Annotated in this window: 60 protein-coding genes and 1 tRNA gene (2 of these 61 running past the window's edge); 27 read left to right on the plus strand and 34 right to left on the minus strand. The window is 69.1% G+C overall.

Features of this window, described 5'->3' with window-relative positions; genetic code table 11:
• Together AB0L53_RS08950 and AB0L53_RS08955 are read right to left on the minus strand one after the other, a co-directional pair.
• A protein-coding gene (locus tag AB0L53_RS08950) for a flotillin family protein (RefSeq protein ID WP_363992276.1) crosses the window boundary here: on the minus strand, window positions 1–775 show its 5' portion. The gene continues 1322 nt to the left of window position 1, outside the view; 775 of the gene's 2097 nt are visible here — the first part of the coding sequence; its start codon is at window positions 773–775; its stop codon lies off the left edge, out of view.
• Window positions 775–1329 carry a hypothetical protein gene (locus AB0L53_RS08955; RefSeq protein ID WP_363992278.1) on the minus strand — a complete coding sequence of 185 codons (555 nt, stop codon included), beginning with the start codon at window positions 1327–1329 and terminating at the stop codon, window positions 775–777. Before AB0L53_RS08955 ends, AB0L53_RS08950 begins: the two co-directional genes overlap by 1 nt.
• 132 nt (window positions 1330–1461) lie before the next feature.
• Here AB0L53_RS08955 and AB0L53_RS08960 point away from each other — a divergent pair, with 132 nt between their 5' ends.
• On the plus strand, window positions 1462–2430 hold the full coding sequence (locus AB0L53_RS08960; protein ID WP_363992280.1) for an NADP-dependent oxidoreductase: 969 nt from the start codon (window positions 1462–1464) through the stop codon (window positions 2428–2430).
• A gap of 69 nt (window positions 2431–2499) precedes the next feature.
• On the opposite strand, the gene AB0L53_RS08965 is transcribed toward AB0L53_RS08960, so the two are convergent.
• Window positions 2500–3030, minus strand: a complete 531-nt coding sequence (locus tag AB0L53_RS08965) for a CGNR zinc finger domain-containing protein (RefSeq protein WP_363992281.1) — start codon at window positions 3028–3030, stop codon at window positions 2500–2502.
• 90 nt (window positions 3031–3120) lie between these two features.
• On the opposite strand from AB0L53_RS08965, the gene AB0L53_RS08970 reads away from it, so the two are divergent.
• Complete coding sequence (locus AB0L53_RS08970; RefSeq protein ID WP_363992282.1) at window positions 3121–3981, plus strand: alpha/beta hydrolase; 861 nt, start codon at window positions 3121–3123, stop codon at window positions 3979–3981.
• 14 nt (window positions 3982–3995) lie between these two features.
• On the opposite strand, the gene AB0L53_RS08975 is transcribed toward AB0L53_RS08970, so the two are convergent.
• Window positions 3996–4910: an aminoglycoside phosphotransferase family protein gene (locus AB0L53_RS08975; protein WP_363992284.1), complete on the minus strand. Its 915-nt coding sequence runs from the start codon at window positions 4908–4910 to the stop codon at window positions 3996–3998.
• A gap of 97 nt (window positions 4911–5007) precedes the next feature.
• Between AB0L53_RS08975 and AB0L53_RS08980 the strand changes: the two genes are divergently transcribed.
• On the plus strand, window positions 5008–5424 hold the full coding sequence (locus tag AB0L53_RS08980; protein WP_363992286.1) for a hypothetical protein: 417 nt from the start codon (window positions 5008–5010) through the stop codon (window positions 5422–5424).
• A 63-nt stretch (window positions 5425–5487) separates the two neighbouring features.
• Here the strand turns inward: AB0L53_RS08980 and AB0L53_RS08985 are convergent, their stop codons facing one another.
• From AB0L53_RS08985 to AB0L53_RS09000, 4 genes are all read right to left on the minus strand, one after another.
• Window positions 5488–6513 carry an MBL fold metallo-hydrolase gene (locus tag AB0L53_RS08985; protein WP_363992288.1) on the minus strand — a complete coding sequence of 342 codons (1026 nt, stop codon included), beginning with the start codon at window positions 6511–6513 and terminating at the stop codon, window positions 5488–5490.
• Between the two features lie 265 nt (window positions 6514–6778).
• Window positions 6779–8041: a hypothetical protein gene (locus AB0L53_RS08990; protein WP_363992290.1), complete on the minus strand. Its 1263-nt coding sequence runs from the start codon at window positions 8039–8041 to the stop codon at window positions 6779–6781.
• Between the two features lie 130 nt (window positions 8042–8171).
• Complete coding sequence (locus AB0L53_RS08995; RefSeq protein ID WP_225301384.1) at window positions 8172–9050, minus strand: 1,4-dihydroxy-2-naphthoyl-CoA synthase; 879 nt, start codon at window positions 9048–9050, stop codon at window positions 8172–8174.
• A 9-nt stretch (window positions 9051–9059) separates the two neighbouring features.
• Window positions 9060–9572, minus strand: coding sequence for a PadR family transcriptional regulator (locus tag AB0L53_RS09000; RefSeq protein WP_358534617.1), 513 nt, complete (start codon window positions 9570–9572; stop codon window positions 9060–9062).
• A gap of 76 nt (window positions 9573–9648) precedes the next feature.
• Here AB0L53_RS09000 and AB0L53_RS09005 point away from each other — a divergent pair, with 76 nt between their 5' ends.
• Window positions 9649–10221 (plus strand): hypothetical protein, encoded by a 573-nt coding sequence (locus AB0L53_RS09005; RefSeq protein ID WP_363992292.1) that lies wholly within the window; start codon window positions 9649–9651, stop codon window positions 10219–10221.
• A 55-nt stretch (window positions 10222–10276) separates the two neighbouring features.
• Here AB0L53_RS09005 and AB0L53_RS09010 read toward each other — a convergent pair whose 3' ends face one another.
• Window positions 10277–11122: a hypothetical protein gene (locus tag AB0L53_RS09010; RefSeq protein WP_363992807.1), complete on the minus strand. Its 846-nt coding sequence runs from the start codon at window positions 11120–11122 to the stop codon at window positions 10277–10279.
• A gap of 95 nt (window positions 11123–11217) precedes the next feature.
• Entirely contained in the window at window positions 11218–11550 is a 333-nt protein-coding gene (locus AB0L53_RS09015) for a metalloregulator ArsR/SmtB family transcription factor (RefSeq protein ID WP_358437194.1), read from the minus strand.
• An 86-nt stretch (window positions 11551–11636) separates the two neighbouring features.
• Between AB0L53_RS09015 and AB0L53_RS09020 the strand changes: the two genes are divergently transcribed.
• Window positions 11637–11807 carry a DUF3073 domain-containing protein gene (locus AB0L53_RS09020; protein ID WP_358437197.1) on the plus strand — a complete coding sequence of 57 codons (171 nt, stop codon included), beginning with the start codon at window positions 11637–11639 and terminating at the stop codon, window positions 11805–11807.
• On the opposite strand, the gene AB0L53_RS09025 is transcribed toward AB0L53_RS09020, so the two are convergent.
• A complete protein-coding gene (locus tag AB0L53_RS09025; protein WP_363992294.1) occupies window positions 11770–13056 on the minus strand; it encodes a cytochrome P450 in 1287 nt (428 codons plus the stop codon). The two genes, AB0L53_RS09020 and AB0L53_RS09025, sit on opposite strands and share 38 nt — an antisense overlap.
• A 68-nt stretch (window positions 13057–13124) precedes the next feature.
• On the opposite strand from AB0L53_RS09025, the gene AB0L53_RS09030 reads away from it, so the two are divergent.
• Window positions 13125–13721 (plus strand): TetR family transcriptional regulator, encoded by a 597-nt coding sequence (locus AB0L53_RS09030; protein ID WP_363992296.1) that lies wholly within the window; start codon window positions 13125–13127, stop codon window positions 13719–13721.
• Between the two features lie 68 nt (window positions 13722–13789).
• On the opposite strand, the gene AB0L53_RS09035 is transcribed toward AB0L53_RS09030, so the two are convergent.
• From AB0L53_RS09035 to AB0L53_RS09050, 4 genes are all read right to left on the minus strand, one after another.
• Window positions 13790–15196: an LCP family protein gene (locus AB0L53_RS09035; RefSeq protein WP_363992298.1), complete on the minus strand. Its 1407-nt coding sequence runs from the start codon at window positions 15194–15196 to the stop codon at window positions 13790–13792.
• 114 nt (window positions 15197–15310) lie between these two features.
• On the minus strand, window positions 15311–15577 hold the full coding sequence (locus AB0L53_RS09040; protein ID WP_357653336.1) for a DUF6510 family protein: 267 nt from the start codon (window positions 15575–15577) through the stop codon (window positions 15311–15313).
• A gap of 70 nt (window positions 15578–15647) precedes the next feature.
• Window positions 15648–16373 (minus strand): ferredoxin reductase, encoded by a 726-nt coding sequence (locus AB0L53_RS09045; RefSeq protein ID WP_363992300.1) that lies wholly within the window; start codon window positions 16371–16373, stop codon window positions 15648–15650.
• Window positions 16374–16973: a sulfite oxidase-like oxidoreductase gene (locus AB0L53_RS09050; RefSeq protein ID WP_358534629.1), complete on the minus strand. Its 600-nt coding sequence runs from the start codon at window positions 16971–16973 to the stop codon at window positions 16374–16376.
• 131 nt (window positions 16974–17104) lie between these two features.
• Here AB0L53_RS09050 and AB0L53_RS09055 point away from each other — a divergent pair, with 131 nt between their 5' ends.
• From AB0L53_RS09055 to AB0L53_RS09070, 4 genes are all read left to right on the plus strand, one after another.
• Complete coding sequence (locus tag AB0L53_RS09055; protein WP_357960995.1) at window positions 17105–17701, plus strand: TetR/AcrR family transcriptional regulator; 597 nt, start codon at window positions 17105–17107, stop codon at window positions 17699–17701.
• A gap of 61 nt (window positions 17702–17762) precedes the next feature.
• A complete protein-coding gene (locus AB0L53_RS09060; protein WP_363992302.1) occupies window positions 17763–18266 on the plus strand; it encodes a PH domain-containing protein in 504 nt (167 codons plus the stop codon).
• Entirely contained in the window at window positions 18263–19693 is a 1431-nt protein-coding gene (locus AB0L53_RS09065) for a PH domain-containing protein (protein ID WP_363992304.1), read from the plus strand. The genes AB0L53_RS09060 and AB0L53_RS09065 overlap by 4 nt, the downstream gene beginning before the upstream one ends.
• 140 nt (window positions 19694–19833) lie before the next feature.
• Window positions 19834–20280 carry an STAS domain-containing protein gene (locus AB0L53_RS09070; RefSeq protein WP_363992306.1) on the plus strand — a complete coding sequence of 149 codons (447 nt, stop codon included), beginning with the start codon at window positions 19834–19836 and terminating at the stop codon, window positions 20278–20280.
• 13 nt (window positions 20281–20293) lie between these two features.
• On the opposite strand, the gene AB0L53_RS09075 is transcribed toward AB0L53_RS09070, so the two are convergent.
• On the minus strand, window positions 20294–21007 hold the full coding sequence (locus tag AB0L53_RS09075; protein ID WP_363992307.1) for a helix-turn-helix domain-containing protein: 714 nt from the start codon (window positions 21005–21007) through the stop codon (window positions 20294–20296).
• 114 nt (window positions 21008–21121) lie between these two features.
• Here AB0L53_RS09075 and AB0L53_RS09080 point away from each other — a divergent pair, with 114 nt between their 5' ends.
• Both AB0L53_RS09080 and mptB read left to right on the plus strand, forming a co-directional pair.
• Window positions 21122–22012 (plus strand): NmrA/HSCARG family protein, encoded by an 891-nt coding sequence (locus tag AB0L53_RS09080; protein ID WP_363992309.1) that lies wholly within the window; start codon window positions 21122–21124, stop codon window positions 22010–22012.
• Window positions 22013–22150: 138 nt separating this feature from the next.
• Window positions 22151–23773 (plus strand): polyprenol phosphomannose-dependent alpha 1,6 mannosyltransferase MptB, encoded by a 1623-nt coding sequence (mptB, locus tag AB0L53_RS09085; protein WP_363992311.1) that lies wholly within the window; start codon window positions 22151–22153, stop codon window positions 23771–23773.
• On the opposite strand, the gene AB0L53_RS09090 is transcribed toward mptB, so the two are convergent.
• Window positions 23655–26117, minus strand: coding sequence for a hypothetical protein (locus tag AB0L53_RS09090; RefSeq protein ID WP_363992808.1), 2463 nt, complete (start codon window positions 26115–26117; stop codon window positions 23655–23657). The two genes, mptB and AB0L53_RS09090, sit on opposite strands and share 119 nt — an antisense overlap.
• Window positions 26118–26336: 219 nt before the next feature.
• Between AB0L53_RS09090 and AB0L53_RS09095 the strand changes: the two genes are divergently transcribed.
• From AB0L53_RS09095 to serS, 4 genes are all read left to right on the plus strand, one after another.
• Window positions 26337–27557: a glycosyltransferase 87 family protein gene (locus AB0L53_RS09095; RefSeq protein ID WP_363992313.1), complete on the plus strand. Its 1221-nt coding sequence runs from the start codon at window positions 26337–26339 to the stop codon at window positions 27555–27557.
• 21 nt (window positions 27558–27578) lie between these two features.
• Entirely contained in the window at window positions 27579–27995 is a 417-nt protein-coding gene (locus AB0L53_RS09100) for a DUF4446 family protein (RefSeq protein ID WP_363992315.1), read from the plus strand.
• A 63-nt stretch (window positions 27996–28058) separates the two neighbouring features.
• A complete protein-coding gene (gene pheA, locus AB0L53_RS09105) occupies window positions 28059–28979 on the plus strand; it encodes a prephenate dehydratase (RefSeq protein ID WP_358437242.1) in 921 nt (306 codons plus the stop codon).
• A gap of 41 nt (window positions 28980–29020) precedes the next feature.
• Window positions 29021–30283, plus strand: a complete 1263-nt coding sequence (gene serS, locus AB0L53_RS09110; RefSeq protein ID WP_363992317.1) for a serine--tRNA ligase — start codon at window positions 29021–29023, stop codon at window positions 30281–30283.
• A gap of 46 nt (window positions 30284–30329) precedes the next feature.
• Here serS and AB0L53_RS09115 read toward each other — a convergent pair whose 3' ends face one another.
• A complete protein-coding gene (locus tag AB0L53_RS09115; protein WP_363992319.1) occupies window positions 30330–31292 on the minus strand; it encodes a hypothetical protein in 963 nt (320 codons plus the stop codon).
• A 430-nt stretch (window positions 31293–31722) separates the two neighbouring features.
• Window positions 31723–31926, minus strand: a complete 204-nt coding sequence (locus AB0L53_RS09120) for a cold-shock protein (protein ID WP_043619750.1) — start codon at window positions 31924–31926, stop codon at window positions 31723–31725.
• A gap of 223 nt (window positions 31927–32149) precedes the next feature.
• On the opposite strand from AB0L53_RS09120, the gene AB0L53_RS09125 reads away from it, so the two are divergent.
• Complete coding sequence (locus AB0L53_RS09125) at window positions 32150–32956, plus strand: HAD family hydrolase (RefSeq protein ID WP_363992321.1); 807 nt, start codon at window positions 32150–32152, stop codon at window positions 32954–32956.
• On the opposite strand, the gene AB0L53_RS09130 is transcribed toward AB0L53_RS09125, so the two are convergent.
• Together AB0L53_RS09130 and AB0L53_RS09135 are read right to left on the minus strand one after the other, a co-directional pair.
• Entirely contained in the window at window positions 32947–33462 is a 516-nt protein-coding gene (locus AB0L53_RS09130) for a bacterial proteasome activator family protein (protein ID WP_225301362.1), read from the minus strand. The two genes, AB0L53_RS09125 and AB0L53_RS09130, sit on opposite strands and share 10 nt — an antisense overlap.
• 5 nt (window positions 33463–33467) lie before the next feature.
• A complete protein-coding gene (locus AB0L53_RS09135; protein WP_363992323.1) occupies window positions 33468–34424 on the minus strand; it encodes an NAD(P)H-quinone oxidoreductase in 957 nt (318 codons plus the stop codon).
• A gap of 114 nt (window positions 34425–34538) precedes the next feature.
• Between AB0L53_RS09135 and AB0L53_RS09140 the strand changes: the two genes are divergently transcribed.
• A complete protein-coding gene (locus AB0L53_RS09140; RefSeq protein ID WP_363992325.1) occupies window positions 34539–36758 on the plus strand; it encodes an AAA family ATPase in 2220 nt (739 codons plus the stop codon).
• A gap of 23 nt (window positions 36759–36781) precedes the next feature.
• Here the strand turns inward: AB0L53_RS09140 and AB0L53_RS09145 are convergent, their stop codons facing one another.
• Window positions 36782–37129, minus strand: a complete 348-nt coding sequence (locus AB0L53_RS09145) for a hypothetical protein (RefSeq protein ID WP_363992327.1) — start codon at window positions 37127–37129, stop codon at window positions 36782–36784.
• A 66-nt stretch (window positions 37130–37195) separates the two neighbouring features.
• Window positions 37196–38380, minus strand: a complete 1185-nt coding sequence (locus AB0L53_RS09150; protein ID WP_363992329.1) for an AAA family ATPase — start codon at window positions 38378–38380, stop codon at window positions 37196–37198.
• A gap of 110 nt (window positions 38381–38490) precedes the next feature.
• On the opposite strand from AB0L53_RS09150, the gene AB0L53_RS09155 reads away from it, so the two are divergent.
• Window positions 38491–38673: a hypothetical protein gene (locus tag AB0L53_RS09155; RefSeq protein WP_363992330.1), complete on the plus strand. Its 183-nt coding sequence runs from the start codon at window positions 38491–38493 to the stop codon at window positions 38671–38673.
• 299 nt (window positions 38674–38972) lie between these two features.
• Here AB0L53_RS09155 and AB0L53_RS09160 read toward each other — a convergent pair.
• Window positions 38973–39062, minus strand: a tRNA-Ser gene (locus tag AB0L53_RS09160).
• A 51-nt stretch (window positions 39063–39113) separates the two neighbouring features.
• Here AB0L53_RS09160 and AB0L53_RS09165 point away from each other — a divergent pair.
• Window positions 39114–39440, plus strand: a complete 327-nt coding sequence (locus AB0L53_RS09165; protein WP_363992332.1) for an STAS domain-containing protein — start codon at window positions 39114–39116, stop codon at window positions 39438–39440.
• A gap of 70 nt (window positions 39441–39510) precedes the next feature.
• Here the strand turns inward: AB0L53_RS09165 and AB0L53_RS09170 are convergent, their stop codons facing one another.
• The 6 genes from AB0L53_RS09170 to AB0L53_RS09195 are packed head-to-tail and all read right to left on the minus strand — an operon-like array spanning window position 39511 to window position 44168.
• A complete protein-coding gene (locus tag AB0L53_RS09170; RefSeq protein WP_363992333.1) occupies window positions 39511–40359 on the minus strand; it encodes an NUDIX domain-containing protein in 849 nt (282 codons plus the stop codon).
• Between the two features lie 26 nt (window positions 40360–40385).
• A complete protein-coding gene (locus AB0L53_RS09175; protein ID WP_358534671.1) occupies window positions 40386–41144 on the minus strand; it encodes a M15 family metallopeptidase in 759 nt (252 codons plus the stop codon).
• Window positions 41145–41203: 59 nt separating this feature from the next.
• A complete protein-coding gene (locus tag AB0L53_RS09180) occupies window positions 41204–41689 on the minus strand; it encodes a universal stress protein (protein ID WP_363992335.1) in 486 nt (161 codons plus the stop codon).
• 15 nt (window positions 41690–41704) lie between these two features.
• The gene (locus tag AB0L53_RS09185; RefSeq protein WP_358534675.1) at window positions 41705–41944 is read right to left on the minus strand and encodes a hypothetical protein; all 240 of its coding nucleotides are present in this window, start codon (window positions 41942–41944) and stop codon (window positions 41705–41707) included.
• Window positions 41941–42366 carry a hypothetical protein gene (locus AB0L53_RS09190; RefSeq protein WP_363992337.1) on the minus strand — a complete coding sequence of 142 codons (426 nt, stop codon included), beginning with the start codon at window positions 42364–42366 and terminating at the stop codon, window positions 41941–41943. The genes AB0L53_RS09185 and AB0L53_RS09190 overlap by 4 nt, the downstream gene beginning before the upstream one ends.
• Window positions 42363–44168: an MDR family MFS transporter gene (locus AB0L53_RS09195; protein WP_363992339.1), complete on the minus strand. Its 1806-nt coding sequence runs from the start codon at window positions 44166–44168 to the stop codon at window positions 42363–42365. The genes AB0L53_RS09190 and AB0L53_RS09195 overlap by 4 nt, the downstream gene beginning before the upstream one ends.
• A 95-nt stretch (window positions 44169–44263) precedes the next feature.
• On the opposite strand from AB0L53_RS09195, the gene AB0L53_RS09200 reads away from it, so the two are divergent.
• The 5 genes from AB0L53_RS09200 to AB0L53_RS09220 all read left to right on the plus strand — a co-directional run bounded on the left by AB0L53_RS09200 (window position 44264) and on the right by AB0L53_RS09220 (window position 49542).
• Window positions 44264–44836: a TetR family transcriptional regulator gene (locus AB0L53_RS09200; protein ID WP_363992341.1), complete on the plus strand. Its 573-nt coding sequence runs from the start codon at window positions 44264–44266 to the stop codon at window positions 44834–44836.
• Between the two features lie 44 nt (window positions 44837–44880).
• Window positions 44881–45666: an SDR family oxidoreductase gene (locus AB0L53_RS09205; RefSeq protein WP_363992343.1), complete on the plus strand. Its 786-nt coding sequence runs from the start codon at window positions 44881–44883 to the stop codon at window positions 45664–45666.
• Window positions 45667–45719: 53 nt separating this feature from the next.
• Window positions 45720–46673: a DUF3800 domain-containing protein gene (locus AB0L53_RS09210; protein WP_363992345.1), complete on the plus strand. Its 954-nt coding sequence runs from the start codon at window positions 45720–45722 to the stop codon at window positions 46671–46673.
• 161 nt (window positions 46674–46834) lie between these two features.
• Window positions 46835–48508: a hypothetical protein gene (locus AB0L53_RS09215; protein ID WP_363992347.1), complete on the plus strand. Its 1674-nt coding sequence runs from the start codon at window positions 46835–46837 to the stop codon at window positions 48506–48508.
• Window positions 48505–49542, plus strand: coding sequence for a hypothetical protein (locus AB0L53_RS09220; protein ID WP_363992349.1), 1038 nt, complete (start codon window positions 48505–48507; stop codon window positions 49540–49542). Before AB0L53_RS09215 ends, AB0L53_RS09220 begins: the two co-directional genes overlap by 4 nt.
• Here the strand turns inward: AB0L53_RS09220 and AB0L53_RS09225 are convergent.
• From AB0L53_RS09225 to AB0L53_RS09240, 4 genes are read right to left on the minus strand one after another with little or no spacing between them, the layout of a single operon-like run.
• Window positions 49527–50126, minus strand: coding sequence for an ATP/GTP-binding protein (locus tag AB0L53_RS09225; RefSeq protein WP_363992351.1), 600 nt, complete (start codon window positions 50124–50126; stop codon window positions 49527–49529). The two genes, AB0L53_RS09220 and AB0L53_RS09225, sit on opposite strands and share 16 nt — an antisense overlap.
• Window positions 50107–50508, minus strand: a complete 402-nt coding sequence (locus AB0L53_RS09230; RefSeq protein WP_358534693.1) for a DUF742 domain-containing protein — start codon at window positions 50506–50508, stop codon at window positions 50107–50109. The genes AB0L53_RS09225 and AB0L53_RS09230 overlap by 20 nt, the downstream gene beginning before the upstream one ends.
• The gene (locus tag AB0L53_RS09235; protein ID WP_357962292.1) at window positions 50505–50936 is read right to left on the minus strand and encodes a roadblock/LC7 domain-containing protein; all 432 of its coding nucleotides are present in this window, start codon (window positions 50934–50936) and stop codon (window positions 50505–50507) included. The genes AB0L53_RS09230 and AB0L53_RS09235 overlap by 4 nt, the downstream gene beginning before the upstream one ends.
• Window positions 50933–53389 carry a nitrate- and nitrite sensing domain-containing protein gene (locus AB0L53_RS09240; protein WP_363992353.1) on the minus strand — a complete coding sequence of 819 codons (2457 nt, stop codon included), beginning with the start codon at window positions 53387–53389 and terminating at the stop codon, window positions 50933–50935. Before AB0L53_RS09240 ends, AB0L53_RS09235 begins: the two co-directional genes overlap by 4 nt.
• Window positions 53390–53680: 291 nt before the next feature.
• Between AB0L53_RS09240 and AB0L53_RS09245 the strand changes: the two genes are divergently transcribed.
• The gene (locus AB0L53_RS09245) at window positions 53681–54265 is read left to right on the plus strand and encodes a hypothetical protein (RefSeq protein WP_363992355.1); all 585 of its coding nucleotides are present in this window, start codon (window positions 53681–53683) and stop codon (window positions 54263–54265) included.
• 108 nt (window positions 54266–54373) lie between these two features.
• Window positions 54374–54503: the 5' end (the start) of a Pycsar system effector family protein gene (locus AB0L53_RS09250; protein ID WP_363992357.1), read on the plus strand. Its footprint extends 353 nt past the window's final position; the window shows 130 of its 483 coding nt (coding positions 1–130); its start codon is at window positions 54374–54376; its stop codon lies off the right edge, out of view.

The following is a 54503-nucleotide window of genomic DNA, read 5'->3' on the forward strand; positions in this document are numbered from 1 at the left end:
TCATCGTCTCGATCTCGCGCCGCTGCTTGACCTCGGCGTCAGCCTGCCGGCGCTGCAACTCCAGGATCGCCTCGCGGGCGTCCACGTTCTGGCGGGTGATCTCCTTCTCCTCGCGGCGCTGGAACTCGTTGGTCCGTACGTGCTCGATCGCCGTCAGCTCGGTGATCTTGCGGATGCCCTGCGCGTCGAGGATGTTGCTCTTGTCCAGCGCGGCCAGCGAGGTCTGCTCCAGGTAGTCGATGGCCGCGTCCTCCAGGCTGTAGCCGTTGAGGTCGGTGCCGATGAGCCGGACGATCTGGTCGCGGAACTCGTCACGCTTGGTGTAGAGATCGACGAAGTCGAGCTGCTTGCCGGCGGTCTTGAGCGCTTCGGAGAACTTCGCGTTGAACAGCGCCTGCAGGGTCGACTCGTCGCTGGCCCGGACGGTGCCGATGGCCTGGGCGACCTTGATGACGTCCTCGGCGGTCTTGTTGACACGTACGAAGAAGGTGATCTTGATGTCGGCCCGGATGTTGTCCCGGCAGATCAGCCCCTCGCGGCCGGTCCGTTCGATCTCGATGGTCTTCACCGAGATGTCCATGATCTCGGCCTTGTGAAAGACGGGGAGCACGGTGGCCCCGGTGAACGTCACGTCGACCTTGTTGACCTTCGAGATGATCAGGGCCTTGCCCTGCTCGACCTTCCGGAAAAGTCGGCTGATGACGGCAAGTAAGCCGATAACGATGACCAGCACGACGGCGAGGAATACGCCGAATCCGGTGGAGATGACGTCCATCAGTGCTCGCTTTCGTAAGGCATGACCCAGAAGAATTCGCCGTTGGCGTCGTATTCGAAGATGAGCGCGTTGTCGCCGCGCGCGAGCCGGTCCTGGCCCGTCGTCCTGACCTGGACGACGGCCGAGGAGCCGTCGGGCGCGGTGACCTCGGCCTGGCCGAAGTCGGCGGTCGCCTGGCCGGTGCGGATCACGCACATCTGGCCGACAAAGTCACCGCGCGACGGGCGCCGCGCGTCGGGAAAGAGCCGCCGCAGCGGCCTGAGCAGCGCCCGCGTACCCAACCAGGCCCCGAGCAGGGCAAGGATGGGCACGGCCGGCAGCGCGATCCCCGGCGCCACCTGACTGCCGACCAAGGTGAGCAGCCACGCGAACGCGATCAGTAGTGACAGTGCGATCCCGGCGGGCACTCCGCCCAGTCCCAGCCAGGGCGCCTCGCCGTCTTCGAAGTCGAAGAGGCCGGTTATGACAATGAACCAGTAGCCGGCGACCACGACGAGTAGGAAGGTGAATACCACCGTCGGGAAGCTCAGCACGACATGTAAGAACTCGGTCATCGAACCCCGGATACCCCGTCCCCCTGTGATGTCCGTCGGACTCTATACAGATAAAGCGGGACTAAAGCCGAAAGTTCCCGAAATGCGATCTGACTTGACCTCAAGTGCAGTTGAGGATGCACAGTCGACCTCATGAGTGGAAATTTCATGAAAGCGGCGGCGTTTGCTGACTTCGGCGGACCTGAGGTCCTCAGCGTGATGTCCCGGCCCATGCCGGAGGCCGGGCCGGGCCAGGTCCGGGTACGGATCAAGGCCGCCGGGATGCAGCTCTTCGACACGGCGGTGCGGGCCGGTTGGACACCGCCCGGCCTGACAGACCCGTTGCCACGGATCCCGGGCAACGAGTTCGCGGGGGTGATCGACCAGGTGGGGCCGGGCGTGGTCGATCAAGGAAGTCCGGGCGTGGTCGGCCAAGGGGAGCCGGGTGTGCGCCTCGACGTGGGCGCCGAGGTGCTCGGCTTCTCGCTGCTGAACAGCTACGCCGAGTACATCGTGGTCCCCGCCACCGACGTGACCCCCAAGCCACCGGAGCTTCCCTGGGAGGTGGCCGGCGCGCTGACCGCCGCGGTGCAGACCGCCGACATCGCCATCGGCCAGCTGAACCCGGTCGCGGGCGAGACGTTCCTCGTCCACGCCGCCGCCGGAGCGGTCGGCTCGGTCGCCGTACAGCTCGCCGTCCGTAGGGGCGCCACCGTGATCGGCACCGCTCGCGAGGAGAACCACGCCTACCTACGCGACCTCGGCGCCATCCCCGTCGCCTACGGGGACGGCCTCGCCTCCCGGGTACGCGCGCTCGCGCCCAGCGGGGTGGACGCGGCCCTGGACGGGGCGGGTGGCGCGGCGCTGGACGTCTCCCTGGAGGTGGTCCCGGACCGTGACCGCATCCTGACCATGGTCGACCACGCCAAGGCGGACGAGCTGGGCATCATGGTCACGAAGGGCGTCCGCACGGCTGAGCGTCTTGCTCGGTATGCCGCGCTTGTCGCGAAGGGGGAGCTGAAGTTCCTGATCCGCCGGACGTACCGGCTGGAGGAGGCGGCGGACGCGCACCGCGAGATCGAGACCCGCCACGGCCGCGGCAAACTCGCCCTCCTGATCTGACCCTCCGCTGCTGTTTCGGGCCGGTCGGCCCTTCGCGCGCCGCGGCTCGGCCGGAGGCTGGTGGGCCGGTCAGCCCGCGGTGCGCTGGCGTTGGTTGAACCGGCCCACCTTCGCCCGGTTGCCGCACGCCTCCATCGAGCACCAGCGGCGGCTGCCGTTCTTGCTCGTGTCGAGGAACCACAGCACACACTCCGGGTTCGCGCACTTGCGCACCCGCTCGGGCCGCTCGCGGAGGATCCGCACCAGGTCCGCCGCCGCCAGCCACGCCGCATGCCACGCCGCCTCGTCCACGACGACCAGCTCGTACGGCTCATGCGGCTCGCCGGTGCGGATCAGTGGGCGGCGGCTGCCGTGGCCGAGCACGGCGTTGAGCCGCTCAGGCCCGCGCCCGTCCAGCACGGCTCGCAGGGCGGCACGAGCCTCCACCAGCCGATCCCGTACGCGCTCCGGCTCGTCGCCACCCGGCAGCCCGTGATCGTCGAGCCAGGCCTGCACGCCATCGAGGTCGTCGAACTGATCGACCAGCACCCCATGCTCCGTCCACACCGTGTTCGCCAGGTCGAACGCCACAGACTCCCCACGCAGCGGCCGCACTCTCACAGGACCTAACCTCTCAAATCGGTTTGACCGGTTAATCACATGCTATCACTTAACCATCAAAGCCGATTTAGAAGGTTATGAGGAGTCGCTATGACCACCCGCTACCGCACTACTGTCATCGACGGCCTGGACGTCTTCTACCGCGAGGCAGGCGACCCGTCGGCCCCCACGCTCGTACTGCTCCACGGCTTCCCCACCTCCTCGATCGCCTACCAGGAGCTGATCGCCGACCTCGCTGATGAGTTCCACCTGATCGCCCCCGACTATCCCGGTTTCGGGCACAGCTCGGCCCCGGCCGCCTCGGAGTGGGACTACACCTTCGACCATCTCGCCGACGTCGTCGACCGGCTGCTCGACTCGCTCGGCCTGACCAGGTACGCCATTTACGTACACGACTACGGCGCCCCCGTCGGCTTCCGTCTCGCCCTGCGCCACCCCGAGCGGATCACCGGCATCATCAGCCAGAACGGCAACGCCTACGAGGACGGACTGGCCCCCTTCTGGCAGGACCTCCGCGCGATCTGGGCGAACCCCTCCGAAGCCGACCTCGCACCGCTGCTCGCCCACTACACACGTGAGGCCACGCACTGGCAGTACACGCACGGCGTCTCCGACGTCTCCCTGGTCAACCCCGACAAGGAGGCTCTCGACCAGGCCCTGCTCGACCGTCCGGGCAATCACGAGATCCAGCTCGCGATCTTCATGAACTACGCCACCAACGTGGCCGCGTACCCGCAATGGCAGGACTACCTGCGCACCCACCAGCCCCCTGTGCTCGCCGTCTGGGGTCGCAACGACGAGATCTTCGCCCCGGAAGGTGCCAAGGCGTTCGCTCGCGACGTGAAGGACGCCCGCGTCCACCTCCTGGACGCCGGCCACTTCGCCCTGGAAACCCGCCGTCCCCAGATCGCCGCTCTCGTACGAGCCTTCCTCCACAGCCTGTCGGATTGACCCCGGCGGCTGTCCTACAGGCGGTGACGGACCGCCTCGGCCACGGCGAGTTGGATCTCGTTGAGCTCCGGCTCGCCCCGGGCCACGTCCCAGAGCGAGTTCTGCAGCACCCGGCCGAGCGTCCAGCCAGCAGCCCGCCGCCGATCCAGCCCGAGCCCGTCAACCATGAAGTCGAACCGCCGCAACACCGCCCGCCGCACATCCCCGGTCGCCACGGCCTCCTCCCACCGGTTGCGCAGCGCGGGCATCAGGTCGAACCCGGGGTCCCCGGCGAGCGGCTTGGGATCGATGGCCAGCCACGGCTCCCGTACCCCGGCCAGCACGTTGTCGTAGTGCAGATCCCAGTGCAGCAACCGATCGCCCGGCTCACCCACCAGCTCACGAACCGCCCCCGCGCAGACCTCCAACCAGTGCCGATCCCGCTCCCTGGGCAGCACCGCCACCGCGTCGGAAACGCGGTCGAGCATGCCACCCGCGATGTCCCCCAACTGGCGCATCCCCTGGGGAGCGGGCAGCACCACCAGCCGCCGAAGCAGCTCGGTGAGGATCTCCAGCGCCTTCATGACATCGGGTTCGGACGACAGCGGCCGCTCGGCGTCGAGTCGTTCGAGCAGCAGGATGCCGGTGGCGGGGTCCTCGTCGAGCAGCAACACCGACCCGTCACCCGCCCAGGCCCGCAGCCCCGGCCCCTCGCCGGCGTTCTCGTCACTCACGGGCTGCAGCTTGAGCGCCGCCCGTGTCCCATCGCCCCGCACCACGGGCAGCACCAGCGACACCACCCCGTGCGCGGGCGCACCGTCCAGCCGCAGGTCCCATCGCTTGAGATAGCGCTCGGCCAGCGCCGGTAACCCGGCAGACCAGGACCGCCCGGCTTCTCCGTCGTACTTCACGTGAGACTCGGTCAAAGCGGCAGGCACCACGATCTCCACCTACCCAGTCTGCCGCAAGCACCGGCAGGTCATACCCAGGAACATATGCACGCGTCCGCGCCATGTTCGACCGTATCGAGGAGAGCCGCCGATAGCCGTGCGCTTTCTGGACACCGGCCTGGTCCTCGACCACGCCGCCCTCACCGACTGGCTCGCCAAGGACATCGAGATCGAAGTGATCATAGCCGTCCGCCGCGGCTACCCCATCGTCATCCCCACGATCGTCGCCGCCGAGGCCGCCCGTCAGGTCCGTACCGAACCCGCCCGCGAACGCCTGCAGGGCCTGCTGTACGTGATCGCCCACCACGTCGACCCGCTCGACAGGGATGACGCCGTCACGGTCGGCTCACTGGTGGCGGAGCACGACGTCGCCTCGCTGCCCGCCGCCCACACCGCACTCGCCGCATCACACCGCCGCACCGACGTCGGCAACGCCACCGACTGGCGCATCATCACCCGCGACGGCGGCCCCTACCGGCGACTCTGCCCGGACGTCCCGGTCAACTGGCTCTGACCCGAATGGAACATGACAGCGCACGCGCGGCATGCGTGGCGTTCCCAGGCGCCCGGTCGTCTCTCAGCAGCAGACGTTGGTCGATCGTCCGGGTGAGGCGCTCGCGGCGCCTGAAGACGTGCCGGCGCTCGCCTCCTGGTCCTGGACGATGCGGCCGCGCAGCATGATCTCCATGACCTTCATGAAGCGCTGCGTCCTGGACCGGCCGATGACGAACGGATTCGTCGCTCCCGTGGACCCGGCCCGCAACTCCTCGATGCGCGCCAGGCTGTTGTCGCAGCCTCCATGATTGTTCAGCTCGACGTCCACCCCTGCCTGCCGCATCCTGGAGGCGAAGGCGAGCACAGAGGAGAGATTGGTGCGCTTGTCCGCGGTCGCGGCGGGTGGCGCGGTCCCGCCCCACAACATCGCGGTGTGTCGTAGCCCCTTCCAGCGCACCGGGAAGATCGGCGAGACGGTGCCCGGCGTGTGCCCGGGCGTGTGGTGGAACGCGACTGTGGTGTCGCCGAGGGTGAGCCTCTGTCCGTCGGATATCTCCAGGTCTCGCTTGGGCGCATTGGCCGGACGTTCGGCAGCGATGACATTCCAGTCGGCTCGGCTCATCATGACTCGGGCGCCGTACTGGTCGGCGAGGAACTGGGCGCCGCCGAAATGATCGCTATGGCCGTGGGCGACCACCACGTACTTGATCTTCGCTGGATCCACTCCCACAGAGCGCAGCCCGGGAACGATGATCTTTTCGGCGTCGTCCGGTGATCCCATCGCGTCGATGAGGATGACGCCCTGGGAGGTGAGCAGGGCCGTGGCCTGGACGAAGCTGGTGCCCACCACCGCGACATCGTCGAAGATCTTCAGTGGCGCGAGGGGCTTCGCCGACGGCATCGGGAGGCCCGGCGTGAGCACTTTGACGAGGGCCCGCAGCACCGGGTCGTCGCCGGCCAGCCTGGCCGCGCGGTCGTAGTAGTGCTGTGCGCTCTTGGGAGCGGCGGCCGATGCCGCCGATGCCTCGGCCTCGCGTCCCGCCAGCGGCAGGAGGGCCGCGGCGGCCAGCAACGCGCGGCGGGACGGGCTGGACTGCCCGAAGGACATGGGCGAACACCTGCTTTCACGGGCCAGAGACCTGGAGGCGATCACGACCCCGATGGACGTCAATGCCCGCTTAGCAGACCAGAACCGATCTCCTTGCGTCCAATATTGCTATCTATCGTCCATCGATAAGGAAGTAGATATCAAAGCTGATCAGGCGCACCAGTCAGCCGCCCGCCAGCGGGACGAGCTTGACGAAGGAGGCGACGGGGTCGGCGATCAGATCGATCTCGGTGTCCAGGTCGTCGACCGAAAATGGTGCCTCCGTTCAGGGCCTGGTCGCGGAGCGGCGGCGCATGAGGAGGCCGCCCGCGCCCGCCGCTGCTATCAGGGCGGAACCCGTCAGTACGAACAGGCGGCCGTCCGGACCGGCGTCGCCGCCCGCGCCCGTGTCGGCTCCCGCCTTCGGGGTGGCGGAAGGCTCAGACTTGTAGGAGGTCTTGGTCGATGACTTGGGGGTCGGGGACTTGGACTTCGTGGGGGTCGGCGATGGGCTGCTGCCGCTGCCTGCCCCGATGGTGAGGGGGTACGTCTTGAGGCTGGTGTCGCTCTGAACCTCACACTCGATGACCGGGGCGGTCGGTGAGGTGCCGATGTTGATGGCGGCCGGCTTCACCGTCGCCGAGCCCGAGTTCTTCGAGGTGGTCTTCATGTCGACGGTGGTAGGCAGCGTGATGGGCTCGCTCGCGGTGACCGCGGCCAGCTCGCCCACTCCGGTCGCGGAGGTCAGCTGGGTGATGCCGGAGATCGAGGCGTAGGCGTACAGCTTGCTGCCTGCGGGCAGCCCGGTCGATGGGGCCTCGAGTTCGTAACCTGTCTCATAGGTGCCCGACCAGCCGATCGAGAACTGTTCGCCGGTCTTGGGAGTAGTCGTCGGCATCGTCAGCGTGGTCTTGACCTTGACGGTCTGCGGGCTGGCCTCGGTGCCGGTCTTGCAGGAGTAGGTGACCACGTCGCCGGTACCGGTCCCGGTGCCGCCCTGGCCGACCGTGATCACCACGCTGGTCGTGCTGGTGGTCGTGCACGAGGTCACGTCCGACGGCGCGCTGGCCAGGCTCAGCTTCAGGCTGCCCTGCTCGGTGGAGCCCTGGACCGTCACCTCGCCACCCGTCGTGGCGGTCACCGACACCGTGCTCGCCACCTGTCCGGCGAGTACGGAGGTGGATCCGGAGGTGACGCTCGCGCCGGTCTTGCTGAGATCCGTGTGCGTTCCGCCGGTCACCGTGAGTTTCCCGGCGACGTGGACCTGCGTGGTGGTGGTCGGTGCCGTGCGAAGCGTCAGGGCGGGAATGCGCCACTTGACGTCGAACGTGCCACTCGCCGTATCGGGCATGGTGAGCGGCACGCTGAGCGAGGTGTCGCTGAACGGGCCGCCTGTACAGGTGTAGGCCAGGGTGAGGGTCTTGTCGGCCATGGCTTGCGCTTGCGCGGAAGATGGCAGGCATAACGCGATCACCGCGCCGACGAGCCACAGAGCGGACGCGTGCCTGACGAAGCGGCGCCACACCCCGGATGCCGGCAACTGTCTCATCCCCATCCCACGACTAAGTCAAAGGACGTATCAGAATTCCAGCTCTTGGTCACGATTGGGTAGAGTCCAGGACGGAATTCCGCGGCATCGGTCGGCGAATAGCGGCACGGGTCAAGAGCGGAACAGCGGATCAGTAATGCCAGGGGAAGGGGGACCAGTCGGGTGCGCGCTTCTCCAGGAACGAGTCGCGGCCCTCGGCGGCCTCGTCCGTCATGTACGCCAACCGCGTCGCCTCGCCGGCGAACACCTGCTGCCCGACCAACCCGTCATCGACCATGTTGAAGGCATATTTCAACATCCGCTGGGCTGTGGGCGACTTGCCATTGATCTTGCGGCCCCACTCCAACGCCCGCTCCTCCAGCTCGGCATGAGGGACGACAGCGTTCACCATCCCCATCCGGTGCGCGTCGGCGGCGGAGTAGGTGTCGCCGAGGAAGAAGATCTCGCGGGCGAACTTCTGCCCCACCTGCCGGGCCAGGTACGCCGACCCGAAGCCGCCGTCGAAGCTGGCCACGTCGGCGTCCGTCTGCTTGAAGCGGGCGTGCTCCTCGCTGGCCAGCGTGAGGTCCGACACGACGTGCAGGCTGTGCCCGCCGCCCGCGGCCCAGCCGGGCACCACGCAGATGACGATCTTGGGCATGAAGCGGATCAGCCGCTGCACCTCCAGGATGTGCAGCCGGCCGGTGGACGCCGAGCCGTCGGCGTACTGGTAGCCGTCCTTGCCCCTGATCCGCTGGTCGCCGCCCGAGCAGAAGGCCCAGCCGCCGTCCTTGGGCGAGGGGCCGTTGCCGGTGAGCAGCACGCAGCCCACGTCCGTGGTCTGCCGGGCGTGGTCGAGCGCTCGATAGAGCTCGTCGACCGTCTGCGGCCGGAACGCGTTGCGTACCTCGGGGCGATTGAAGGCGATCCGTACGGTGCCCTGGTCGACCGCCCGGTGATAGGTGATGTCGGTGAAGTCGAATCCCTCGACCACCTGCCATGCCTTCGGATCGAACAGTTCGGAGACCATGGGGGGAGCCTAACGGATCTGCCCTTCGGCCCATTCGGCCCAGTCCCGCGCCGTGGTGCTGAGGTGGTGGCCGTACTCCAGCACAAGCCTCCCGTACACCGACAGATTGTCCTGCCCGGACTCCACGAAGTCCCTGATGCTCTCTATGTGCGCCAACCGTTCGGCCGCCATCTCCGCCTGCCGCCGCAGGTAGTCCTTGGCCTGTGACGGATCCACCTGGGCCAGGAAGAACACGCGCAACAGCATGTCGCTGCGTACGTTCCGGACCGGCTCCACCTCGATGAGCCAGTGGCGCAGCTCGGCCAGGCCCTCTTCGGTGATGGCGTACTCCTTGCGGCCACGCGGCCCCTCGGCCGCCACGCTCACCAACCCGGCGTCGGCCAGCTTGCCGAGCTCGGCGTAGAGCTGGCTCTGCGTGGCAGGCCAGACGTTCGCGAGGGAGACGTCGAACATCTTCATCAGGTCATAGCCGCTCGCCGGTCCTTCGGAAAGCAGGCCGAGCGCGGCATGTCGAAGACTCATATTCCTATATTGACATATCGAGCCCGCAGGTTCTACCTTCGACATGTCTACATAGGAATGTCGTAGGGAGATTGACATGCGCGGCCTGCTGGGATTCGCCCCCTGGATCCTCTACGCGATCATCGCCACCGGCGACGAGTGGCGCTGGGGCGCCATCACCGGCCTCGTCATCGCGCTGGTCCTCGTCGTCGTGGACCGCCGAGCGGGGCGGGCATGGGACGAGATGGTGATCGAGTCGAGCGCCGCGGTGTTCTTCGCCTGCCTCACGGTCCTCTCGCTGATCGATCCGCATTCGTTCCTCACGCCGTACGGCCCGGCGCTGGTCAACGTCTGGCTGGCGGGCACAGCCTGGGGCTCGCTGGCCATCCGCCGGCCGTTCACGCTCGGCATCGCGCGGACCATGGCGCCCAAGGAGGCCTGGAACACCCCGGCCTTCTACCGGGTCAACGCGGTCATCACCACGGTCTGGGCGAGTGCGTTCACCGTCGCCGCCGTGTCGCTGACTTTCGTGCTGGCCGCCGCGCCGCACGCGACCGCCGTGGTCATCGCCATCAAGGTGATCACGTTCGCCGCCCCGGCCGTCTTCACCGCCCGCTACCCCAAGGTCGTCCAGGCCCGAGCCCGCCGCGCCGCCGCTGCCGACAAGTAGCGACAAGCAGGAGCGTCATCGCTGATGTGGGCGGCCGATGTCCTCGACGCGGTTTCTAGGGGTTCTGGAAAAAGACCTCGGGGTTGGTGGTGGACGGGCCGTCCAGCAACTGCTGGTGTTCGCCACGTAGGTGCTGGTCGAAGAAGGCGCCCACGTACGCTGTGGTGATCTCGCCCGACCGCGTTCCGGGGAGCGGCGCGGTGGGGTCGGTGATCCCTGCCTGCCCGCCCAGGATGGGCAGGTCGATGAAGGTGAAATGGCCGGCGTCGGCCACTGTCAGCCAACGCTTCCAGCCGTCCAGGCGTCGCCAGTCTCGCGGCCAGCTCGTGTCCGTGGAGTCGGGCGAGTGCTGGGCCTTGGTGCCGAGCATGAGGAATGGCCGCTTGCCGAGACCGGCTTTCGGAACCGGCGCGAAGAACGTGCCGTCCATGTTCACCCCGGCGCGAACACGGCGGTCCGCGGCCATGACGCTCGCCGCGGCATTGCCGCCGAGCGAGTGACCGGCGGCGCCGATTCGTCGCGGATCGATCATCTTCCAGCGCTTCCAGACAGGTGCGTGTCCACCGGCGCGGGTCAGTTGGCCGATGACGAAAGAGATATCGGCCGCCCGGCCGGCGGCGGCCTTGCCCAGCAGCTTCTTCTCCTCCTCATCGGAGGGAGCCTTCTCCACCGTCTCGCATGCGACGCAGGTCAGGGTGCGGCCGCCTGGGAAAGTGGTGCCGTACGACTCGTAGGCGTGATCGACGAGTGCGACGACGTAGCCCTTGGAGGCGAGCTCCTCGGCGAGCGTGGTCAGGGTGGCGCGGTTGAGAGTGAAGCCCGGGGAGAGCACCACCAAGGGGTGCCTGCCGCCGACTGGGCGGGCGCCGACGCGTGCGTTCGTGCGCGTGTCGGCGAGCAGCTCGAAGCGCCCGACACTGCGGAAAGACCAGGTCCTACCCCGACTTTCGGCGAATTGACAGTGTGGTCAACGTCATAGACGGTGACGTTCCACGGTCAGGGGACCTCGGCTCGTAGCTCCGCGAGCAGCTCGCCCTGGTCGGCGAGCATGTCGGTGAGGATGCGGCGAGCGGCCCCGAGCAGATCGGCCAGCTCAGGGGTGGCCAGCGTGTAGACGACGGTGCTGCCCTCGCGGATGGCGCTCACGATCCCGGCTCTTCGCAGCACGGCCAGTTGCTGGGAGAGGCTCGACGGCTCGATGTCGATCTGGGCCAGGAGTTCCCGGACGGGGAGCGGGCCTTCCTGGAGTAGCTCCAGCACTTTGATGCGAGCGGGGTGGCCGAGAGTTCGGAAGAAATCGGCCTTGGCCTGGTAGACCTCCACGTGCATAGTGTCAGACTAATCCAGCGCACTTGCATAGTTCTTCAAGTCGTAACGTTGTTGGCTAAGATGACAGCGGGGACTAGGGAGTAGCCATGGGCCGAGGAAGAGCCAAGGCGAAGCAGACGAAGGTCGCTCGCCAGCTTAAGTACACCGATCACAACATCGACTACGACCGGCTCCGCAAGGAGCTGGGCGCCGACTCGCCGCATGACGAGATGCACCCGACTACGGCGTCCGAGCAGGAGTCCGAGCACGCGCGCTGACGCGTGTCAGCTTCGCAGGGGCAAGGGTGACGAGCTTGAGCCGCCTGGCCTCCGGCGCCGGATCCGGCGCGGAGAGCTCCAGGCGGCCCAGCACCTCTCGGAGGATGACACGCATCTCCAAGAGGGCGAGCTGGGCGCCGACGCAGAAGCGCCGGCCGCCGCCGAAGGGCATCCACGCCTTGCCGTGGGCGTCCGCGCCGTCCAGGAAGCGTTCGGGCCTGAATTCCTCAGGTGACGGCCAGATCGACGGGTCCTGGTGGATGAGTGCGATGAGCGGTGCCGCGTACCATCCTGCGGGCACCTCATAGTCGCCCAGCCGCAGCGGGGTATCGACCAGCCGGGGCGCCTCGAAGACGACCGGCCTGACGCGCAGTGCCTCCTTGACCACGGCATCGAGATACTCCTCGTCGTGCGGCAGCCGGTCGAGCACATCAGGGGTGCGCAGCAGCCGCTCGAACGCCCACGCCAGCCCCGTGGCCGTCGTCTCGTGACCGGCGATGAGCAGGGTGATCAGCTCGTCGCGCACTTCCTGGTCCCCGAGCTCGGTCTCGAGGAGCCTGCCCAGTACGTCGGTGCCGCCCGGCTCGGCGCGCCGCCGGCCGATCTCGTCGAACAGGATCTCGTCGACGGCCGCGCGCAGCCGCAGGAACCGCGCGTACGGCGTGAACGGCAGGCGCCGCGAGGCCTCGCGCAGCCGGGGCGGCAGCACCATCATCGCCGGCGAGCCGCCGATCTCGATCAGCTTCGGCAGCAGCACGCGTAGCCGGTCGAGCCGCTGGGCGTCGCGGATGCCGAAGACCAGCCGGAGTATGACCTCCAGCGTGATCTCCTGCATGCGGTCGCGCAGCGGGAACGGGGTGCCAAGCGGCCAGGCCGCGATCTTCTCGGCGGCGATGGCGGCGATCTCGCCCTCGTACCCGGCGATCTGCTTGGCACGGAGCGGCGGGGTGAGCAGCCGCCGGTGCCGCCACCACGGCTCGTCGTCCAGGGTGAGCAGGGAGTGCGCGCCGACCATCGGCTCAAGGAAGTCGCGCCGGACGCGACCGGCCCGTCCGCCGCCCTGGTCGAGTCGGTAGACCTGCTCGGCCAGCTCGGGGGTGGCGACGTAGACCTCGGGCGGGAAGCCGAAGAGGCGCACGGTGAAGATCGGGCCGTATTTGCGGCGGCACTTCTCGAGCGCGCCTATCGGGTCGCTCAGCAGCCAGGCGGTCTGGAGCAGTGCAGGGAGTCTCGGTCCAGGGGGAAGCATCGTTCGACCCCTCCTTCGTATATATACGTACGTCATAGACGATCGTATATATCGATAGCATAGAACGCGTGTCGAGAACAGAGCTCGGTGGATACCGGGAGAGACTTCTGGCGGCGGCGGTCAGCTGCCTGCAGGAGAAGGGCTACGCCCGTACGACCGCCCGCGACCTGGTCGCCGCGTCGGGCACCAACCTGGCCTCCATCGGTTACCATTTCGGCGGCAAGGACGCCCTGCTCAACGAGGCGATCGTGGCCGCCTATGACGCCTGGATCGAGCACGTGGAGGAGTCGGTCTTCGGGGGACCGCTGGCGAGCCCGAAGGAGATGCTCGAACGCGCCATGGTGGCCCTGGTCGACGTCTTCGCGGAGATGCGGCCGCAGCTGGTCCTGGCCGTGGAGGCATACCCGGCCGCCCTGCGTGAGGACGTGCTGAGGGAGAAGCTGGCCGCCGTCTACGCCAGGGCCAGGAAGGCGGGCGTCGACATGATCAACAGGGCGGCGGGGGAGCTGGGGGTGGAGCTGGGGTTCGCGCCGGACGCCCTGATCGCGGTCCTGATCGCGATCTCGGACGGCCTGATGATCCAATGGCTCCTGGACCCGGAGAGCACCCCGGACGCCCACCAGGTGGTGGAGGCGCTGGCCGCACTGTCGGCCTTCATAGCCTGACCTCTGATCGCCTGACCCCTGGCCGTCTGATCAGGGCGTGCGGGTGTCGCGGGTCGCGAGTCGCGCGGTCAGGACGCCGCGCAGGTGTCGTGGGTCGCGTCGAAGCCCTTCAGCGCCTCGGTGTCGTCGGTGCGGATGGGCTTGGTGCCCTTCCAGTCGTCGCCGATCACCAGCACCAACCGGCTCGTCTGCGCTCCCGCCACCAACCGCGTCGTGGACGTGAGCAGGTCCTTGGTCAGGGTCGGGACGCCCGTCTCGCCCTTGGGTCCGTAGAAGATCGTCGTCTTGGCGTTCGGCTTGCGGGCCGTGTCGCCGATCTTGGTGATGTGGTAGCCCCGCTGCTCCAACGAGGCGGCCACCTGCGTGCCGAGACCGGTGCGGTAGGTCCCGTTGCGCAGCTCGATCTGCATCTTGGACCTGGACACCTTGGTCTGCCCGCCCTTGACGCCCTGCACGCTCTCATCCTTGGACACGATCTGGAACAGCTTCCCGGCCTGCGGCTGGACCCATTCCACCCGGCCCGGCTGGGTGAGCGAGTAGTGCCACGGGGTGGTGATGAAGCGGATCTGCCCCGCGTTGAGGCCCTGCAAGCTGGTCGCCAGGTCCTTCATCACGCCGGGGGTGAGGTCGGGGTCGGTGGTGACGGCCTTGGTGCCGGCGTCGAGGAAGTTGAAGAGTTTGGCCGGGTCGGTGAGCGTCTGCCCGCTCATGACCTTCTTCACCATCGACGCGATGAACATCTGCTGGCGCTGGATCCGCCCGATGTCGGAGCCGTCGCCCATGCTGTAGCGGGCACGGACGTAGCCGAGCGCCTGCTCGCCGTTGACCGTCTGCCGCCCGGCGGCCAGGTGGAGTAGCGCCTTCTTGTCGTTGACCGCCTCGGGCAGGCAGATCTCCACGCCGCCCACCGCGTCGACCATGCTCTTGAAGCCGGTGAAGTCGACCTTGACGAAGTGGTCGATGTGGATGCCGGTGAGCGACTCGATCGTCTTCCAGGTGCAGGCGATGCCGCCGGAGTTGAACGACTCGTTGATCATGCCCAGGTGCGGCTGCTGGCCGGTCAGTCCGGCCTTTGCGCGGCAGGCGGGCAACTGCACCAGCGAGTCGCGAGGAAAGCTGACGACCATGGCGTTGTCCCGCTTCGACGAGACGTGTGCCAGCATGATCGTGTCGGTACGCTCACCCGCGACACGGCGGCCGTACTTGGCGTTCTTGCCGTCGCGCTGGTCGGAGCCGACGATCAGCACGTTCATCGCGGTGTCCGCCACCTTGGGCGGACGGGACGCGCCGAGGTCCTCGGCCGAGACGGCGTCGTGCTTCACGTTGCCGTACAGCTTGAGGTAGACGCCGACCGCGACGCCCGCGATGACCAGCACGATCGTCATCACGATCGCGACCGTCCACCACAGCCAGCGTTTGCGGCCGCGGGCCGGAGCTTGAGGGGATGGTGGCGCGTCCAGCAGCCCGCGGTTCACGTGACTCCCATGGGACAGGGCCAACGGGCCGCCGCCCATGGCCAAGACCTCCGCCGTACAGATCTCGGCCGGTTGGACCTGCCGAGTGTACTAAGCCGGATCGAGTGAGATCCGCTATTCGGGCAGTCGCACGCGCAACGACACCGCGCCGCGCAGGTCGAGCCACGCCGCGCCCGGCCCGCGTACCAGACGCAGCACGACCTCGTCGCAGCCGGGGCAGCGGGCGACCAGCCCCGGTTCGGGGCCATACACGCGGAGTTCGGCGACGGGGCCGGTCAGCCCGCAGCTCGCGCAGCGGCCGACGGCCGCGGTGACATCCACGGCGAAGATCTCGCTCAGCGGCCCGGCGAGGGCATTGCCGTCCAGGTGTTCAGCGGTCATGTCAGCCTCCGGTCGGGCCGAGGTGCGCGGTGGTCAGGTCAGTCACAGGCCGATGCCTTCGGTGGTCGGGTCAGCCTCCGGTCGGGCCGAAGCGTTCGGTTCTGATGCGCTCGGGCGCGTGCCCGAGCGCGAGCAGCAGGTCGGCGGTCGCCTCGACGAACCCCGTCGGCCCGCAGACGTAGCACTCCGGCTCGAAGCCGGCGGGCCAGCCGCCTTCCGCCAGGTCGTCCAGCAGGATGCGCCCGGCCGGGCGGGGCCAGCCGTCCGGCACGGCCCGCGTGTAGATGTAGCCGACGTCGAGCCCGGCGTCGGGACGGCGCAGTTCCTCGGCGTAGTAGCGGCCGCCGGGCTCGCGCAGTGAGTACAGCAGCCGGAACGGCACCCGGCTGCCCGCCCGGCGACGCTCGCGGATCATGGCCATCAGCGGGACGATGCCCGAGCCGCCGCCGACCAGCAGCACTGGCGAGGTGCTCTCGGGCCGCCAGACGAACCAGCCGCCGACCGGCCCACGGATCTCCACCTGGTCACCGGGCTCTATGACCTCCGTGAGGTACGGCGAGACCTCCCCGTCGGGTACGCGTTCGACGGTGAGCTCGACCGTGTCGCCGTTGGCCGGGGCGGACATCGAGTAACTGCGCTGGGCGCTGTAGCCGTCCTCTGCGGTCAGCTTCACGTCAACGTGCTGACCGGCCAGGTGTCCCGGCCAGCCCGGCACCTGGAAGACCAGCGTGCGGGCGCTGGCGGTCTCGTCGCGCAGCGCGGTCAGCCTGGCCGGTCGCCAGGTCAGGCGGCGCACCTAGTCGCCCTCGTAGCGCTGCTCGCGCCATGGGTCGCCGTAGTTGTGGTAGCCGGCGGTCTCCCAGAAGCCCGGCCAGTCCTCGTCGAGCAGCCGGATGCCGTGGATCCACTTGGCCGACTTCCAGAGGTACAGATGCGGCACCAGCAACCGGGCCGGGCCGCCGTGCTGGGGTGCGAGCTCCTCGCCGTCGAACTTGTGGACGATCCACGCCTTGCCGTCGAGCAGGTCTTCCAGGGGGAGGTTCGTGGTGTAGCCGCCGTACGAGTACGCCAGCGCGTATTCAGCGGCCGACTCTACATTCTCGAACAGCGTGTCCAGCGAGACGCCCTGCCAGCCGGTGCCGAGCTTGGACCATTTGGTGACGCAGTGGATGTCGACCGTCGGCGTCTCCTGCGGCAGCGCCATCAGCTCCGGCCAGGTCCACCGGTGGGTCTGCTCGGCCTCGGTGTCGATGGCGAACTCCCACCGCTCCAGCGGGATCCGCGGCGTTGGCCCGGTCGACAGCACCGGGAAGTCGTCGACCAGGTATTGGCCGGGCGGCAACCGGTCGTCGTCGCCCCTGCGCCGGCCCTGGAAGCCGCGCGAAATGATGCCCACCGGCACTCCCTTCAGCGATGCACCAGATCACGTTCGCACGTTCGGGTACGGGGTGCACTTCTCCTCGCTTTGGTTATGCCAAGTCATACGTATTGAGTACCGTTGGGGGACGTAAAAAGAGAGGAGCACGGGTGCCCAAGCAGGTGGACCACGAGGCCCGGCGTACCCAGATCGCCAAGGCGCTGTGGCGGGTGGCGCAGGCCCGGGGGCTCGACCGGGTGAGCCTGAGAGAGGTCGCCGCGGCGGCGGACATGTCGCTCGGCCAGCTCCAGCACTATTTCACCAACCGTGAGGACATGATGGTCTTCGCGGTCGAGTTCATGAACAGGAAGAACGTCGAGCGCGTGGCCGAGCGCATGCTGGCCGCCGGCTCGCAGGCGCCGCGGGCCAGGCTCCGGGCCATCGTCCTGGAGATGCTCCCCGTCGACCGGGCGGCGGAGGCGGGCAGCCTGATCAACATCAGCTTCCTGCTGGAGGCCGCGCGCAGTGAGCCGCTGCGCGACTACGCCCGCAAGCGCGCGCTGGCGCTGCGTGGCGTGCTGGAGGGCCAGATCGCGCTGGCCATGCGGGCGGGCGACATCGACGGGTCCCGCGATCCGGCGGCCGAGGCGGCGCTGCTGGTCAGCCTGGCCGACGGGCTGCGCGCCAACTTCCACCTGGGCGTGCACACCGCCGAGGAGACGGTGGCGCTGATGGACGGGCAGCTGGCTCGGCTCTTCGGCGGTTGATCCAAGTCAGCTGTCTTGCTATGGTCGAAGCAATACATCTGACTTGGAAAGGACGCGCCGCGTGAACAACCTCCGCCCTCCGCTGCACAGGGTCGATCCCAGGGCCAGACGATGGTGGACGCTCCAGGCGCTGGTGGTCCTGTCGGGGCCGGCGCTGCTGACGGCGCTGTGCCTGTTCGTGCTGTCGCTGCTGTTCTTTCCCGGGGCGCTGGTCTGGCTGGGGCCGCTGCTGCTGGTCGTCCTGGTGCTGCCCGCGATCGTCTATCTGACGGTCATGCCGCGTTGGCGCTACCGGGTGCACGCGTGGGAGCTGGGGGAGCTCGCCGTCTACTCGGCCAGCGGGTGGTTCTGGCAGAAGCGGCGGATCGCGCCGCTGTCCCGGGTGCAGACGGTCGACACCATGCGCGGCCCCATCCAGCAGTCGCTCGGGCTGGCCACGGTGACCGTGACCACCGCCTCGACGGCCGGCAACGTGAAGATCGCCGGCCTGGCCGACGCCGACGCCGAGGAGCTCGCCCGCCGCATCGGCGCCGCTGCGCAGGCCGTACCGGGTGATGCCGCGTGAACGGACAAGACACGCAGTGGCGGCGGCTTGATGGGCGCGTCATCGCGGCGCACTGCTTCTGGCTGGTCGCGCCGCTGGCGTCGGTCGGGCTGACCGCGCTCGCCACCGGCGGCCGGTTCGACCTGCGGGCCTGGATCACGCTCGGCTCGATCGCCCTGACCTTCGCCGTCATCAGCGCCAACGGCCTGGCGCGCTGGCTGCGCACCCGATACCGGGTGACCGGCGAGCACTTCGAAGTGCGATCGGGGCTGCTCGTCCGCAGGCTCCGCTCGGTGCCGCTGAGCCGGATCCGCAACGTCGACCTGACCGCGAACCCCGTACACCGTCTCCTCGGCCTCGCCGTCGTGCGCGCGGGCACCGCCGACCGCGACGAGCTCCGGCTGGAGGCCCTGTCCCGGCAGGACGCGGCCCGGCTGCGTGGTGAGCTGCTGCGGCGGGCCGATACGCGGGAGAGCGCCGATCCGGTGCTGGCCATGTTCGACCCGCGGTGGGTGCGGTACGCGCCGCTGACATTCTGGACGATCGGCGGCGTGTTCGTGGTCCTCGGCACCGCGTACCGGATCCTGAACGACATCGGGATCGAGCCGTGGCGCCTCGGCTTCCTGCGCGACCTCGCGGCCGGCGCGGTCTGGGTGACGATCCCGCTGACGTTCCTGGTTTTCTTGGTCGTCGGCAGCGTGGGGGCGACCGCGCTGTACGCCGAGAACTGGTGGAACTACCGCCTGGAATGGGCGGACTCCGGCACGCTCGCGGTGCGCCGCGGCCTGTTCACGACCCGATCGGTGTCGATGGACCGCGAGCGGCTGCGTGGCGTACTCCTGCGCGAACCGCTGCTGCTCCGGGCCGGTGGCGGTGCCAAGGTCACCGCCGTGGCCAGCGGGCTCGGCGACGACGAGGAGAATCGGCGCCGCAGCTCGCTGCTGCCGCCCGCGCCCCGCGCCGAGGCCCTGCGCGTGGTCGAGCGGCTGACCGGCAAGGCGGCCGACCGGCCCATGCTCCGCCATCCCCGCGTCGCGCTGCGGCGCCGCGTCATGCGCGGTCTGACGCTGGTGGTCCTGCCCGTGGCCGTCGCCCTGGCCGCGCTCGGCCTGCCGCTCGTCGCGGGGATCTTCCTGGTCCTGACGACGCCGATCGTCTGGTGGCTGGCCCGGGATGCCTACCGCAACCTGGGCCACGCCGTCGATGGCGACTATCTGGTGGCGCGGTCCGGCACGTTCAGCCGCGACACGCTCGCGCTGCGTCGTACTGGCATCGTCGCCTGGACCTTCAGCTCCTCGCCGTTCGGCAGGCGGGCCGGTGTCGTGACGCTGACGGCCGCGGTGGCGGCGGGCGAGCAGGGCTACCGCATCCCCGACCTCGCCGCGGGCGACGCTCCCACGCTGGCGGAGGGGGCCGCGCCGGGCATCCTCACCGAGTTCCTGGTTTAGGGCACCACGGGCATCCAGGCGCCACGGGGTTTCCCGGCGTGTGATGGCCTTCACGCTGCCCAACCGTTGAACGCGGCTTTTCCGGGCAGAAAGAAGGGTGACGCTACTGGAAGTGAGTGCGAACCATGAGCGCGCGTGCGGTGCGAATCGACACTATCCGACACGTTCATTGCACAGTCCTTCGAGCGAGCGGCGAGCTGGATCACGCCGGCCGGGCGCGCCTGAGCGCGCGCATCCGGGAGGTATGGGACTGGTCCGACGGGCCCATCCTGGTGTTCGACCTGACCGACGTGGTGTTCTACGACTCTTCCCTGATCGGGGCACTGGCAGTGGCGTTGCAGCGCGTACGGGCCACGCACAGCGGCCGCATCATCCTGGCCAGCCCTCCCGACCGGCTGCTCACCGCTCTGGAACGTACTGGCCTGCTGGAGTACGTGGAGATCCGCGGCGGCGTCCAGGAGACGGTGGCGGAGATCATGATCGAGCGGGAGCGGGGACGGAAGCGTAGGGCGGGCTCCGGCGGCGCGTCCGTCGAAGAGGGCCGCGGTGCGCGGGACTTCCGAACCGTCCTGCCCTATCTGCGGTAAGTGTCCTTGGAGGTCAGCCCTCGGGGATGCCGGACTCGGCGCGATCGGCGTCGATCAGGTCGCTGAGCAGGGTGACGGTGGCCGCGGCGAGGTCGCGCAGCCTGGCCTCGGGGATGGCCGCCTTGTTCTCGAAGGCGCGTTGGACGGTCCGCGCGAGCAGGTCCGCCCGTTGCTCCGGACCTTCGGCGGGAGCATCGCCTTCGGCGCGCAGGAAGCCCTCGAACGTGGCCTGGTAGGCGTAGCCGATCTCGTCGGTGCGCATGTCATCGCGGAGCAGCCCGTACTCGGTGAGCAGGTTGAGGTAGTCGCGCGCCATGGTGCCGTGCCGCTCGTCGCGGGCGGTATCGGGCGAGCTGGTCAGTTTGCCGAGCAGGTGGGGATCGGCCAAGAGGAACCCGCGCAGCAGCGGGCGGTTGGTGATGGCCACGAAGTAGGCGCGCGCGAAGTTGTGCAGCAGGCATACCGTCGCGTCCTGCCGCAGCGCCTGCCGTAGCTCGTCCATGGCGTAGAGCACCTCGCGGGCGAAGACCACGCTGAACAGCTGCTCGCGGGTCTTCCAGTGCAGGTAGACGGTGCCCTTGCCGATGCCGGCTCCCTCGGCCACGTCGTCGATGGTCACCCGCCGGTAGCCGTGGCGCAGCAGCAGGTCGGCTGCCACGTCGAGGATGCGGGTGCCCCGTTCGGCGCGCTGCTGCGGGTCTCGGAGTCGTTCGGCGTTGGCGCTCACGTAGGGACCGTATGACCCCATACGAGATCTGGTCAACTCATATTTATCGATTGACTATATTTCAAATTTCGTCATACAGTCACCCCGACACAGCGGCAACCCCTGGAGCGAGTCATGAACAGCACTCTCGACAAGACCGTCCTCGTCACCGGCGCCACCGGGAACCAGGGCGGCGCCACCGCCCGCCACCTGCTCGCCGACGGCTGGCGGGTCCGCGCCCTCGTCCGGGACGAGAGCGCCCCCGCGGCTGCCGCGCTCGCCGCCGCCGGCGCCGAGCTCGTCCGCGGCGACCTGGACGACCGCGCCTCCATCGACGCGGCGGCCCGCGGCGTGTACGGCATCTACAGCGTCCAGTCCGCCAACGACAACGAGATCGCCCAAGGCATGAACGTCGCGGACGCCGCCAAGGCCGCGGACGTGCGGCACCTGGTGTACTCCTCGGTCGGCGGCGTCGAGAGCCAGAACAGCTTCTACGTGGAGCATGGCTGGGGCGCCATCGACAAGTGGCAGATCGAGGAGCGCATCCGCGAGCTGGGCGTGCCCGCGACGATCCTGCGCCCTGCCGGGTTCATGGAGGACTTCACCAGCCCGGCCCGGTTCTTCCAGAACGGCTCGCTCAACGTGCCCTGGCACGACGACCTGGTCATGCAGCTCATCGCCATCGACGACACCGGCGCCTTCGCCGCGCTGGCCTTCGCGGACCCGGACACCTACCTGGGGCAGGCGATGGAGATCACCGGCGACCGGCTGACCGCCCCGCAGATCGCCGCCGCGCTCGGCCAGGCGGCTGGGCGCCAGATTCCGCACACCCGGATTCCGCTGGACGTCCTCTGGGAGCACGACCCCGAGGTCGCGAAGGTCTTCACCTGGGCGAACGAGACCTACTACGACACCGACCTCGAGCCCCTGCGCAAGGCCAACGCCACCCTCACGGACTTCAACACCTGGCTGGACCGCTCGGGCAAGGCACGGCTCCTGGCGCAACTGGCCTCCCAGCCGGCCTGACCGGGCCCGCCCACCGTCACCGGCCCTCGGCAGGCCGCCCGTCGGGGCCGCTTCGCCAGGTGAAGCGAGGGCCCGTCGACGTAGGCGGCCCGGCGGGCTCGGGCCTGAGCGTTCCGGCGAGTGTGCTGGAATTTGCGGGTGACTTCGGAGACGCGGCGCGGAAAGGCGCCAGGCCGGCTCGCCCAGTCGGCCACGGCGGCGATCGGCGCCTCGGTCCTGCTGACGATCGCCATCAGCCTCCTCGGCCCGTCCGTCATGGTCCCTGCCCTGAGCGGCCCCGCCTGGCAGCCGCCGTACTCCCTGAACGTGCACGCCGCCCCCCACCTCGTGGTGGGGCTCGGCGCGGCGGCGATCGTGTTCGGCGCGCTCGGCTCGCTGGGCCTGCTGCTCGCCCTCTCTCGTGCGTCCGCGCTGCCCGCCACCTCTTCGCCCGCCATCTCTTCGCCCGCCGCCCCGCTATCCGCCAGCGGCAGATTCACGTCGTTCAGCGGTAGTCGGTGGTCGTTCGGCGGCGGTCAGTGGTTGCCGGATCCTCGGCTGCTGGTGCGCCTCGGCTGTCTGGTCGCCGCGCTGCTGGCGTTCCTGCCTCCATCCGGCTCCGGCGATCACCTCAACTACGCCGCCTACGGACGCATGGTGACGTTGGGCGTCAACCCGTACACCCACGGAGCCGTCGACCTGCCCACCGACCCCATCGCCCGCGCGGTGGAGGCCCCCTGGCGTGAGGAGCCGAGCGTCTACGGCCCGGTGGCGACGGCCGTGCAGGCCCTGGCGAGCTGGATCGGCGGTGACTCGCTCCGGCTGACCATCTTCGTCTTGGCGCTGGTCAACGCGGCGGCGTTCATCGCGACGGGCCTGCTGATCGACCGTTTCACCCGGGACGATCCCGCCCGGCGGCTGCGGGCGGCCCTGCTCTGGACCGCCAACCCGCTGCTGCTCTACCAGTTGGTCGCCGGTATGCACGTCGACACCCTGGCCATCGCCTGCATGGTCGCCGCCCTCCTGGCGCGGAGCCGCCCCGTCGGCTCAGGGTTCCTGCTCGGCCTCGGCGTGGCGGTGAAGATCAACTCGGGCCTCGTGGCGCTCGGCCCCGCCTGGGAGCTGCGCCGGCGCCCCGCCCGCCTGGCCCTGATGGCGGGCACCGCGCTGGCCGTGGTGGTGGTCGGCTACGTGATCGTCGGTTCCGAGGCGATCGGCCCGATGACCCGTACCAGCAAGTCGATCTCGCTGGCCTCGTTCTGGAAACTCGTCCAGGGCTGGCTGCAGTCGATCGTCGGCGCGGGCAGCGCCTACCGGGGCGAGATCCAGATCGGTTCGCTGCTGGTGCTCGCTCTGGTGGCGTGGTCACTGTTCCGCCTGATGTCCAGGCGCGACGGCTACCCGGGCTATGCGGATCCCCACGGGCCGGCCGGGCTGAGTGCCCCCGTCGTCTCCGCCGTGATCGTCATCGCCTACCTGTTCGCGACTCCGTACATCCTGCCCTGGTACGACGGCCTGGCGTTCGGGATGCTCGCCCTGATCGGAGCGTCGGCGCTCGACGGGTTGCTGTTCACGCACCTGCTCGTGCTGTCCCTGGCCTACCTGCCCGCCCGTGTCCTCGACAAGGTCATGCCGCAAGACCTCGACTGGCTCCGTACGGTCGTCAGGTCGCGGATCGCTCCGTGGGCCCTGTTCGCGCTGACGGCGGCTCTGGTGTGGTGGTCGTGGCGAGCTGCAGCGCGCGTACGGACGCCGCGAGCGTCAACGGCACCGCCACCGTGAGCGCCATGGCCGGGATGGCGATGCCCGAGTCGTTGATCAGGAATCCGATGAACGCGCACGTCAGCGCCCCGAACAGGCCCGCCCGGAGCGTCGGCGCGAGCGCGTACGCCTGACCGAGCGCCGGAGCGCCCCAGCGGGACGGCCGGTTGAGCACCCGGAAGAGGAACGCGAGCGCGACCAGCGTGAGCAGCGTGAGAGACCAGTTCCCGACGGTGACGCCGATCATCGCGCTGAACTTGCGCCCGATCACCGTCCACGCCTGACCGTCGATGATCTGCTGGACGAAATTGCCCAGATGGGTGCGCTGCGCCGCCGGCCGCAGCCAGTCGAACAGCGAGATGCCCCCGATGAGCACCCCTCCGGCCACCCCGACGAGCAGCAGCTTCACGATCGAGACCCGCCGCCCGGCGAGCAGGATGAGGAAGACGGCCAGCCCGATCACGAAGGCCGGGACCCCGCCGAAGTCCGCCCCCCACGACGGCCACCCATCGGCGAACACCGCCAACGCCCCATACGCCCCGCACACCAGCACCGTCACGAACCTCGACACCCCCCTCCTGAGCAGCCACTGAGCAACTCCGGCCAGCGCGAGCACGGTCCCCGTCGCGTACACGGCGAAGGCGATGTTGGAGAACCCGTAGAACCGCCCTCCGGTGACAGGCTCGTAGCCGGTCACGGCGTTGACCTGCAACTTCGAACCGGTCATCACGTCGATGAGCAGGGCGACAGAGGTGATGCCCGCGACCACGGTCAGGGGGCCGAGCACGTGCGCTCGCCACGGCCCCGCGAAGGCCAGCCCGGTGATCAGCGCGGCGAAGGCGAGGATGGTCACGATGACGCCGAGCATCGGCAGGGGCAGGGCCCACCACGGCACCAGCTGCGCGAGGAACGTCGAGACGGCGATGGACCCACTCACCACGGCCACGACCTGCACGACGGCCAGCAGTCGAGAAGTGCTCGCCGTCTCATGACCCGGCAGAGCCACCGCAGACTCCGCGGACGGCCCTCCGGCGTCACCGTGAGTCCCCGCGGAGGTGGGTTCCGCGGCCCCGGCATCAGCGGATGCGGCTACACCTGACCCGGCCTCAGCGGATGCGGCCACATCAGACCCGCTCTCAGCGGACTTGGCCACGTCGGACCCGCCCTCAACGGGGGTCGTCTCACCGGACGCGACTCCCGCAGGCGTGGCGTCGGTGGTCGTTTCCCCGGCGGAGACGGCGGCGGAGCGGCGACGGCGGCGCAGGGCCAGGGCGGCGAAGGCGTAGAAGAGCAGCTGTAGCGTCACGAACACCGCGAAGAACGGCCCCCGGACCTCCCGAAGCACCTGGCTGGCCAGGTCACTGTCCGACAGCTCGTTGACCGTGTCGACGGGTGTGGCCGCGCCCGCCGTACCGTCGGTCTGCCAGGCGCGCCCGACCACCTCGCGAGGCGCCTCCAGGCCCAGCAGTTGGATCGCGGTGGCCGTCAGGTCGGTGATCGTGACCAGGGCGTCCTGGCGGGTGGAGGTCGCCGTCAGATAGCCGTGCTGGTACGGCCGGCCGCTCGGGGAGGGGCCGGTGGCGATGGCGACGTGGAGATGGGGGTCCGGGGTGAGGTCGGAGACGCCCGCCACCAGGACGGTCGTGTCGCCCGGCAGCCTGCCGAGCAGGTCGCCGATGCGGTGATCCGCCTGCGCGGCGGCGGCCTGACGCGTCGCGGTGGGGAGCGGGGTCTGCACGCCGTGCTCGTCGAGCGGCTGGTGGGCCCAGGCATCGGCCAGGTCGGCGACGTCCATGACGATCAGGTTGTAGGGAGTCGGGTCCCCGAGAGCTTCCGGCGTGTCGACATATGTAGCGACTTTTCCGGTCGCGTCGGCGGCGGCCACTGCGGCGCCTGGCCCGATGGCGGCGACATGGCCGCCCGAGGACGTCACGAGCTGGCCCAGCGTGCCGAGCCGCGCGTCGTACCCGGTCTCGGCCTGGTACGCGGCCAACTCCGACCAGCCCGGAACCGTGGGGCCCCCGCCGCCGACCTGGGGCGTCGGGACAGCGGGGCACCCACGCCCGGGCGTCCCGGCCCGCTGGCCCGCCGACACGGTCAGCCATCCGGCTGTCGGGCAGGTGATGCCGCGGTCGGGCGGCGGCACGGCACGCGTGGACAGCGACGCGGAGCCGCCGTGGGCCACCAGCTTCCACAGATTGGGGGTACGGGTCTCGTCCAGGTCACTCCACTGGAGCCCCGGCACCCCGATGAGCGCCACACGGCCGCGCGCGGACGATGCCGAGACGGGACCCGTACCGGATGCGGAGGCTGCGGCGGCCGGGCCGGCGCCGAAGAGGGGTGCCAGAACGGTGGCGAGGAGCATCGCGACCAAGACCAGGACGGCCGGACGATGGCCGCGACGTCCGAGGGCTTCTTGAGGCAGCCGGGCGGAGCCTTCTTGAGGCGGTCGTCCGGGCGATTCTCGCCGCACGGGAGGGCGGTCCGAGGTGGGGGAGGCCGCGCTGAAGGTGGCGTGCGGCATGTGCGGGACCCCCAGTATCGAAGCGCTCGATCAACAACAGCCACGGTAACGTGCCACACCGTGACAGGTGGCAGGGCGACGACGATCCGGCGGCAGTGGTGGGCGTGGGCGATTGCCGCCCTGGTCATCGCGGTGGCCGTCGCACCGCTGGTACAGCAGTGGCTGACCAATCCCGACGACCAGCGGCTGGTCGATCTGGACGTGTACCGGACCGGCGGCCAGATGATCCTCGACGGCCGGGCCGTCTACGAGTTCGCCACGCCAGCGCCTCAGCTGCTGCCGTTCACCTATCCGCCGGTCGCGGCGATGCTGGCCGTCCTGCTGGCCAAGATGTCCTGGGAGACCGCCCAGTGGGTGTGGACCGCCGGGGTCTTCGTGTCGCTGGCCGTCGTGGTGGCGTACTCCTTCAGAGGGGTGCTGGCGGCGCACCAGGAGGGGCAGGCGGAACACCGGGACGGGTTGGCGCGGTACGCCCCGTGGCTCTTCGCCTTCCTCATGGTGGCCTGCACGTACTTGATGCCGATCCGCGACCAGGTCCGGTTCGGGCAGGTGGACATTCTGCTGGTCGCGTTGTGCCTGGCCGACTGTGTGGCCAGGAGGCCGTGGTGGCCTCGGGGGTTCCTGATCGGGCTGGCCACGGCGGTGAAGCTCACGCCGGGCGTCTTCCTCATCTACCTGCTGGTGACGCGGCAGTGGCGGACGTTCTTCATGGCGGCGTTCGCCGCGGCGCTGCTCACGTTGCTGCCGTTCGTGGTGATTCCGCAGGACGCGGCTGATTTCTGGTTCTCCGCGCTGTTCGATCCCAACCGGCTCGGCGCGAACGCCGCCACCACCAACCAGTCGATCCGCGGCATGCTGATCCGCCTGTACCTGCCCGACGCGGTGACGTCCGTGATCTGGATCGCCCTGGTGGCGGTCGTGGGCTGGTACGGCTTTCGCGGGGCGCGGGCCGCGTACCAGGCGAAGGACCCGATCACCGCCGTCGCGCTGGTCGGGCTCATGGCCGTGCTGCTGTCCCCGGTCGCCTGGATCCACCATCTCGCCTGGGTGGTCGTGGTGCTCGGGGCGATCGTGGGTGACGGGCGCGATCCGGTCAGGGTGCGGGTGGCCGTGGGGGTGTGGCTGTACTACGTGCTGCCCATCCCTTGGTGGGGCGTGGCGTTGAAGGTGGCGGGAGTGCCGGTGCTCGACAAGATCGTGCAGGACGGCTACGGACTGGGCGCGCTGGGTCTGGTCTGGTTGTTGGTCTCCTGGTTGCCGAAACGGCGCGACGTGGTGTGACAAACGATTACCCTCTGTTACGTGCTGATTACCGTATGGGTCATGGTGGGGCTCGTTGCCGGGGTGAGTGGCGTGGCCATTGGCTACAGAGCGCTCAAGCAGGCCAGGGCCGCTCTCGACGAATGCCGGGAGACGCTGGTCTTGCAGACGAGCGAGGGCAAGGGCGATCTCAAGGCCATCCGGGACGTCGCCGTGTGCCGTTACGACGCGCTGCAGGAGATGACCGGGCGGTTGTCGTTCTCGATCGCAATGATCAACGGACTGGGCGACGGCATCGTACTGACCTCGATCAACGGACGAACCGAGACCCGCACCTACGTACGCCCGGTGGTGAGCGGCAAGGGAGAGGAGCCGCTGTCTCCGGAGGAGGAGCAGGCGGTGCGAGCCGCCCGGCTGGGTCACGGGCCGCTGATCGACGCGCAGGCGGGCCGATGGTAAACGGCGGACGTTAAGGAGAGGAAAGGTCCGCACTACCCCGCTACCTGCGGATACTCTGTAAGCATGCCCAGACTCGCCTATCTCGGACCGGAAGGCACCTTCACCGAAGAGGCCCTGCGGCTCCTCGCGCCTGAAGCCGAGCGTCTGCCCCGCGCCAACGTCAGCGCCGCCCTGGCCGCCGCCCGTAACGGGGAGGCCGACGGCGCGGTCGTCCCGCTGGAGAACTCGATCGAGGGCGCGATCACCACGACGCTCGACGAGTTCGCCTGGGGCGAGCCACTGCTGATCACGGCGGAGCTGCTGCTGCCGGTGCGCTTCTCGCTGCTGGCCAGGCCCGACACCGAGATCGTGCACATCAAGCGGGTCTACACGCATCCCGCGGCCATCACGCAGTGCCGCGCGTTCTGCGCCCGGGAGTTGCCCGACGCGGTCGTGGTGGCGGCGCCTTCGACGGCCGCCGCGGCTCAGGAGGTCGCGCTGCCCGGCTCGCCGTACGACGCGGCCATCGCCGCGCGCATCGCGGGCGAGCACTACGGGCTGGTGGAGCTCGCCGACGACATCGGCGACCGCAACGACACCGTGACGAGGTTCGTACGGGTGAGTCGTGGGGGAGAGCTGCCCGCGCCGACCGGTTACGACCGCACCACGCTCGTGGTGTTCCTGGCCGACGACCATCCGGGCGCGCTGCTGGAGATGCTGACGGAGTTCTCCGTACGCGGGGTCAACCTGACCCGCATCGAGTCGCGGCCCACTGGCGGCGGCATCGGCCGTTACTTCTTCCACTTCGACTTCGAGGGACACGTCGCCGACGCGCGCGTGGGCGAGGCGATCTCGGGCCTGCACCGCATCTGCGGCGACGTGCGCTTCCTGGGCAGCTACCCGCGTGCCGACGGTGTCGCGCCGCAGATCAAGAAGGGCACGGCCGACCCGGAGTTCGCCGAGGCGGGCGAGTGGCTGGCGCGAATCCGCGCCGGACGCGTCTAATCCTGAGGCGGGCGGTAGCCGGGCGCCGGTAGCCTTTATCCGTGATTGACCTGCGTACCCTTCGTGAGCATCCCGACCGGCTACGGGCCTCGCAGCGTGCCCGCGGCGAGGACGACTCGATCGTCGACACGCTGCTCGACCTCGATGAGCGCCGCCGCGCCGCGCTGACCTCGTTCGAGTCCCTGCGCGCCGAGCAGAAGAGTCTGGGCAAGTCGGTCTCCAAGGCGCAGGGCGAGGACAAGGCCGCGCTGCTTCAGCGGGCCAAGGACCTGGCCGGCCAGGTCAAGGCCGCCGAAGCGGAGGCCGAGACGCTGGGCGCCGAGCTCGACGAGCTCGTGCAGTCGGTGCCCAACATCGTCGACGAGGAAGCGCCCCACGGCGGTGAGGACGACTATGTCGTGCTCGAGACCCATGGCGAGCCCCGCGTGTTCGACTTCGAGCCGAAGGACCACCTGGAGCTGGGCGAGCTGCTCGGCGCCATCGACATGGAGCGCGGCGCCAAGGTGTCCGGCTCGCGGTTCTTCTTCCTCAAGGGCGTCGGCGCGCGCCTGCAGCTCGGCCTGCTCAACATGGCCATGCAGCAGGCGATCGCCAACGGGTTCACGCCGATGATCACTCCGGTGCTGGTCAAGCCGGAGACCATGCAGGGCACCGGCTTCCACGTGGCCCACGACAAGGAGATCTACCGTCTCCCCGAGGACGACCTCTACCTGGTCGGCACCTCTGAGGTGGCGCTGGCGGGCTACCACGCCCAGGAGATCCTGGGCGGCGACGAGCTGCCGCTCCGCTACGCGGGCTGGTCGTCGTGCTTCCGCCGGGAGGCGGGCTCCTACGGCAAGGACACCCGCGGGATCATCCGTGTCCACCAGTTCGACAAGGTGGAGATGTTCTCCTACGTACGTCCTGAGGACGCGCGCGAGGAGCACCAGCGGCTGCTCGCCTGGGAGCGGGACATGCTCGCCAAGATCGAGGTGCCCTACCGCATCATCGACACGGCGGCCGGAGACCTGGGGATGTCGGCGGCCCGCAAGTTCGACTGCGAGGCGTGGATCCCCACCCAGGGGCGTTACCGGGAGCTGACCTCCACGTCCAACTGCACCGAGTTCCAGGCCCGTCGGCTGGGCGTGCGTTACCGCGACAAGGACGGCAAGCCGCAGCACCTGGCGACGCTCAACGGCACGCTGGCGACCACCCGCTGGATGGTCGCGATCCTGGAGAACCACCAGCAGGCCGACGGCTCGGTCGTGGTGCCCGAGGCACTGCGTCCGTATGTCGGCCTCGACGTCCTGGAACCGCCCAAGTAGACCAACTGCCGGCTCAGGCGATTGGGGCCTGAGCCGGCTCAGGCGGTCAGTAGGTGGCCGTCCAGCGACGGAGGTCGCGTCTGATGAGCGCGCCGCTCGCCGCCACCACTCCCGCCGTCATGACGACAGCGGCCCCCACCGCCACGGCGTACGAGCCAGGCATCCCGTGGGCCCAGCCGTAGAAGGGCATGTACACGGCCGCGTACACCAGCGGCGCCGCCCCGAACCCGACGGCCACCGCCACACCCCTGGCCTGCCCGGCGATGGCGACGAGGAAGCAAACCATGGCCCCGAGCACTGTCACGCCGGCCGCCGGATCGCGGTCCGCGCCGAGCATGGCGTACAGCCCTGCGCACACCACCAACGCGGACACGGCGTAGACGCCGCCGAGCCGCCGCATCCCCGTCCCGACGGCGCCGAGCAGCATCAGGGCGGCGAGGACCAGCGCCACGCGCTGTTCGGGGTCCAGGTTCGCCGTCTCGTCCCCGGTGAACGTGAGCGGCTCCGGCCATCCCACCAGCCGCCACGTTCCTTCTATGTCCCGTACGAGCACGCCGTCGAGCCCGTTGGCGACGACCACGACATGGCCTCCGGGCCGAGCCTGTACGGCCAGCGCCAGGGACCTGGGAGTGGTCGTTGCATTCGGATCGTACCGCCTGGCCAACCGGTCGTACTGATCGTCCGACAGGCTCCAGGAGGGCCGCCACGTCTTGCCCCCGTCGTCGGACTCGGCGACCGCCGGCCGCCCGGGAAGCACCCGGTAGCACCGCTGCGCCTGTCCGGGCACGCAGGCGGCGGTCTGCGGCGGCCGCATCCGCACCTGCCTGCCGTAGTACTCGGACCAGGTGACCCCGCCGTCCACGGAGGAGATCCCTGTGGCAGCGCCTTGATCGCGGTCGGCGATCAGCACGATGATCTGATCTCCGTCCACCTGTACGGAGTCGACCACGGAAGGCGGCTCAGCGGCCGCCGCCATGGCGAACAGGGCCAACGGCACAATCGCCGCCACCCGCCATCGCTCCGGGGGCCTCTTCAGCCGTGCGGGGAACCCCCTCAGACGCTCCGGAAGTCCAGCCAGACGCTCCAAGAGCCCCAGAAGCCACCAGTGATCCGCCCGACGCTCCAGCGGCGCTGTCAGGCCCTCTGAGGGCCCTGCTGGTCGATGTGGGAGGAGAGGCCACCAGGCCGGCGGCGGCCAGAGGCGTTTTAACAGATGGTCGTTGAGTAGCAGCACGAACACGGCGACCAAGGTCGCTGGGTGACATAGCCACGCGTACCTCATATATGGGCCGATGGCGGTGAAGGATCAGAGGTTCGACCTCTGTGTGAGTTGAGTCACACCTGTGACCGGGCTGTCATCACGGCCCAGGAGAGAGCCCGGGAACGCGAAAGACCGAGGCCCGCTGGAAGCGAACCCCGGTCTGTCTCGCTGCTACAGGTCAGATGGCACGGACCTGCGAGGCCTGGGGCCCCTTCTGTCCCTGCGTGATCTCGAACTCGACCCGCTGGCCGTCTTCAAGGCTGCGGTAGCCGTTGCCGACGATCTCGGAGAAGTGCACGAACACGTCCGGCGCACCGCCGTCCGGGGCGATGAAGCCGAAGCCCTTCTCGGCGTTGAACCACTTGACGGTTCCCTGAGCCATAAAAGCTCTCCCTCAGGATGTGAATCTATGGGACCCGCACCTCGCGAGTCCCGGTGTGTCGTACAGCAAGCACCCGGGGTGGCTCAGACAAAGTCATGCTGGTTTTCACTACGGGATCAGCTAATACAACGCCATCACATCTAACACCATTCTGGCGCGTTGGTGTTCCCGTCCCTAGGAAGATTTCTGGCCGGCGGCATGACCGGGCAAACTGGAACCTGTTATGCGAAGCCTTGCAACGCCGCGTCTTGTGGCCACCGACCTCGACGGAACCGCTCTGCGGACCGACGGAACCGTCTCTCCCCGTACGGCAGCGGCGTTCGCGAGAGTCGAAGAAACTGGTGCCGTCCTCGTGTTCGTCACGGGTCGCCCGCCTAGATGGATGAGCAGTGTGGCGGGTGCGGTGCGTCACCGAGGGTTGGCAATCTGTGCAAACGGTGCGTTGATCTACGATCTGCATACCGAACAGATAGTGGAATCTCACCTCATCACGGTCGAGGTACTGGAGCAAGTCGTCGCTCAGCTAAGAGCGAACGTGCCCGAACTCGCATTTTCGGTCGAGTATGAAGGTGGTTTTGCGCATGAGTCCGATTTCCCACTCGGTGGTTGGGACAGCAAGGCCATCGGCGGCCTGCGCGTCGGCGCGGCGACGCTGACCGCACGACCCTGCGCCAAACTGCTGGCCCTGCACCCGGACATGGCTCCCGACCCGCTGCACGAGGCGGTGTGCGGGCTCGTGGGACACCTGGTGACCCCCACGCACTCCAGCGGCCGAGGGCTGATCGAGATGAGCGCCCACGGTGTGACAAAGGCCACCGCCCTGGCCGCGCTCGCCGAAAGCCACGCGATCAAACCATCACAGGTGGTGGCGTTCGGTGACATGCCGAACGACCTGCCCATGCTGGGCTGGGCCGGTACGTCCTACGCGGTCGCCAACGCGCACCCCGACGTACTGGCCGCCGTGGACCATGTGACGGCGGCCAACAACGACGACGGTGTCGCGCTCGTACTCGAAGAGCTTTACAGGTAGGGGCCCGAGCCGCCGTGCGGCCGCTGCGAGTCGTCACCGTGGGGCACGCCGGGCAGCGCCCTGCGCATCTGCTCCAACTGGGCGCGCGCCGCCATCTGCTGCGCGAACAGCGTCGTCTGGATGCCGTGGAACAAGCCTTCGAGCCAGCCCACGAGCTGGGCGTGCGCGATGCGCAGCTCGGCCTCGCTGGGCGGCGTGCCGTTCTCGTCGGTGAAAGGCAGCGACAGTCGTTCGAGCTCGTCGACCAGCTCGGGGGCCAGGCCGTCCTCGAGCTCCTTGATGGACGACTCGTGGATCTCCTTCAACCGCTTACGGCTGGCCTCGTCGAGAGGAGCCGCCCGGACCTCTTCGAGAAGCTGGCGGATCATGCTGCCGATGCGCATCACCTTGGCGGGCTGCTCGACGAGGTTCGTCACCGAGCGCTCATCCTCGCCGTTATCACCCTGACCCTGGAAGTCCGGGCCCACCACCACGATGTGGGGGGTGTTGTTGTCCTCAGCATTCATAACACTCACCGTACTAGCAGGATTTTGCCGATGTGCTCTCCCGATTCCATCATTCGGTGCGCCTCCGCCGCCTCCGCCATGGGCACCTCCGCGTACACCACAGGGCGTACCGCTCCCGCGCTGATCAGCGGCCATACGTTGTCGACGACGCCGCGTACGATGACGCCCTTCTCGTCGGCCGGGCGGGCGCGCAGCGTGGAGCCGTGGACGGTCGCCCGCTTGGCCATCAGGGCGCCCAGATCGATCTCGGCCTTGGCGCCGCCCTGCAGCCCGATGATGACTAGTCGGCCGCCCGTACGGAGTGCCCGGATATTTCTGGACAGGTATTTGGCGCCGATGATGTCGAGGATCACGTCGGCCGCCACCCGCTCGGCGAAGTCCTCCTCGTGGTAGTCGACCGTCTCGTCGGCGCCCAGCTCCTTGAGGCGCTCCAGCTTCGCCGCCGACCCGGCCGTCGCGGCCACCCGCGACCCGAACGCCTTGGCCAGTTGGATCGCGAACGTCCCGATCCCGCTCGCCCCGCCGTGCACCAGCAGCGTCTCGCTGCGCCGCAGCCGGGCGGCCATGAACACGTTGGACCAGACCGTGCACGCCACCTCGGGCAGCCCGGCCACCTCGACCAGACGTACGCCCTCGGGCGCGGGCATCACCTGCTGCCACGGCACGGCCACCCGCTCGGCGTAACCACCCCCGGCCAGCAGCGCGCACACCTCGTCGCCCGGTGTGACATGTTCCACGTCCTCGCCGATCTCGGCCACCACGCCGGAGACCTCCAGCCCCGGGTACGGAGGCGCGCCGGGCGGCGGATCGTAAAATCCTTGGCGTTGAAGGAGGTCGGCCCGGTTGACCCCGGCGGCCACCACGTCGATGAGGACTTCCCCCCGGTCAGGACGTGGATCGGGTACCTCCCGCCACTCCAGAACCTCTGGTGGTCCGGGCCTGGTGATCTCGATGGCTCGCATGCAATCACCGTAGCCGGGCAAGGAAGTTATAGGTTGGCGACCACTGCCGCGAGTCATGGCGTTAACCTGCAATGTATTTGCTGCCCCTTTACACCCACCAGGGGGAGAAACACGGTGGCAAGACACGATCGAGAGGAATCTCTCGAGGAACAGCTGGCCTGGCTGGACGCGATCAAGGAGACGGAAGAGGCTCCGATCTCGGTCAGCGCCTCTGCCTCGGAGGACTCCGTCGCTTCGCCGTACCCCCAGGACCCTTGGCTCTCGGTGCCGACCCAACACGAGACGCCGACGCCGCTGTTCAGGGCTGCGGTCGACTCCGTGTACGGCACGACGCCCGCGGAGAACCTCGCCGACGGGGGTAGCTCGCCGTCCGGCACGAAGGACCTCGGTACGAGGGACTTCGGCAAGCAGGACATCGGCACGAAGGACGACGCCCATCCCGTCTCGCCACCGGTGAGCCTGGGCAAGTCCGACGACGGGTTCCTGGCGCCGCTCAAGCCGCTGCCCCGGCCCGACGACACCGACTCCTACTCGCTGCTGTCGTTCCCGGAGCCGGCGAAGAAGCCGGTGGTCGAGGAGGCGGAGGAGGAGACGAAGTCCGCCTGGCCCGTGCCGCCGGACTGGTCGCGCCCGACGGAGACGGTCGACGAGCCGCGCCTGACCGAGAAAGCCGAAAAGGTCGAGGAGCCTCCTCAGGGCACCTTCGAACCGCCCGCGGAGGACGCCACGGAGCCACGGCTGGAGGTCCCGCTGACCTTCGACAAGCCGCTGACCTTCGACGAGCCGCTGAGCTTCGACAAGGCGATGAGCTTCGACACGCCGCCCGCGTTCGACCCGCCTGCCTTCGACGAGCCCGCGGCCGAAAAGCCCCTCTTCAACAAGCCGGGCTTCGACAAGCCGCTGAGCTTCGATCTGCCGCTGAGCTTCGACAAGCCGCCGGCCGCCGAGAAGCCCCCGGCCGTCGACCAGCCGTCCGCCTTCGACAAGCCGTCGGCTCTGGACAAGCCGTCCGCTCTGGACAAGCCGTCGCAGTCGCGCGCTTTCGAGGAGCCCCGCGCTTTCGAGGAGTCGCGGACCCTCGACGAGCCGCCCTCCCGTGCCTTCGACGAGCCGAAGCCGCCGTCCCGGCTGTTCGACGAGCCGAAGCCGTACGAGCAGAACCGCGAGCGGGACCGCGCCTACGAGCAGGACCGTTCCCACGAGCAGGACCGTTCACGCGAGCAGGACCGCTCGTGGGACCAGCCGCGCTCCTACGACCAGGACCGCGCCTACGAGCAGCCGCGCACCTTCGAAGAGCCGCAGCCGCGCACGTTCGAAGAGCCAGAGCCCCCCGCTCCGCGCCGCCGCCCCGCCCCCGTACCGGTCTTCAACGCCCCGCCCCGCCCCCCGATCACCGGCAGGCCCACGGCCGACAGCCTCGACCCCGAGTCGCTCCTGCGCGGCCGCCGCAACGCCCCCTCCAAGGGCTGGCGCCGCCTGATCTACAAGGCGTCGGGCGGCTGGATCAAGCCGGGCGAGCCGCCAGAGGTCCGCCGCCGCCGTGAGCTGCTGACCAGGGCCCGCACCCCGGTCGCCACCGGCCACCACCGCGTGGCCGTACTGAGCCTCAAGGGCGGTGTGGGCAAGACCACGACCACGGTCGGCCTGGGCGCCACCCTCGCCGCGATGCGCGGCGACCGGGTGATCGCGGTCGACGCGAACCCCGACCGGGGGACGCTGTCCGACAAGCTCACGTTGGAGACCTCGGCGACCGTACGCGACCTGCTCAACGAGAGCGACCAGGTCAAGAGGTACGTGGACATCAGAGCGTTCACCTCGCAGGCGCCTTCGCGGCTGGAGGTGCTCGCGTCGGACCGTGACCCGTCGGTGTCCGAGGCGTTCAGCGGTGCCGACTATCAGGCCGTCTCACAGGTGCTGGAGAACTTCTACTCGATCTGCATCACCGACTGCGGCACCGGCCTGCTCCACTCGGCCATGGGCGGCGTGCTCGGCCTCGCCGACCAGATCGTGCTGGTCAGCTCGCCCTCGGTGGACGGTGCCAGGGCCGCGTCGGCGACGCTCGACTGGCTGGAGGCGCACCACTACGGCAACCTGGTCAGGGAGGCGACCGTGGTGCTCTGCAGCGTCCGGCCGCGCTCGAAGTCGGCGGTCGACATCTCCAAGCTGGAGGCCCACTTCGCGGCGCGGTGCCGCGCGGTGATCCGCGTGCCGTACGACCCGCACCTGGAAGAGGGCGCCGAGATCGACCTCGAACGCCTCCAGGAACCGACCAGGGAGGCCTACCTGCAACTGGCCGCCTGCGTCGGCGACGGCTTCGCCGCGCAGGGGGAGTGAGCGTCCAGGCGGCCACCCCCCCATCACACCCGCAGTACGGTGACCTGTCGGCCGGACGGTGTGGCCGCCTGCTCGAATCCGCCTCGCTCCTTCCAGGTCGGGGCTTCGGGGCGCCGGTCGAAGATCACCAGCACGCCGGTGGTGAGGGTGAGCCGGTCCAGATACCGGTCGAGCTGGGCGAGACCCTCGGGCATCGGGTCCTCTGCGCTGGGTCGCCAGACCTTCAGCTCCATGGCCTCGCGTTGCATCAGGCGTTCGCCGTCCGGGCCGGTGTACGGCCAGCGGACCAGAACGTCCAGGCGTTTGGTGCCCGCGGCGTATTCGCGGTCGAGGTAGCCTCCACCGTTGACCAGCCGGTGCAGGAAGGCCATGAGGATGATCTGACAGGCGGCCTCGTGGTAGCCCTCTTGCTGGATGAGGACTTCGCCGTGTTCGCGTCAGAATACGACGAACTCCTGCAGCAGCCGGGGCAGGTCGAAACGGCCGTCGGGGAGCACGAAGCTGTGCGGATCGGTCTTGACCAACCGCGCCGTACGATCGCCCAGCACCCGGAGCAGGACTTCCCGGTAGATGGGGTTGGCGATCTCCAGGTCCATGGTCCCGCGGATGAGGCCCAGATCGTGGACGTAGGAGATGTCGTCGTCAATAGCGGAGTCCATACTCGTCGCCGTGCCGGCCACGATCGGTTCGATCACTCGCTTGACCCGAGGCTCGTGCAGCCGGGCCACCAGGGCGTCCAGATGGGTGGCGCGCGCTCGGATCAGCCGCTCCTTGGCGTCTTCCACCTGTGCGGCGGTGATGGTGCCGGTCACCTTCATCTTGAAGATGACTTCGTTGGCGAGGGCGTTGACCAGCCACGGTTGGCCCTGGGTCAGCTCGAAGACCCGGTCCACCGCGTCCTTGGTGAACTCCTGGCCGGTTGCCTGTGTGTGCTGGTCGTACAGCTCGGCGATCTCGTCGGCGGTGAAGTCGCCCAGGCGCAGCGACTCGGCGACGATGTTGAACGGGCTGGCCGGGTTGGACCGGCCGGGTTCGCCGCCTGAGGCGACCTTGTAGTCACGCACGTCGCGCAACCCGCACAGCACGACGGACGCGGGGAACGGATGACCCTCCGGCCGCGCGTTGTGACCGTCGCGGAGCTGGCTGAGGATACTGACCATGCTGTTGCCCTGCAGAGCGTCGATCTCGTCGAGGAACAGCACCACCCGGCGGGGGCAGCGGCGGCACCATTCGCTCAGCGCCGTACCGAACCGGCTGCCCGGCGTGACCTGCGGCCAGGGATCCGGCGGCAGCAACTCCTCCGGCCATCCCGACCGCTCAGCGGCCTGGCGGAGGGAATCCAGCAGAAGCGACTCCGCAACGGCATAGTCGTCACCGGCCGCCTTGGCGCGCTCGCAGGAGAGCATCAGGGCGGCGATGTCGCCTTCGGCGGTCAGTTCGGTCGCCAGGGTGCGCAGCGTGGTCGTCTTCCCGGTCTGCCGGGGTGCGTGCAGCACGAAGTAACGATCCATCTCGACGAGATCGCGCGCCTGGGGGAGCCGCGGCGTGGGGGGCAGCATGTGGTGGTGCTGCGGGTCGCAGGGTCCGGTGGTGTTGAAGTATCTCGCTCGGGGTGGCCGCATGGTCACATTCTGCCACCGCCCGGCCACTCGCGTCCGGTCAGCCGGAACGCAACGGGACTCCACGCTTCATCCGAGGGCAAGCGGGAGAGCGGAGAGGGGGACAAGCGGAAGTGAGTACCCGCCTCGACGCCCTGATCCGGGACATCGAATCCCACTGCGGGCCCCTGCAGACGTCCGTCGAGCGGGCGCTGCGGGCTGTGCCCCGCGATGGATTCGTCCCGGACGTGGCTCGCATCGCCCCGCGTGGCAGCCCGGCCTACGTCATCGACAAGGCGGCCGACCCGGAGGGGTAGTGGGCTGCCGTCTACGACGCACGCGAGGCGATCGTCACGCAGGTTGACGACGGTGCAAGCGATGTGCGCGAGGGCGGCAAGCGCTTCAGCAGCTCCAGCTCCGCCCCCGCCGCCGTGGTGGCCGCCGACTTCCGTTGGGCGGAGTGGGGGGAACCGCGCCGCGACCGGTTCGGGCTGACGGTCACGGCGGAGGGGCGGCGGTTCTGGCTGGACAATCCAGGGTCACGCTGCGTATGCCGAGCTGAACAAGGAGCTGGGGAAAGATCTTTCCGGCGTAAAAGGGCAGAAGTCCTGAAACGTGGCGGAGGGTGTGGGATTCGAACCCACGAGGCCATCGCTGACCTGGCCGCTTTCAAGGCGGCTGCACTCGTCCACTATGCGAACCCTCCAGTGCGCACACCACCATAGCGGCTGCGGTGACACCGGTGTACGTTCGGGAGGTGGCGGATCTCAGCGTTGAGGTGAACCGGGCCGAGGGCAACGCGCGCGTGCGCCTCGACGGTGATCTCGACAAGCTCACCGCGCCCCGGCTCAGGAAGGTTCTGACCGAGCTGATCGCGGCCGGCCACGTCTCGATCGTCATCGACACGGCCGCGCTGGCGTTCTGCGATTCCAGCGGCTTGTGGGTGCTGGTCGAGCACCAGCGCGAGGTCGGCGAGCGCGGCGGCTCGCTCGCCCTCACGGGCGTGCAGGGGGTGCTGCGCCGGGTGCTCGACGTGACCGGCCTGAAGGCCGCCTTCGACAGCGTCCTGATCGCCCAGAAGTGACGGACCGGGCCCCGACCGAGTCAGGCGTCCTGATCGCCCAGCCGTAACAGGCCCCGGTCAAGCAACCAGGTCAGGCGTCGTCCAGCTGGGACAGCAGCCACTTGGGGCCCACCGTCCTGGCTCCCAGCGCGCTGACGCGCTCCTTGAGCCCCCTGTCCGCCGTCACCACGACCACCCGCTCCCACGGCCGCGCCCGCCGTACGACGTCCACGATCGCGTCGTCTCCGCTGTCCGTCGCCGCCACCACCTCGATGCCGGGCACGTCCGGCGCCTTCTTCGCGGCGCCCTCCACGACCGCCACGATCCGTGGGTGCCACTGCGCGAGCACCGGATGCCGCAGCCGCAGCGTCGCCACCTCGGCCAGCAGCCGTGTCGCCGCGCCGAGCCGGTCCTTCCACCAGCCGTGCTCGGCTCGGGCGCCGACGATGTTCGCGACGTCGAGCACCAGGGTCTCGGGGGTGAGCTCCGGCTGGATCTTGTCCCACGACTCGGCGAACCCGGGGTGCAGCTTCCTGCCCGGGACCTCGGGCAGCGGCACCCAGCGCAGTTCGGTGCTCTCGCTGTTGGCGGGCGCCGCCGCCAGTAGTTCGGCCGACTCGGCGATCACGGTCTCGAACGCCCACCCGCCGTGATCGTCCAGGTAGACACCCTGCACGCGCAGGCCGTCGCCGGCTACGGCCGCCTCTTCGTGCGCCTCGCGCAGCGCGGTCGCCACGGCGTCCTCGTGGCTGTCGCGCGCGCCTCCCGGCAGCCCCCACGTGCCGCCGTGGTGGCTCCACCATGAGCGCTTCTGCATGAGCACGTACGGAACGCCGTGCTCGTCATGGTGTACGGCCAGGAGCCCAGAAGCCCCGTGCAGCCCCCAGTGCCGGTGCCCGCGGGCGCACTGGGTCCAACCGTCGCCGTCCTTAGCCGCCATGACTTGATTCTGTCAGGCCGATGCCCTCATCGGCCGTTACGGCTGAAGTGCTGGTAGTCCCTGGTGCCCGACCACTCGCCGCCCCAGCCCCAGCCAACCGAGGCGAAGGCCTTGACAACCCGGTCGCCCGAGTTGATCACGCCTTCGCCCTTCGCGGGGCGCTTGGCGAACTTCTTGGCGTTCGGGTGGGCGGTGCTGCCGCTCGCGGTGACGTACGGGTTCTCGCGCGGGTTGATGTCGATCGCCTCGCCGAAGGCGTGGTTGGACCAGTTGCTGGACCCGGTGGCCGCGCGGCAGTTGAAGGCCGAGGTGTTGTCGGCGTCGATGGAGTCGTAGTCGTCGCCCTTGTAGACGTCGACGAGCCGCATCTGCTTGATCGGGTAGCGCATGGCGTACAGCTTCCCGAAGACCTTGACGACGTCGCCGGTGACCGTCTTGCGCACGACCAGCTCGCCGGTGTGCGCCTTGTCGTCGAAGCCCCAGTAGGTCATCGTGATCAGGCGCAGGTCCTGGTAGGAGACCGGGCAGCCGGGTTTCCACGAGTAGGGCAACCGGGCGCGGGAGACCTTGGCGACCTTGGCACTGAACCTGGGCGGTTCCGCGGGCTTGGGCGAGGCGGTCTTCGCCGTCGGGGTGGGCGTCGCGGGCACGGGCGGCTGGGTCTGAGCCCCGGCGGCCTGAGCGTCGGCCGGGGGCTGCTGGGGTCCCTCTTGTGAGGCGACCGGCGCCTGCCCACCGCACGAAACTGACGCGAACACCACGAAGGCAGCGGCAGTACGTTTCATGCGGCCACCTTACGCGACGTCCTCATCAGCGAAGTCCTCATCAGCGACGTCGTACGAGGTCAGGGCACGATCAGCACGGTACGCCGAGCCCGCTTGGCCAGCCCCACGGCCACCGAGCCGCCGAAGGTGTGCCACGTGGAGCGCGACCGGCCCACCACGATGGCGTCGGCCATGCAGGAGGCGGCGAGCGTCTCCAGCTCCCGCGCGGTGTCACCGCGTACCGAGACGAACCGCCACGGAACTCCGACCCCGCTCAGCTCCGTCCGCAGATCCTCGGTCAGGTCCCCGGCCGAGTCGGGGATGATCGGCGCGCCCGCGAAGAACCACAGCGTGGCGCTGCTGAGGGTCTCCACGAACGCGATGAGCAGCGCGGCGTTGTCCCGCCGGGCGAGCCCGGCCGCGTACGCGAGCGCGTTGCGGCTCGGGCCCGATCCGTCGAAGCCGACCACCAGCAGCCCGGTGCCGTCCTTGCCGATCTCGAACTGCCCGCTGGGGAGCTTGCCTACCAGGGGCTCCCACCGGTCGTCTGTGCTCTCGCCGAACACGGCATGCCTCGCACGTCAGCCGTCGGCGACGTGCTTGCCGCGGCCGGCGAGCTCGCGCAGCGCGTCGGCCGCGTAGATCACGAGGGCGACGAACGAGAGGCCGGCCAGTCCGCCGCCGACCCACAGGTCGTTGACCGTCGCGTCGGCGTAGGCCGCGCCCCTGGGCTGGTAGCCCACCGCGAACGGCGCCGCGATCAGCCACACGCCGGCCAGGAACAGCAGGATGAGGGCGGAGACGCCCATTTTCGCCTTCATCGGTTGTCCTCCACTCCCACCAGGGCGGCCTTGCCGTTCTGGCGGTGCTCGCCGCCGCCGCGTCCGGCGGTGTTCAGGTCCTCACGCAGCGCCTCGACGAGCGGGGCGAGCAGGCTCGCCAGTTCCGCGGACGACGCCTGCGGCGCGGCCGCCACCGGCTCGGGCTCCGGCTCGGCCTGCTTCTGCCGTACGGCCACCAGGCCCCGCACCACGAGCTCCTCGTGGATGGCCGCGGCGAAGGCGGCCACGCCGATGAGCCCGACGACGGCGATGCCCAGGCCGGTGAAGAACTCGGATGTGGTCGGGTCGGTCCAGTCGGCGTTCTCCGGCTGGGTGCCGAGGGCGAACGGGGCGATCATCAGCCAGAGCCCGGCCATGAGGGTCAGGGCGGCCGCGACGGCGCCCACGAACTTGCGAATCATGCGGAAACTCCTCCTGTGACGAGGTCTTTCTGCGGTGGCGCGGCCTGTGCGATCAGAGCGCGTGAGGTGGGACGCAGCACGCTCTGCGCGACCGATCTGGCGCGCTCCCGTTCTGTACGGTCATCGGGCGGCGCCATCCTGGCGACCGCGGACAGCAGCGCGGACGGCTGGTCGGTGACCCGCTCGATCCGCTGGGCGATGAGCTCCAGCAGCAGCCCGGCCAGGACCAGGTCGTCCTTGCTGAGCGGCTTGGGCTCCGGCGCGGGGGCCGAGCCGCCTCTGAGCGGCAGCTCCTTGAGGAAGAGCGTCGCCACGAAGCCGAGCAGCGCGATCGGCACGCCGACGATGAAGACGGTCTCCAGGCCGCGGGTGAAGGCCTCGAGCACGATGTGCTTGATCGGCCCGGGCAGCGCCTGGATGGAGCTGGGGCTGCCCAGCTTGGGCGAGGAGCCGCCGGGCAGCGCGATGTGCGCGGCCCGCAGCATGTCGGCCATCTCGTTCTTGAGGCGGTTGGTGAGGATCGCGCCGAACGCGGCCACGCCCACGGCGCCGCCGAGTGAGCGGAAGAAGGAGACGCCCGCCGTGGTGGAGGCCATGTCACGCAGCTCGGAACCGTTCTGCGCGGCCAGGATGAGCATCTGCATCGACAGGCCGAGCCCGATGCCCAGGACGCCCACGTCGAACCCGATGAGCCACTGGCTCGACTCCACGTGCAGCCGCGACAGCAGGAACAGTCCCGCGGCCACGATCAGCAGGCCCGCCACCGGGAAGATCTTCCACCGGCCGGTCTGGGTGACGATCTTCCCGGAGATCACACCGGCCAGGAACAACGCCACCACCATGGGCAGCGTCATCAGCCCCGACTCGGTGGGGCTCAGCCCCTTGACGATCTGCAGATACTGCGGCAGGTAGATCATCGCGCCGAACATCGCCATGCCGACGAACAGCGAGGCGATGCTGGTGAGCACGAACGTCGGGTTCCTGAACAGCCTGGGCGGCAGGATCGGGTTGCGGGCCGTGCGCTCGGACAGCACCGCCAGGGCCAGCATGAGCAGGCTGAAGGCCCCCAAGGCGTAGGTCCAGAAGGAGTTCCACTCGAACTCCGTGCCGCCCAGCGTCAGCAGCAGCATCAACCCGCTCGCGCTGGCCGTGATGGTGGTGGCGCCCCAGATGTCGATGGAGGTGTTGCGCCGTACCTTGGGCAGCTTCAGCACCCGCTGGATCACCGCGAACGCGATCACCGCGAACGGGACGACCACGTAGAAGCACCACCGCCAGCCGAGCCAGTCGGTGTCCACGATGAACCCGCCGAGCAGCGGCCCGGCGACCGTGGAGATGCCGAAGACGGCCCCCATGTACCCCGAGTAGCGGCCGCGCTCCCTCGGCGACACGATGTCACCGAGGATCACCTGAGCGAGGGCCGACAGACCGCCCACACCCAGACCTTGTATGGCGCGCGCCGCGATGAGCTGCCCGATGTTCTGCGACAGACCGGCCACGAGCGACGCCGCGACGAACAGTCCCAAGGCGCTCTGGAACAGCAGCTTCCGGCCCCAGAGGTCGGACAGCTTGCCCCACAACGGCGTGGAGACCGTCATCGTCAGCATGGTCGCCGACGCCACCCACGAATACTGGTCCTGGCCGCCGAGTTCTCCCACGATCGTCGGCAGTGCCGTGCCAACCACCGACGTCGAGATCATCGAGGTGAGCATGGCGAGCATGAGCCCGGACATGACCTCGAGGATTTCGCGGTGGGTGTAATGCCGCCTCGCGGGGGCCGCGGCCTGTGTCTGGGCTACCAAGACACCACATCCCCTTCTTACCGTTTTCTCCTCGGCGAGTATACGCCCGTTTACTAGCCGCGCGGCAAGTGGGGTCTCCTGAGTAGAGTTCGGGCATGGAAGCGCAGGTGACTGACGCCCGGCCGCGAGATCGCGCGGCCACCCGCCAGCGGCTGCTGGAGGCGGCACGCATGCTGTTCGGCGAATACGGCTATGAGCAGGTGACGGTCCGCATGATCGCCTCGGCGGCGGACGCCAACATCGCCCTGGTGGGGCGCTATTTCGGCTCCAAGTCGGGCCTGTTCGGCGAGGTGCTGGCGGGCGAGCCGACGGTCCGCGCCGTGGTCGAGGGCGACCGGGCGGGCCTGCCCAGGCGGCTGGCCGAGTACGCCGCCCAACGCATGAGCCACGACCCGGAGACGCCCATCCTGCGCTCGCTCGAACGGTCGGCGGGCGACCCGGAGATCCAGGCCCTCGTACGCGAGCGCCTGCACGCCGCCGTGCTGGAGCCCATCGCGGCGCTCCTGGGCGGCCCGGACGCGCACGCGCGGGCCCGGATGGCGACGGCGGTCTTCCTGGGCATCGGCTCGGTTCGCCGCCTCATCGGCCCCGAGACGCCGTCACCCGCCGACGTCGACCGGCTCACCGCGGTGTTCGAACTCTGCCTGGGCCTGGAGTCCCGTCCCTAGCGCTGGTATTGAAACAGGTTTCACTTTGATCATAGGGTCATGACATGATCCTGGACCGCTTCCGCGTCACCGGCCACGCCGCGATCGTCACCGGCGCCGGCCGGGGCATCGGCGCGGCGACCGCCATCGCTCTCGCCCAGGCGGGCGCGGATGTGGCGATCTCCGCCCGTACGGAGGAGCAGCTGCGCGCCGTCGCGGCTCAGATCGAGGAGACGGGCAGACGGGCACTGATCGTGCCCGCCGACCTGAGCGTGCCGGGCGCCATGGAGGGGCTCGCGGAGCAGGCCGCCGACGCCTTCGGCCGGCTGGACGCGATCGTCAACAACGTGGGCGGGGCGATGCCCCGCGCCTTCCTCGACACCACCCGGAAACATCTTGAGAACGCGTTCCAGTTCAACGTCGGAATCGCGCACGAGCTGACGCGGGCGGCCGTACCGCACCTGCTGAAGAACGGCGGCTCGGTGGTGAACATCTCCTCGGCCGTCGGCCGGACGGCGGGCCGGGGCTATCTGGCGTACGGCAGCGCCAAGGCGGCGCTCACGCACTACACGCGGCTGGCCGCGCGCGACCTGGCGCCCAAGGTGCGGGTCAACGCGGTCGCCGTCGGCGCGGTCGCCACCTCCGCCCTCGACATCGTCATGACCGACGAGAACCTGCGTACCCAGATGGAGCGGGCCACCCCGTTGAAGCGGATCGGCGAGCCAGAGGACGTGGCGGCTTCGGTGCTCTACCTGGTGTCCCCGGCCGGGCGCTACCTGACCGGAAAGGTGCTGGAGGTCGACGGTGGCATCGACCAGCCCAATCTCGACCTCGGGCTACCCGACCTCTGAACCTGGTGCGAAATCCCGTTGAAGGCGCAATGGGCGATTTGAGAGACTTGACCGTGGCACAACCCTTCGAAATCGCCTGTGACGAGTCCGGCTCAGAAGGGGAGAAGCTCATTGGGGGAAATACCGCTGTATTCGCCCACGCGAGCGTACGACTGGACGTCGAATCGGCGGCGGACTGCATCCAGGAAGTACGGAGCAGAGCCCCCTCTCCGACCACGGAATACAAGTCGGGCATCATCCGCCGTAAGAAACACCTGAACGCCCTCAAGTGGCTGCTCGGCCCATCGGCGCCGCTCCTCGGCAACGCTCACGTCCATCTGATCGACAAGACCTTCTTCGCGATTGGCAGGCTCGTCGACCTGCTCGCCGTACAGGACCGCGAAGCCATGGCCGGCACCCTTTACCGAGAGGGCGGGCAGACGTTCGGCCCCGGCAGGTGGAACGCCTTTCTGTACTCCTTCAACGACCTGATGCGCACCAATAACGGCCGGGGCCCGAGAGCCTCCGTCGAAGCGGTGTTCGCCATGGTCGACACCTTTCGCCGCGCCACCCCGCGAAGCCGGGCCGGCGAAATAATGGACCTGCTCTGGGAGTCCCGATCCCAGGTGGACGCCTTCCGGGAGCGGTCGCTCACGCTGAACCCGCTGTTCCCGGCCATCAGCCAGGCCATCGTCTACTGGAGCGAAACCGGAAGACCCGTCTCGGTCGTGCATGACCGGCAGACCCTCCTCACGCAAGCCCGCATCGACGAGCTGGAGGAGGCGCATTCCGCCCAAGGTCGGCTGGCCGGCCTGCGGCTCGTCGACTCGCGCACGGATCCGCGCGTCCAGGTGGCCGACCTCCTCGCCGGAGCCGCGCGGAAAATAGCGGAAGACGAGCTCACCGGCGAAGGCGACGCGGAGGTCACGGCGTTGCTGCGACCGTACGTGGACGCGTTCTCCATATGGGGAGACGACCGAAGCTGGTCCCTGCTCGCGCCGAGCGACCCGGTCCTGAGGCTCGGCTGATCGAGATCGCGGCGATCGACGACGTCGCCGTGCGGAACCATTTCGCGGCAAGGATCACGTGATCCAGGGGCAAAGGTCGTCCCGCCCGGTTGTCAGGTCTGGCAGGGTCGACGCGGCCGTGCTGATCGGGCGACGGGTACGGGTACGGGGTCGGGGAGAGCATGAACCTTGTCGGGGATGGCGAGCAGTTCGATCGGCTGCTCATCGCTGCGCGGGCGTATTGGGGACATCGCCCTCCTCGGGATGACAGCGGGCCACTGGTCGTGGCAGAGGCGTTTCATGAGGACATCAGGGTCATCGTGCGCAACCTGCTGGTGGCGAACGCGCTCTGCGATCTGTTGTCGGCCCGGCTGCTCGTGCTCACCGGCACGGACCCGGACTGGCGCGAGACGCTCTGGCAGGAGTACGACATCCAGCGGGTCCGGCGGCTGGCCGAGGCGTTCGGCGCCACCGAGGTGCTCGACGTGCACGGCCTCGTGGATCGCCGGCTGGCCGACCGAGGCGACAGCCCGGCGGAGGGAAGCGACGCCGAGACGCTGACCGCCGTGGAGAAGGCGACGCTGATCCGGCTGGGCCGAGTGCCGCGACTGCCGGACAGCGAAGAGCCCTGGCATCAGTCGCGGCGCGCCCGTACCAGGGCCTTCTCCGCCGTCTACGACCGGCTGTTCGCGGAGCGGTCGCCCGCCGCGCTGGTCACCAGCCATGTCGACTACGACCAGTGGGGGCTGGCGGTCGACACGGCCATGCGCCGGGAGATCCCGGTCGTGCACGTACAGAGCACCGGGGCCCTGAAGGCGTACGCGCTCTTCCCGGAGCGCCGCAGAGGGCTCGGCACCTTCCGGGAGGAGCTGACCGGCCAGATCGGCGAGTTCTTCGAGGAGTACGTCTGGCCGCACCGGGGCCTCATCAAGCCGAACGCCGAGCTCGTGGCCTGGCGGGCGAAGGTCAACCTGGGCCGGCCGAGCTGGTGGCGGGCCGGAAACGTGAGCGACTTCGAAGTACGTACCGAGACGGAACGCCGCCAGCTCCGCCAGCACGCCTGCGAACGCCTCGGGATCGACCCGGACCGGCCGGTCTTCACCGTCTTCCACCATGCCGTCTCCGACGCGGTCGGCGCCAACAGGGAGCTGTTCGACGATCTGGCACGCTGGTTCGAGGAGACCGCGGATTTCGCCGCCACGAACGACCGCGTGAGCTGGCTCTTCCTGGATCATCCGAGCCAGTTCCGGTATGACACGACCGGCCATTTCGCGGCGGTGGCGGCCCGCCATTCAGCGCATGAGCACATGGCCTTCATGCCCAGCCTGGCGCTGTCGAAGAACGCGCTGTGGAGCATGACCGAGGTGGGGGTGACCGTGCGCGGGAGCGTCTCCAACGAGCTGCCCGCCTTCGGCATCCCCGTCATCCAGGCCGGCTGGTCCGAGTGGAGCGAATGCGGACTGTCGCACGTCGCCCGCACGCGGGACGACTATTGGCGGCTGCTCGGCGAGGCCGTCGCCAAGCACGCGAAGGGGGAGTCCATCTTGGGGACCGAGCAGCGGGAGCGGGCCCGGCTGTGGCTGTGGCTCTACCGCAGCGGGGCCGACGTGCCCTCGCCGGTGGTGCCGCACTGGGAGGTCGGGCAGGGCAACGAGTACCTGCACACGCTCGTCGCGGGCCTGCGGCACGTGGAGCGCGACGGCGACCCGCTCCACTGCGCGGTACGCAGGATGTGGGAGCGGCGTGACCCGCTGCTGTGCCGGTTCGACTTCCGGGATCCCCACGGGCTCACCACGGCCCTGACCGCTTCGCGGAGCGAGGCCACGGCTCTCACCGCTTCGAGGAGCGCGTCATGAGCGACTTGCTGACCGCCGGGACGGGCACCGACTTCGACCGGCTCGCCGTCCCCGCCGAGGCGCCGATCGGGATCATCAGCGGCCACGACGCGGCACTGCAGGTGGCCGACCAGGTGCATCGTGGCGTACAGATCGTGGGCCGGTTCGAGCGCTCGGGACTGGCCGGATTCAAGGTGGCCGCCGCGGGCCGCCGGCTGCGGGTGACGGTCTCGCTGTCGGTGGACGCCGGCTCGGTACGCGGCTGGCACGAGGGGGAGCCGGAGCCGCCGGCGGAGGCCGTCAAGGGCCTGCCGCGGCTCATCCAGATCCGCTCCCAGGGACGGTTGCGCCAGTGCGTGCTGCTGAAGGGCGGCGGTCACCTCAAGAAGAGCGTGGCCGTCTTCGACCTGCTGCCCGAGGAGATGCCGGACGACGGCCTGATCTGCGTCGAGGCGCTGGACATCATGGAGGGGCGCGGCATTTCCGGCGTACTCCGCGAAACCGTCGCGGGATCCGTCATGCATGACGGCGTGGCCGGGCTGCGCATCGACAGCGTGGACTTCATCGTGAGTCCGGCCGGGGAGCAGGCTACGGCCGCCGCCGAGCAGACGCGGGACGGCGTACGCAGCGAGACCTCGTCCCTGATCAGCTGCGGTGGCTTCGCCGGTCGCCAGGGCACCCGTTCTCTCCGCTCCGGCCTGTTCATCGTCAACCCCGTACCACCGGGCGTCTTCGGCTCGGGAGGCGAGCTGACCATTCGCCTCAGCGGCAGGGCGGGCGGCACCGCCGGTCGGCGACTTCGCGCACTGATCCGGAAGGCCCGGCCCGGGGGCAACGGCTGGGCGCTCAAAGCGGCCGCGCCGACCGTACAGCGGATCGTGAGCTTTCAGGACGGCGACCTGCCGGCGCCGGCCCAGTCCACGAGCGGCGCCATCACCGAGCTCCGGCTCCCGGCGCCCACGAACGCACCGACCCTCGTGGTCGTAACCGCCCAGAACGGTGCCGTGCCCAGTCTGCTGTCCACGACGTGGCGGCCAGGTCAGCCCACGGGGTGAGCCGCGGCGCGGGACTGCGTGTCCATCAGGTGCTCGATGAGCGCCAGCAGGACATCGCGGCCCGCCGTCCGGTCGCGGGCGTCACAGAGCACCAGCGGCACCTGCGGATCGAGATCGAGGGCCTTGCGGATCTCCTCCTGCGTCCGGTCCTTGACACCGTGGAAGCAGTTGACGCCGACGATGAAGGGGATCCGGCGGCTCTCGAAGAAGTCGATCGAGGCGAAGCTGACGTCCAGCCGGCGGGTGTCGACCAGGACAACGGCGCCCATCGCGCCGTTGACGAGGTCGTTCCACATGAACCAGAAGCGTTCCTGTCCGGGAGTGCCGAATAGATAAAGCACGATTTCGCGGTTAATGGTGATGCGTCCGAAGTCCAGGGCGACGGTCGTGGTGGTCTTGCCGCCCACCCCTTCCAGATCGTCCACACCGACGCTGGCATGGGTCAGGTACTCCTCGGTACGCAGGGGAGCGACCTCGCTCACCGCGCCGACCAGGGTCGTCTTGCCGACGCCGAAACCACCGGCGATAAGGATCTTCACTGCCAGGGGAGCGGTGTCCTTCTGGTCAGAGATTGCGTAGCCCATCCCGCACCGCCTCAAGGATTGTCATACCGGGAAGGCCACCCGCCTGCGCGAAGGCCAGCGGCGGCCGGGCCCGCAGCTGACCGGCCTCGATCAGGTCGCCGATGAGGATCTTGGTCACGGACACCGGGAGGTTCAGTGCGGAGGCGACCTCGGCCACCGCCAGGGGCCGCGTGCACAGAGCGAGGATGGTGCGGTGCTCCGGCTGCATCCTCCGCATGCCGTGTCCGGACTCCGAAGAGGCGGCCTCGGACAACGCCGTCACCAGGGTGATCAGCGTGAGGTCGTCCCGCTCGGGGGTGGTTCGTCCGCCAGTGATCGTATAGGGACGGACAAGGGGCTCATCGGCGGCATCGTCGTCGAAGCTCTCCGTCCAATGCCTCATCCGTGTCTCCCCGCGTCATCGGGTTCCGGGGCGCGCGTGTCGGTCCCCAGCTTCTGGCCGACCTGCTGGACCAGGGTGTGCATCGCGACGGCCATCAGCTCCGCGTCGACCTCCTGGGAGGCGACCACGGCCAGATGGGTGCCACGGCCCGCCGCTGTGACGAACAGCCACAAGTCGGCCATCTCGATGATGACCTGATGGACCGGGCCGCCGCTGAAGAGCTGTCCGACACCGCGAGCCAGGCTCTGCTGGCCGGTGGCGATCGCGGCGAGGCGTTCGGCGTCCGAGCGCTCGATGGTCCGGGAGCGGCTGACCACCAGGCCGTCGTCGGACAGCACAATGGCGTGCCGCGTACCCGCGACCTGATTGACCAGGCCGTCCAGGAGCCAGTCCAGGTCTGCGTCGGTGGCGGTGGTGCGCTGCGTCATCTTCGGTCTTCCGTCGTAGGGGAGCCGGGCTCGGGGGATCCGTCCGGCCGGGGCTGGAAGGCGTCGTCACCGGTCCGGCGCCGGCGGGACTGCCTCTGGAACGCGCCGATCGTGGCACTGGATCGGCTGGGCTGCTCGCGTACTGCCCAGGTTTCCTGGTCGGTATCTTCATCCCTGTCCACCGGGGCCTTCAACTCGGTGACCAGATTGGCCTGGCGCACCCGCTGAGGCAGCGGCGGACGCTCGGCGGACGGGGGCGCGTCGTCTCGATCCGGTGCTGTATCCCGTGCAGTATCTGATGCTGCGTCCGGTGCTGTATCCGGTGCTGTGACGTAGGCCATCGCGCGTCCCCTGGAGCGGGTCGGTAGCGGCGCGTCGTCCTCGCGGGGCGGGACTTCCCGGGGGCGGGTGGGGACCTCTCTGGGCAGCGCGGTCGGTCCGGGTACCGCGCGGGGGCGGTCCACCACGAGCGGTTCCGGGAGCAGCACGATGACCCGGGTCCCGCCGAAGGCGGACGGCCGCAGCTCCACCTGGAGTCCGAGGCTCATGGCGAGCCGGGCGACCACGTACAGGCCGAGACGCACATCATCGGCGTGGGTCATCACGTCGAGCTGCGGCGGCGACTTCAGCAGGGCGTTGGCGGCGGCGTACTGCGCGGGTTCCATGCCCAGGCCGCGGTCCTCGATCTCCACAGCGAGGCCCCGGCTGACCAGCGCGGCCCGTACTTCGACGGGGGTCATCGGCTTGGAGAAGGCGGTGGCGTTCTCCATCAGCTCCGCCAGGACGTGGACCAGCGGTCCGACCGCCCGCTCGGCCACCCAGGGATCGCCCTCGACCTCGATCGAGATCCGCCGGTAGTCCTGGACCTCGCCTTGGGCGGCGCGCAGGACGTCGAGCAGGCGTACCGGCTTGCGCCAGCGGCGCTGCGGCTGGCCGCCGCCGAGGATCACCAGGTTCTCCTCGTAGCGGCGCAGGCGGGCGGTGAGGTGGTCGAGGTCGAACAGGCCCTCCAGCACCTCGGGGTCCTCATGCTTGCGTTCCAGCTCGTCCAGCTTCTTCAGCTGAAGCCCGATGAGGATCTGGGTACGGCGGGCGATGCGCTGGAGCATGCGCTGGAAGCCACGGTGCTGTTCGGCCTGCCGTACGGCGGTGTAGACCGCGCTGCGGCTGGCCAGATTGAGGGCATGCCCGAGCTCGCCGAGCTCGTCGGGGGTGGGCTCGACCATGTGTACTTCGGCGTCCACGTCGACGTCCTCGCCACGCTCCAGCCGGGCGACCACGTCGGGCAGCCGTTCCTGGAGCTCCTGGGCCTCCTCGCGCAGGTGGAGGATGCGCCGGCGCAGGATGCTGGTGAGGCGCCAGCTGGTGAAGATGACCAGGCCCAAGGCGAGCACGCCCACGGCGCTGACGCTGAGGAAGATGATGAAGAGGGTGCCGGCGTGGGTGTAGCCGATCGTGGCGACGTTCTCGAGCCGGACTTGCAGGAGTTTCACCAGCTGCGGGGTGATCGTGTCCACCGAGGAGCGCCACGACGCGCTGACCTCGCGCAGCGCCACCTGGCTGCTCTCGCCGGTCCCGGAGGTGACCAGCCGCTCCTCCAGAGCGACCATGTTCTGCCACGCCTTGCTGGCCGTCAGCTTTCCGTACTGGCTCTCGTTCTCCAGGAGGCTGGGGGCCACCCGGGACTGCAGAAGGTGCTCCTTGGTGCCGATGGCGTCGGCGACCAGGTCGTGCTCCTCCGCCGTCAGGCGCCCCTTCTCCCAGCCACGGGCCAGAATGGCGTCTTCGCGGCCGAGCATGTCGAGGACCCAGAAGAGGTCGACCAGCGTCTGCGCCTTGGTGTTCACCTCGCCGTGTTCGGTGTGGCTGAGGATGGTCAGCAGGCCGAGGTCTGACTCGAGGACGCCGGTGTAGTAGTCGAACGCCTTCTGCTCGCTGGACCACCCGGCGTCCACCGCCCGGCGCTGCTGGTCGAGGAGGTCGAGGCCCCGTTCGATGCGGGCGACGGCCGCGGGGATCCCTTCCTGCCCGCGGCTGGTGTCCAGGGTCGCCAGCGGGCGGAAAGCGGTCACCGCCTGGTCGGTCAGCGCCCGCTGCTTGGCCAGCTTGTCGCGGGCGGCGCTACGTGGGTTGGCCTGCGCCTCCGCGGTGAGCAGCCGCTCCTGCCCAAGGTTGAAGAACAGGTTGGCCGCGGGCCTACCGGCGGTGGTGGTGGCCAGATCCATCTGGGCCTTCTCCGACTGCCACTGGGTGAACAGCTGGAACATCCCCGAAGCCAGCACCGGGGCAAAGGTGATGCTCGGTACGAAGACCACAATGATCAGTACGGTACGCAGGGGCAGTCGCCGGGCACCGGCCAGTCGCCGCGGCCGGCCGCTGGTCGACTCCGGTGCTCCGTCCCCATCGTCCACGGTTCCCGTACGTCGCCGCCCGACTCTGCCCAAACCAGCCACGTGCGGGCACTCTCCTTGCCGATCGGCGCGTCCTTCACAAATCGCCAAAGTAGGCGATTAGTGGCCTGATAGTAGCGATAGGGCAGTTGGCGTCGAAAGCCCCCGCTTCGCAGGCTGTGCCGCAGTGGAAGGCCATCGGCCGACCTGTACGTCAGGCGCCTCCTGACGTGCGTCCGGCTTGGAACCGTCGGGCCCGGGGTTCGTCTGCGGAGGGCTCTGTGCAGGGCTGCCGGTCGGTCGAAAGGATGCTTGGCATCATGAGTGGAATGACTCTCCATAGCATGTGAGAACATGTCATGTTTTGAGTGGTTTGACGCGGGCCGATCGCTGCAAGGCGAGCATTTGCTCTTTGCCGAGACGCTCCGCGCCCGAGCAGCGCACTGGACGGAGCATCATGACACCTGGCTCGCGTTTTGGGATAGCGACGGTCGGCTGGTTGCCGGGCTTTACCTCGACGACGACAGCGCGAACCAGACTCTGCTCTGTGTAGGCGTCCACCTGCTCGGCAACACGCTGCAGGCCGACGAGCTGCACAATCAGCTCAGCACCCTTCCTGAGAGACCGACGAGCCTCGCCATGACGACGACGGGGCCGATCGAGGTCATGGCCAACCAGGCCGCCGACTGGTTCGAATCAGTCCTTCAACGTCCTGTCGACCGCTGGGAGTGGACTCATCGCGGGCAGGTGTACGCCTACGCGTACGTGTTCGCCGACACCACCGAAGGACTCTCCCAGATGTTCAACAAGGAACTGGCTCCTTGGAGTCTGAAGTGGCGGCTTGCGCGACGGGGGTATGTCTCACCGAAGGGATGGGTTGAGGTTCGAGGAATCGGAGAACCGGACCGGGTCATCCATATTCGCGGCATTCGCTCATAGTCAGCCCCATCGGCCCACGATCCCGATGGAAAGGACCCGCCCACCATGAACCACGAACCGGCCGCATCCGGCCACTCCGGAGAGGACAGCGGTGCGCAGCATGCGTCCATGTCCGCGTTCCTCAGGGATCGGCTCGACGCCGCCACCGCCGCGGCCCGCGCCGAGCTGATCAGCGCCAGTGAGAAGAGGGCCGGCCTCCTGCTGTCCTGGGCGGGCGTCGCGTACGGCGTGATGGTCA

Source organism: Nonomuraea sp. NPDC052129 (assembly GCF_040680095.1).
Taxonomy (GTDB): Bacteria; Actinomycetota; Actinomycetes; order Streptosporangiales; family Streptosporangiaceae; genus Nonomuraea.

Bases quoted from the DNA above. Each gene is read 5' to 3' on its own strand.
- AB0L53_RS08955 (WP_363992278.1), bottom strand. From the start codon at position 1,329: ATGACCGAGTTCTTACATGTCGTGCTGAGCTTCCCGACGGTGGTATTC.
- AB0L53_RS08960 (WP_363992280.1), top strand. From the start codon at position 1,462: ATGAGTGGAAATTTCATGAAAGCGGCGGCGTTTGCTGACTTCGGCGGA.
- AB0L53_RS08970 (WP_363992282.1), top strand. From the start codon at position 3,121: ATGACCACCCGCTACCGCACTACTGTCATCGACGGCCTGGACGTCTTC.
- AB0L53_RS08985 (WP_363992288.1), bottom strand. From the start codon at position 6,513: ATGTCCTTCGGGCAGTCCAGCCCGTCCCGCCGCGCGTTGCTGGCCGCC.
- AB0L53_RS08990 (WP_363992290.1), bottom strand. From the start codon at position 8,041: ATGAGACAGTTGCCGGCATCCGGGGTGTGGCGCCGCTTCGTCAGGCAC.
- AB0L53_RS08995 (WP_225301384.1), bottom strand. From the start codon at position 9,050: ATGGTCTCCGAACTGTTCGATCCGAAGGCATGGCAGGTGGTCGAGGGA.
- AB0L53_RS09000 (WP_358534617.1), bottom strand. From the start codon at position 9,572: ATGAGTCTTCGACATGCCGCGCTCGGCCTGCTTTCCGAAGGACCGGCG.
- AB0L53_RS09005 (WP_363992292.1), top strand. From the start codon at position 9,649: ATGCGCGGCCTGCTGGGATTCGCCCCCTGGATCCTCTACGCGATCATC.
- AB0L53_RS09015 (WP_358437194.1), bottom strand. From the start codon at position 11,550: ATGCACGTGGAGGTCTACCAGGCCAAGGCCGATTTCTTCCGAACTCTC.
- AB0L53_RS09020 (WP_358437197.1), top strand. From the start codon at position 11,637: ATGGGCCGAGGAAGAGCCAAGGCGAAGCAGACGAAGGTCGCTCGCCAG.
- AB0L53_RS09025 (WP_363992294.1), bottom strand. From the start codon at position 13,056: ATGCTTCCCCCTGGACCGAGACTCCCTGCACTGCTCCAGACCGCCTGG.
- AB0L53_RS09040 (WP_357653336.1), bottom strand. From the start codon at position 15,577: ATGACCGCTGAACACCTGGACGGCAATGCCCTCGCCGGGCCGCTGAGC.
- AB0L53_RS09080 (WP_363992309.1), top strand. From the start codon at position 21,122: ATGAACAGCACTCTCGACAAGACCGTCCTCGTCACCGGCGCCACCGGG.
- AB0L53_RS09090 (WP_363992808.1), bottom strand. From the start codon at position 26,117: ATGCTCCTCGCCACCGTTCTGGCACCCCTCTTCGGCGCCGGCCCGGCC.
- pheA (WP_358437242.1), top strand. From the start codon at position 28,059: ATGCCCAGACTCGCCTATCTCGGACCGGAAGGCACCTTCACCGAAGAG.
- AB0L53_RS09120 (WP_043619750.1), bottom strand. From the start codon at position 31,926: ATGGCTCAGGGAACCGTCAAGTGGTTCAACGCCGAGAAGGGCTTCGGC.
- AB0L53_RS09125 (WP_363992321.1), top strand. From the start codon at position 32,150: ATGCGAAGCCTTGCAACGCCGCGTCTTGTGGCCACCGACCTCGACGGA.
- AB0L53_RS09130 (WP_225301362.1), bottom strand. From the start codon at position 33,462: ATGAATGCTGAGGACAACAACACCCCCCACATCGTGGTGGTGGGCCCG.
- AB0L53_RS09135 (WP_363992323.1), bottom strand. From the start codon at position 34,424: ATGCGAGCCATCGAGATCACCAGGCCCGGACCACCAGAGGTTCTGGAG.
- AB0L53_RS09145 (WP_363992327.1), bottom strand. From the start codon at position 37,129: ATGGCCTTCCTGCACCGGCTGGTCAACGGTGGAGGCTACCTCGACCGC.
- AB0L53_RS09150 (WP_363992329.1), bottom strand. From the start codon at position 38,380: ATGCGGCCACCCCGAGCGAGATACTTCAACACCACCGGACCCTGCGAC.
- AB0L53_RS09170 (WP_363992333.1), bottom strand. From the start codon at position 40,359: ATGGCGGCTAAGGACGGCGACGGTTGGACCCAGTGCGCCCGCGGGCAC.
- AB0L53_RS09175 (WP_358534671.1), bottom strand. From the start codon at position 41,144: ATGAAACGTACTGCCGCTGCCTTCGTGGTGTTCGCGTCAGTTTCGTGC.
- AB0L53_RS09185 (WP_358534675.1), bottom strand. From the start codon at position 41,944: ATGAAGGCGAAAATGGGCGTCTCCGCCCTCATCCTGCTGTTCCTGGCC.
- AB0L53_RS09190 (WP_363992337.1), bottom strand. From the start codon at position 42,366: ATGATTCGCAAGTTCGTGGGCGCCGTCGCGGCCGCCCTGACCCTCATG.
- AB0L53_RS09200 (WP_363992341.1), top strand. From the start codon at position 44,264: ATGGAAGCGCAGGTGACTGACGCCCGGCCGCGAGATCGCGCGGCCACC.
- AB0L53_RS09205 (WP_363992343.1), top strand. From the start codon at position 44,881: ATGATCCTGGACCGCTTCCGCGTCACCGGCCACGCCGCGATCGTCACC.
- AB0L53_RS09215 (WP_363992347.1), top strand. From the start codon at position 46,835: ATGAACCTTGTCGGGGATGGCGAGCAGTTCGATCGGCTGCTCATCGCT.
- AB0L53_RS09220 (WP_363992349.1), top strand. From the start codon at position 48,505: ATGAGCGACTTGCTGACCGCCGGGACGGGCACCGACTTCGACCGGCTC.
- AB0L53_RS09225 (WP_363992351.1), bottom strand. From the start codon at position 50,126: ATGGGCTACGCAATCTCTGACCAGAAGGACACCGCTCCCCTGGCAGTG.
- AB0L53_RS09230 (WP_358534693.1), bottom strand. From the start codon at position 50,508: ATGAGGCATTGGACGGAGAGCTTCGACGACGATGCCGCCGATGAGCCC.
- AB0L53_RS09235 (WP_357962292.1), bottom strand. From the start codon at position 50,936: ATGACGCAGCGCACCACCGCCACCGACGCAGACCTGGACTGGCTCCTG.
- AB0L53_RS09245 (WP_363992355.1), top strand. From the start codon at position 53,681: ATGTCATGTTTTGAGTGGTTTGACGCGGGCCGATCGCTGCAAGGCGAG.